We start from the raw sequence: 55,223 nt of genomic DNA, 5'->3' as shown, positions 1-55,223 counted from the left end.
CGACTTGCCCGAAGCCGCCCGACTGGACATGGCCTACGCCGCGTCCAGCCAGATCATCGACGCCGCCAGCCCCTTCGCCATGGACGACCTGTGCATCGCGGCCAAGGGCCTGTGCGACCTGCTGGACGCCGCGCCCCGGGCCGGCGGGTTCGACTGGCGCATCCCCACCGTCCACGCCCAGGCCATGAAACTGCTTCTGGACCTGCCGGCCGACGCCGCCTCGACGCGCGAGGCGATCGTCGAGAATTTGCGAGAAGTGCTGCGCCGTAAGCTGGGGACCGGTCAGGCCGGCTGAGCCGTTCGGCCCGCGCGGGTCTGCTTCTTCCACAGCGCCGCGTATTCGCCGCCGACGTGCGCCACCAGCTCATGGTGGGCGCCGCGCTCCACGATCCGGCCGGCCTTCAGCACCAGGATCTGGTCGGCGTCCGCCACCGTCGACAGACGGTGCGCCACCACCAGCGTCGTCCGCCCCGCCCGCGCCTTGCGCAGCGTCTTCTGGATCGCCGCCTCGGTGCGGCTGTCCAGGGCGCTGGTCGCCTCGTCCAGGATAAGGATGCAGGGATCGGCAAGCAGGGCCCGCGCGATGCCGACGCGCTGGCGTTCGCCGCCCGACAGCTTCAGCCCACGCTCGCCGACCCGCGTCGCCATGCCGTCCGGCAGGCCGCGGATGAAGTCCGCCAGTTCGGCCGCCTCGGCCGCCGCCCAGACCGTAGCCTCGTCCGCGTCCGGACGGGCGAAGGCGATGTTGGCGGCGATGGTGTCGTTGAACAGCGCCACGTCCTGCGGCACCAGGGCGACCGCCGCCCGCAGCGACGCCTGGCTGACGTCGCGCACGTCATGGCCGTCGATCAGAACGCGGCCTTCCTGGGGGTCCAGCAGGCGCAGCGCCAGCTTCACAATCGTCGACTTGCCCGCGCCCGACGGCCCGACAAGGGCCGTGGTCGTGCCCGGCGCGGCGAAGAAGCTGACGTCCTCCAGCCCATTGGCGCGCGCGTCGTGGCGGAAGCCGACATGGTCGAAGGCGATCGAGGCGCCGCGCGCATCGACCGGCCGGGGCAGCGCCATCGCGTTCGGCGCATCCGCCACCTGTGGCGTCTGGCGGGTGACCTTCAGCATCTCTTCCATGTCGATGAAGGACTGGCGGATTTCCCGATAGGCGAAGCCCAGGATGTTCAGCGGCGCATAGAGCGAGATCATGATCAGCACGGCGGCCGTCACGTCGCCCGGCCCCATCCGCCCGGCGACCGCCTCGAACCCGGCCATCACCGCCATCACGCCCAGGCCCACGTTCATGATCAGCGCCTGGGCGCCGTTCAGCAGGTTTAGCGAGGTGTTCGCCTTCAGCGCCGCCTCGGTGTAGTCGCCCAGCGCGCGGTCGTAGGTCGCCGCCGCACGGGTCTCGGCGCCGAACGACTTGACCGTCTCATAGTTCAGCAAAGCGTCGACCGAGACGCCGGCCGCCTCCGAGTCGGCGGCGTTCATCACCCGCCGATGCTCCAGCCGCCAGTTCGACATGGCGAAGGTGGCGATGGTGTAGATCACCACCACGACCACCGCGACGGCGGCGAAGCGCCAGTCGTACTTGCCGCCCAGCACCGCCGCCGCCAGCAGCAGCTCAAGCCCGGTCGGAATCAGGTTGAAGGCCAGGATGCGCAGCAGGAAATCCACCGCGCGCGACCCTCGGTCCAGCGTGCGCGACAGGGCGCCGGACCGCTTCGTCTGGTGAAAATCCAGCGACAGGCTCAAGGCGTGACCAAAGGCCTCGGCCGCCGTCGTGCGCTGCGCCGCCGCCCGCACCGGCGCGAACGCCACGTCGGACGCCAGGGGCGCCGCCGCCGACAGCAACCGAATCAGGGCCCAGCCGACCGCGAAGGCGGCGAATCCCAGCCCCACGGCCACGGCCGCGCCCTGCCCGGCCGCCAGCCGGTTCACCGCCGCGCCCAGCATCAGCGGCGCCAGCACGCCCAGTCCCTTGCCCGCCAGGGTCATGCCGATGGCCGCGACCAGCCGCAGCCGCAGCTGGGGCGCGCCCGATCGCGCGACCAGCCGCGCCAGGTCCGCCAGCGCCTGCAGCGTCGGCGGCCCCTCGATCTTGTCTTGTGAACTCCCCGCCTGCTGCGCCTTGGTCAGAGGGTCGCGGCGGCTTCCGGAGCGCTCTCCACGCATGGCCATGCGCCGCATATGGGCGAGCGATGCGGCGGCGGAAAGGCCTATTCCAGCCCGGCGATGACGGCGATCAATTCATCCACCGCTTCCGCCTTGGTCGCCCAGGAACAGACGAAACGCACGGAGCCGTCGTGGAACGCATAACAGGCCCAGCCCAGGGCTTGCAGGCGCGCATGGGCCTCGGCCGGCATGCGCACGAACACGGCGTTGGCGTCGACGGGATGGGCCAGGACGAAGCGCGAGCGCGACGCGATGCCTTCGGCCAGCCGCTGCGCCATCAGGTTGGCGTGGGCCCCGCCCGCCTCCCAATCCCCGCTTTCCAGCAGGCCCAGCATCGGTCCGGCCAGCAGACGCGCCTTGGACGCCGTCTGCCCGGCCTGCTTCAGCCGGTTGTCCAGCCGACGCGCCAGCGTCTTGTCGAACAGGACGATGGCCTCGGCGCAGTTCGCCCCGGCCTTGGCCCCGCCGAACACCAGCACGTCCACGCCCAGTCGCGGGATGTCCTTCAGGTCGAACCCCGCCGCCGAGGCGTTGGCCAGCCGAGCGCCGTCCAGGTGCACGCCGTAACCCAGCGCCTTGACCGGCTCGATCAGGTGGCGAAGCTCCTCTTCGGAATAGACCGCGCCGTATTCCGTCGCCTGCGTCAGGCTGAGCGCGGCGGGCGGCTGGCGGTGCCCCACCTCCGGCTCGTCCAGCTGCGCCTTCAGCGCCAGCGGGTCGATCTTGCCGGAAAAGCCCGGCAGCCCGATCAGACCCACGCCCTGGCCGAAGAAGCCCGGCGCGCCGGTCTCGTCGGTGCAGACGTGGGCGGCGTTGTGGGCCAGCACGGCCTCGAACGGAAGGGCCAGCATCGACAAGGCGATGGCGTTCGCCGCCGTGCCGCTGAAGACAAACCGGATGTCGGCGTCAGCGTCCAGCCGCTGGCGGATCTGGTCCGCGGCCCGCGCGGTGATCTCGTCGGATCCATAGGCGCTCGCGAAGCCTTCATTGGCCCGGACCAGACCGTCCACCGCGCTCGGCGCCATGCCGGCGGTGTTGTCGGAACCGAAATCGTAACGCATCAGCTCCGCTCCGCCTTTAGGTCGCTACTGTCGTCTTCGACGGTGCGGACGCGCACCACCGGCATCACGTCCTCGTCGCCATACGGCACGGCGACCTGGTGCGGGAACGGGATCTCGATCCCCGCGGCGTCCAGGGCTTCCTTGCCGCCCTGCATCAGGTCCGCCTGCGTCTGCCACCAGTCCTCGACCTTGACCCAGGCGTGCAGCGTCACCTGCACCGAACTGTCCAGCAGCCCGGTCACGCCGGTCCAGGGGGTGGGGTCGTGCAGCACCTTCTCATGCGCTTCGGCCATCGCGGCCAGAACGGACCGCGCCTGGCTCAGGTCATCGCCGTAGCCGACGCCGAAATTGATCTCGATCCGCCGCGTATGCTGGCCGGTCAGATTGGTCAGCGGGTCGCTGAGCACCTTCGAGTTGGGAATGACGATCTTGTGGTTGTTGGCGTTCGACAACTGGGTCGTGAACAGGTCCAGCCGCTGCACCGTGCCCGCCATGCCGCCGACGTCGACCACGTCGCCGACGCGATAGGGCCGCAGCACCAGCAGCATGATGCCGGACGCCACGTTCGACAGCGTGCCCTGCAGCGCCAGGCCCACGGCCAGGGAGGCGGCCCCCAGCACGGCGATGATGGAGGTGGTCTGCACGCCCAGCCGCTGCAGCACGGCGATCATGCCGATGATGATGACCACCACCCGCACCACCTGCACCGCGAAGCTCAGGACGGTCGGGTCGTGGCGGAAGCCGCGCACCCGCGAAAGCGTATTCCTCGCGGCCCGCGACGCCCACTTCGCCGCGAACAGGGTCACGACGAAGATCAGCGCCGCGATGCTCAGATTTATGGCGAAGTCGCCGGCCAGGTCGATGATCTTGGCGATCAGGGCGGCGTCGACGGCGACCGCCTGGCGGCCGGTCGCCACCGCTTCGGCTATGGGCGTGGCGTTTGACATGCGGCGGGTCTAACGCCTCCGCTGGCGATTGGAACCCCGCACGGAGAATTTCCGCCCTCGCGCAAGCGACGCCGTGACGCGACACCACGCCGCCTTGTCGAATCGGCCGGCCATCACCAACTGCAGATATTCTCGAAGCCGACCCTATTGCCCTGACAGGAGCGCCGATGCCGCATGCCGACAGCCTGATACTCACTCTTGTCGGTGGCTTCGTCCTCGCCTTCGTGTTCGGCATGTTGGCGCATCGCCTGAAACTTTCGCCCCTGGTCGGCTATCTGGTCGCCGGCGTCCTGGTCGGCCCCTACACCGCCGGATTCGTGGCCGACACCGAACTGGCGCCCCAGCTGGCCGAGATCGGCGTAATCCTGCTGATGTTCGGCGTCGGCCTCCATTTCTCGCCCAAGGACCTCATGCAGGTCCGCAAGGTCGCCGTGCCCGGTGCGCTGGCCCAGATCGGCGTCGCGACCGTGCTGGGCTGGGCTTTGGGCCGCTTCGTGCTCAGGTTGACGGATGTCGAGGCCCTGCTGATGGGCTTCGCCCTCTCGGTCGCCTCCACCGTCGTGCTGCTGCGCGCGCTGGAGGAGCGCAAGCAGGTCAAGGGCGAGATCGGCCGGATCGCCGTCGGCTGGCTGATCGTCGAGGATCTGGTCATCGTCATCGCCCTGGTCATGTTGCCGATGCTCGTCGTCCCGGCCGGCACGCCGATGGACCTGGGCAGCCTGGGCGTGAACGTCGGCTGGACCTTGCTGAAGGTGGCGCTATTCGTGGCCGGCATGCTGCTGGTGGGGGGGCGGGTCATGCCGTGGCTGCTCATCCGCATCGCCCACACCAAGTCGCGCGAGCTGTTCACCCTCGGCGTGCTGGCCATCGCCCTGGGCATCGCCTGGGTGGCCTATTTCCTGTTCCATTCCTTCGCGCTGGGCGCCTTCCTGGCCGGCCTGGTGATGAACGCCTCGCCGCTGGGCCACAACGCGGCCGAACGCTCCCTGCCGCTCCGCGACGCCTTCGCCGTGCTGTTCTTCGTCTCGGTCGGCATGCTGTTCGACCCGATGATCCTGGTGCGCGAGCCCTGGGCCGTGCTGGGCGTGCTGGCCATCATCATCGTCGGCAAGTCGGTGGCCGCCCTGGCCATCACCAAGCAGTTCGGCCTGGACCGCACCACCGGCTTCACCGTCGCCGCCAGCCTGGCCCAGATCGGCGAGTTCTCCTTCATCCTGGCCGCCCTGGGCGTCAGCATGGGCGCCATGAGCCGCGAGACCCACGACCTGATCCTGGCCGCCGCCCTGCTGTCGATCTCGCTGAACCCGTTCGTGTTCAAGCTGACCGACCGTCTCGGCGGCAAGCCGCGCCCGCCGAAGGGAACGGCCGAACCCGCCGCCGCCGACGGTCCGGCGACCGACGCGGTCAGCCCGCTGTCCTGAGCCGCCTCTTGCAGCCTGCGGCGGCGGCGGTATCGTCCAGGCGATGGACACCCCCGCATCCGAACAGGCGACCCTTCACTACGGCGACGGCGAATTCGCCGTGCTGAAGCCGGGGCGGTTTGTCCGCTGCGCCGTCAGCGAGCGCGCCATCCCGCTGGAGGTGCTGCGCTACTGGAGCCCGACGCGGCAGGAAGCCTACTGGAGCCCGGCCGAATTCATCACCCGCCTGGGCGACGTCGACTGACCCTTTACGGCGAAGCTTGAACACCGATCTTCAATCGTTTCGCGCCAGAAACAACGCTCTCTCAGCCGAGCCTCCCATGACCGCCCTCCAGTCGCTCAACGTCCTGCTGGTCGATGACAACCAGCACATGCGGGCCATTGCGGCCGCCGTCCTGTATTCCGCCAACATCCGCACCGTTCGCGAGGCGTCCGACGGCGCCGCCGCCTTCGAGATTCTGCGCCAGCATCCGATCGATCTGGCGATCGTCGACTTCAACATGTTTCCGCTGGACGGCGTCGGCTTCACCCGGCTGGTCCGCAACAGCGCCGACAGCCCGAACGTCTATCTGCCCATCATCATGATGACGGGGCATTCCGAGAAAAAGCGCGTCACCGAGGCGCGCGACGCCGGCGTCACCGAATTCGTCGTCAAGCCGATCACGGCCAAGGCGGTGCTGGACCGGATCGAGGCCGTGGTCTTCAAGCCGCGCGCCTTCGTGAAGACCGACACCTACTTCGGCCCCTGCCGGCGCCGGCGGGAAATCGAAGGCTACGCCGGGCCCTTCAGGCGTTCCGCCGACGGGCGATCCAGCGCCGCATAGACCTTGTCGGGCCACCGCTTGTGGACCCAGAACCAGTCGACCGGACGCTCGCGCACCCGTTCCTCGACGAAGCTGTTCGCGGCTTGGATTCCGGCCAGCACATCGGCGGCCTTGTCCTCGCTCTCGCCGACCACGATCGGCTCGTGCGCCGTCACCCGGAACCGCACGCCGGGCAGGCGGGTCACCGACAGCGGCTGCATGATCGTGCCGAACTTCAGCGCCAGCCGCGCGGCGCCGGGCGAAGCGTTGACCGGCTGACCGAAGAACTCCACCTCGGGGCCCTGATTGTACTTCTGGTCGACCAGCAGGGCGATGGAGTCGCCCCGCTTCATCCCCGCCATCAGCTCACGCGTGCCGTCGCCCTTGGGCGCGAACAGCCGAATGCCATAGCGTTCCCGGCTCTCCCGGATCAGAGCGTCGACGTACGGATTGTTCGCCGCGCGATAGGTCACCTGGCACGGCACGCCCGAGGCCATGATGACCGCCGCCATCACCTCGAAATTGGCCAGGTGGCCCGAGATCAGCACCGCCGGCCGCCCGCTGTCGCGGATGGCGTGCAGACGCTCCATGCCGACCACCTCGACCCGCCCGCCCTCGGGCGTCAGCCGGTCCATCACCGCCAGCTCGGCGAAGGTGCGGCCCGTCTGGTCCCACTGGTCCAGCGCCAGTTGATCGCGCTCGGCCTGCGGCATGTCGGGAAAGGCGATCCGCAGATTGCGCATCACCGTCTTCTGGGTGCCGGTCATCGGGCCCAGCGTCTTCAGCAGCCAGCCGCCCAGGGCCGACGCCCGCTCCACGCCCAGCAGGCGCAGGAAGGCGAACAGCGACCGAAAGGCCAGAGCCTCCAGCCGCCAGACGACGTCCTGCCGCCATTCGGTTTCCTTACCAGGCAATCGTCAGTCCGCCGTCCACCACCAGGGTCTGGCCGGTCACATAGGCCGACGCAGGGCTGCACAGATAGACCGCCGTGCCCGCGATTTCATCGGGCTGGCCGATCCTTTTCAGCGGCGCGGGCTCGGTGACCGTCTTCAGCAGCTCGGGGTTCTCCCACAGGTATTTGGCGAAGTCGGTCTTCACCAGGCCGGGCGCGATGCAGTTCACGCGCACGTTCGAGGGGCCGTATTCGACCGCCAGATTGCGCGCCAGCTGCATGTCCGCCGCCTTGGAGATGTTGTAGGCGCCGATCAGGCCGTTGCCCCGCAGCCCGCCGATCGAGGAGATGATCAGGATCGACCCGTCCTTCCGCTCCAGCATCTGCGGCGCGACCATCTGGATCAGCCAGTGGTTGGAGATGACGTTGTTCTGGAGAATCTTCTCGAACTGTTCGTCGGCGATCCCCGCCATCGGCCCGGCGTAGGGATTGGTGGCCGCGTTGCAGACCAGGATGTCGATCCTTCCGAACGCCGCGTTCGTCTCGTCGACCAGCCGCTGAAGCTCCTCCTTGGAAGCGATGTTGGCGGGAACCGCGATGGCCCGCCCTTCGCCATACCGCCCGTTGATCTCGGCGGCGACCTCGTCGCACGGCCCAGCCTTGCGCGAGGAGATGACGACCTTCGCCCCATGTTCGGCCAGGCGTTCGGCGATCGCCTTGCCGATGCCGCGTGACGAGCCGGTGATGACGGCGACCTTGCCGGTCAGATTGAACAGTTCCATGCGCTTCCCCTTGTTTCCGGCGGGGATATTTCCCGCACCGCTCTAGCCGAATGCTCTTGATACCCCGATACTCGGGCGATTCCATCCGGGAGCGACAAGCGCCACGATGCGCAACATCACCACGGGCTTCCTCTATTTCGCCTATCTGTTCCTCGGCATGACCGTGGGCGCCTTCCTGTGGCGCGCCGGACTGGGGATCGGCGCGGGCGTCGCCGGCGCCCTGGGCGCGCTGGGCCTGCTGGGCGCCTTTCACGGCATCGTCACCGGCGCGGCCGCGCGGCGCGCGCTGAAGAAGGAGATCGCCCAGGTCCGCGAGGCGCACCGCCTGCTGGCCGACGCGATGGAGTCGACGCAAGGCGCCCTGACCGAACTGGCCGAGGCCATCGAGACCGGCGCTCTGGCCGGCGCGGACCAGCTGACCGGCGAGGTCCGCATGCTGGAAGGCCTGGTCCAGCAGATGAGCGAAAGCATCGACCAGCGCCTGGCCGCCGCCCCCACGCTCGGCCTGGACACGTTCGAGGGCCGGCGCCACGCCCAGTCCAGCCTGCTGCTGCACACCATCCATGAGGCGCTCAGCGAGAACCGCGTCGACCTGTACCTTCAGCCGGTCGTCTCCCTGCCCCAGCGCCGGACCATCTTCTACGAAAGCTTCACCCGGCTGCGTGACGCCTCGGACCGCGTCATGATGCCGGCCGAATATCTGTCGATCGCCGAAGGCGAAGGCCTGGTCCCCGCCATCGACAATCTGCTGCTGTTCCGTTGCGCCCAGATCGTCCGCCGTCTGGCCCGTCAGGACCGCAAGGTCGGCGTCTTCTGCAACGTGGCCCTGACTAGCCTGGGCGACGACGCCTTCTTCCCCAAGTTCCTGGACTTCCTCAGCGAGAACCGCGACCTGAACCAGGCTCTGATCTTCGAGCTGGGGCAGGCGACCTTCGATGCGCGCGGCGCCGTCGAGGCGCGAAACATGGCCAAGCTGGCCGACCTGGGCTTCCGCTTCTCGCTGGACAAGGTCCAGACGCTGGACCTCGACTTCGCCGACCTGCAGCGCTCGGACGTAAAGTTCATCAAGGTCTCGGCCGATCTGCTGATCGAGCAGCTTCTGGATCTCGACGGCGGCGCCCCGCTGCGCTCCATGCCCGATATCCAGGCCGCCGACTTCGCCGCCCTGACCCGCCGTTATGGCGTCGAGGTGATCGCCGAGAAGGTCGAGAACGAGCGCCAGGTGGTCGACATCCTCGAACTGGACGTCGCCATGGGCCAGGGCCATCTGTTCGGCGAGCCGCGCGCCATCAAGGAACAGGTGCTGGCCGAGACGGACCCCCCGGCCGAATTCCTGCGCTCCACCCTGCGCAGCGCGGAACAGCGTCGCCGCTTCCACTGACGCCATCTGGCTGCGCTCCCCGGAGTGACCGACAAATGCAGACGAGCGGCCGGCCTTCTCCCTCTTCGAGAGACCGGCTAAGACCTCCCGCATGACCCTCCCCCACGCCCTGCCCCACCTCGGCGCCGTCGCCGGCGACTACGACATCCTGCTCTGCGACGTGTGGGGGGTGATCCACAACGGGCGCGAAAGCTGGCCCGGCCCGTGCGAGGCGCTGGCCCGGTTCAATCGCGAGGGCGGCCACGTCGTCCTGATCTCCAACTCGCCCCGTCCGGCCAGGGATGTGATCGCCCAGCTGGACGGCCTGGGCGTGCCGCGCGAGGCCTGGAAGGCCTTCGTCACCTCCGGCGACGCCACCCGCGCCGAACTGACCAAGCGCGCGCCCGGTCCCGCCTGGATCATCGGCCCCGACCGCGACGCGACGCTGTACGCCGACCTGGGCCTTGAGCACGCCGCCGGCGCCGAGGACGCCGCCTTCATCTCCGTCACCGGTCCCGAGGACGACGAGACCGAAACGCCCGAGGATTATCGTGCGCGCTTCGCCGCCGGCGCCGCGCGCGGCCTGGAGCTGATCTGCGCCAACCCCGACCGCGTCGTGCAGCGCGGCGACAAGCTGATCTACTGCGGCGGCGCCCTGGCCGACCTCTACGAATCGCTGGGCGGCCGGGTGACCATGGCCGGAAAGCCCTACGGCCCGATCTATGACCTGGCCTTGAAGGAGGCCGAAACGCTGCTGGGCCGCCCGGTCGACCGTTCCCGGGTGCTGTGCATCGGCGACGGCGTCGTCACCGACGTCATGGGCGCGAATGGCCAGGGCCTGGACTGCCTGTTCATCGCCCAGGGCATCCATGGCGACCAGGCCAAGGGTCCCGACGGGACGCTGGATCCCGCTCGCGCCGCCGACCTGCTGAAGGCGGAAACCACCTATGCCCGCTACGCCGCGCTGGAACTGGCGTGGTGAGGCTCGCCATTTCGTCGCACCCCCGCTAAAGCCCTCCGATGGTCGAACTGGTTCAGCAGCATCCGTCCGGGGGCTATATCCTGGATGAACTTCACGTCGGCATGGCCGCCGAGAAGATCGTGGTGGCGACGGAGCAGCGAATCCAGCTGTTCGCCGAGGCCTCGGACGACTTCAACCCGGTCCATCTGGACGAGGCGTTCGCGTCAAAGACCGCCTATCGCGGGCGGATCGCGCATGGCCTGCTCAGCGCCTCGTTCGGCTCGGCGGTGGTGGGCACCATCCTGCCGGGCGCCGGGTCGATCTACATTTCCCAGACCCTGGCCTTCCACCAGCCCGTGCGGATCGACGACGAGGTCCGCATCCTGATCACCGTCATCGAGATCGAGCCGGAAGCCGCCCGCGTGAAGCTGAGCTGCGAGGGCTTCGTCAACGGCGTCCTGATCATGGACGGCGTCGCGGTCGTCCGCGTGCCGCGTCGGCGCAAGCCCTCCGCCCGCTGATGCGGATCGTCCGGGACTGGCGCGGACTGTCCGACGCCGACCGGGGCGCGGCGGTGGCGGTCGGCGCCTTCGACGGCGTGCACCGGGGCCATCAGGCGGTGATCGCCGAGGCCAGGGCAGCCTCCGAACGACTGGGCGTTCCGCTGGGCGTGGTCAGTTTCGATCCGCACCCCCGCCGCTGGTTCCAGCCCGACGCGGCCCCTTTCCGCCTGATGACGGCCGACCAGATGGCCCAGGCCCTGGCGCCGCTGGGCGTCGACATCCTCTACCTCCTGCCCTTCGACGGAGAGATGGCGGGCATGAGCGACGCCGGTTTCGCCGAACAGGTGCTGGCCAAAGGTCTGGGCGTGCGCCACGCCGCCGTCGGCTTCGACTTCACCTTCGGCAAGGGCCGCTCCGGCTCGCCCGATGCGCTTCGGACCTATGGCGAACGGCTGGGCTTCACCGTTTCCGTGGCCGGGCGGATCGACGACACCGACGGGCTGAAGCTGTCGTCCAGCGCCGTGCGCGAGGCGTTGAAGGCCGGCGACATGGACCGCGCCGCCGCCATCCTGGGCCGCCCCTTCGCCATCCGCGGCGATGTGATCCACGGCGACAAGCGCGGTCGAACCATCGGCGTGCCGACCGCCAATATCGATCTGGGCGACTACATGCGCCCCGCCTACGGCGTCTATGCGATCCGGGCGCGGCTGCCGGACGGGCGCATGTGCGACGGCGTCGCCAGCCTGGGCGTGCGGCCCATGTATGCGCTCGAGACCCCGCTGCTGGAGGCCTGGCTGTTCGATTTCGACGGCGACCTGTACGGTCAGGCGCTGGACGTCCAACTGATCGCCTGGCTGCGCGGCGAACAGACCTTCGACGGCCTGGACGCCCTGAAGGACCAGATCGAGCGGGACGCGGCGGCGGCGCGGGCTGTTCTCTCCGCCTGAATTCAGAGGGGCCGCAACCCCGCCGCATAGCGCTTCCAGTTCGCCACATAGTGGTCCGCCGACATCTTCAGCACCGCCACATGCTCGGGATCGCGCTCGCGCACCACCTTGCCCGGCTGGCCCACGACCAAACTGTTGTCGGGGATGACCTTGCCCTCGGTGATCAGGGCGTTGGCGCCGATGATGCAATTCTTGCCGATCTTCACCCCGTTCAGCACCACCGCGCCGATCCCGATCAGGCTGTAGTCGCCGACCTCGCACCCGTGCAGCATCGCCTGGTGCCCCACCGTCACCCCGCGCCCCAAGGTCAGCGGCGAGCCTGGATCGGTGTGCAGCACCGCCCCATCCTGAACGTTCGACTGCTCGCCGATGGTGATCGGCTCATTGTCCCCGCGCAGCACGGCGCCGAACCAGACGCTGGATTCGCGATGCAGAATCACGTTCCCTACCACCACAGCATTCGGCGCGATCCAGTATTCGCCTTCCGGCGGAAGCTGAGGACCTTTGTCGTCAAGCGCGTAAACAGTCATCCGAACACCGATCATCTTCGAAAAAGAACGCTTTAAGCGTTTGGAAACCACGTTAGCATCACAGTGTTGATGCGATTCGAGACCGACATATCGGCCCCGAATCCGAAGCCGGATCAAGCCCGGTCCGGTCAGTGACGGAGCTTCGCGTGGCGCGTTGGGATCCGGGTGCGGCGGTCAGGCGGCGGGACATTCCCGTTGCGGACGGCCCCGCTGTCGATCCGGGCGGCCACTCGGCAGGCTTCGACTTCTTCCTCCCCAAGTCCACCCAAGGCGGCGCCCACGCGGGTCCGCCTTTTTTCATGCCCTGGAGGCGTCCATGACCAAGCGTGCGGCAATGAAGCGTCAGACCCGTGAACACGGGATCCTCGATTCGCGGGAATTCATGGAGGAATCGAAGGTTCGGCGGCTCCATGCGCATGAGAGTCGCTCGGACCGGGGCGGATGGTCGCCCTATCCGTCCAACGACGACCGCGACCAGGGCTACCTGAAGACGCTCAAGCCCAAGTCGGACGGTCAGGCCGAACTGATGACGGCGATCGACCACCACAACCTGATCATGGCGCTGGGCCCGGCCGGCACCGGCAAGACCTATCTGGCCGTCGCCAAGGCGGTCGAGGCGCTGGAGGCCGGCAAGGTCGGCCGCATCGTTCTGAGTCGCCCCGCCGTCGAGGCCGGGGAGTCGATCGGCTTCCTGCCCGGCGACATGGAGGACAAGCTGGCCCCCTATCTGCGGCCCCTCTACGACGCCCTGTCCGACCGCCTCAGCATGAAGCGGGTCAAGGCCCTGATGGCCGAGGGCCTGATCGAGATCGCGCCCGTCGGCTATATGCGCGGCCGCACCCTGAACAACGCCTTCATTGTCGTCGACGAGGCGCAGAATTGCACCTACGTCCAGTTGAAGATGCTGCTGACGCGGCTGGGCTGGCACTCGACCATGGTGGTCACCGGCGACCCGCAGCAGTCCGACCTGCTGCCGGGCATCTCCGGCCTGGCCGACATCTCGGCGCGGCTCGAGGCCGTGGACGACATCGCCGTGGTTCACCTGGCTGAACGCGACATCGTCCGCCACCCCCTGGTCGCCTCGATGATCGGCGTGCTCTAGGGCCTTTCCCGTCTTTCGCCCGGCGATAGACAACGCCGGGCGATCAGGCCCCCACGCCATCGCCTGGACCGCATCAGGCCGCGCCGATCACCGTCGGCAACGCCTGCCAGATCACCCCGATCAGGGCGACCAGGCCGCCAAGGAAGCCTACGCTCACGACGAACGGCGCCAGCCCCTCGGCCGGCGTCGTTTTCGCCTTGCGTGCGACCCAGACCAGGAACACGCCCGCCGCGGCCGCACACGCCGCGCTGAACCCCAGCGCCGCCATGCGCCAGCCCGGCGCATCGGCCGTCTGCACCACGTCGCCCAGGCTGGAGATCGCATAGACCCCCATGAAGTGGGCGGCCCAGATCAGCAACCCGCCGGTCATCAGCAGCCAGCGACGCATCTCAACCTCCCGGGAAAAGACGCGTCAGCAGCAGGACGAACACGCCCTGCGCCGTCGTGAAGGCGAGAAACAGACTGATCAGCTCGAACGTCGCGGACCGGCCGGCGGACGCCAGGCCGAACAGCCAGCGCAGCACCGCGAACGGGCCCATGATCAGGGTGATGCCCGCGAACAGCGCCTGCCAGCTCATCAGGGCGAAGACCGTGGCCCCCTGCCCTGTCGCCTTGGGATCCAGGCCCGCGCGAATCCAGGCCGAGATGTCGATCCAGCTGGCCCAGGCCAAGGCGACGCAGGCGACCAGCAGCAGCAGGGCGGAAATGGCGGCGCTTCGCGGCCGATCGAGCCTCAGCGCGGGCGGTGCGGCCAGGGCGGCGGCGCCCGCCGCCGCCAGCAGCACCAGGGCCTGAACCAGCGTGGCCATGTCCGGCGGGGCGATCCACAGGTCCGGCCGCCGGCTCCACAGGAAGACGTAGGCGAAGCCGGCCAGCAGGCAGACCATGCCCGCGACGATCAGGGTGATGACCATGGCCCACCACCCGTGGCTGGTCTGGCCCGACACATAGGTGGGGACGCGCACGCCGCCGCCGATGTCGATCGTCGCCTGCGGCATGGGCCGATCCAGGTTCCAGCACCATTTGATGATGCAATAGACGGCCAGCAAACCGCTGATCACCGCCGCCGCATAGGCCTGGACGGTCAGGATCAGGAAGAACCCCGCCGTGAAGATCGCCCCCCAGACGTGCCAGCTCGAGGGTCTGGGCATGCGCTGAAGATACTGCGGCTCGGCGTTCAGGGGGCTGGTGACGATCGTCTCCCGCTCGCCGCGGGGCGCACCGGGCAGGAAGTATCGGCCGGCCGCGACGTCCCGTCCCAGGTCGGGCTGGTCCCAGCCCGGATACAGGCTCTTCACCACCGGTATGGACCGCAGGGAATAGAGGCCGTTGGGCAGCCACTCCAGACCCGGGCCGTTGAACACATTGCCGGCTTCTCGCGGGCTGAAGGGCCGGAAGTTGCGCAGCATGTCGACGATCCACAGCAGGACCGCCAGGCCGAACATGAACGAGCCGACCGTCGAAATGACGTTGAGCAGCTCCCAGCCCCGGTCCGGCAGATAGGTGTAGACCCGTCTGGGCATGCCCATCAGCCCGGTCAGGTGCATCGGCAGGAAGGTGATGTTGTGACCGGCGAACATCAGCCAGAAGATCCAGCGGCCCCACCGCTCGCTCAGCGGGCGGGCGCTGGACATGGGCAGCCAGTAGTAGATCGCCGCGAACAGCGGGAAGACCATGCCCCCGATCAGGACGTAGTGCAGGTGGGCGACGATGAAGTAGCTGTCGTGAGCCTGCCAGTCGAACGGCACCATGGCCACCATCACCCCGGTCAGCCCGCCCATCACGAAGATGACCAGACCGCCTACGGCGAACAGGCCCGGCGTGTTGAACCGCATCTTCCCCGCCGCCAGCGTCGCGATCCAGGCGAAGACCTGCACCCCCGCCGGCACGCTGACGGCCATGGACGCGGCGCTGAAATAGTTGGTCGAGATGCGCGGCATCCCGGTCGTGAACATGTGGTGGGCCCAGACGCCGAAGCTGATGAAGCCCGTCGCCAGCATGGCCATGACCACCAGGCGGTGGCCGACCAGTCGGGCCTGCGCCACGACCGGGATGATGGTCGACATGGCGCCCGCCGCCGGCAGGAAGATGATGTAGACCTCTGGGTGGCCGAAGAACCAGAACAGGTGCTGCCACAGCACCGGGTCGCCGCCCCGCGCCGCATCGAAGAAGGGCCAGTCCAGCGCCCGCTCCAGCTCCAGCAGCAGGGTCGACAGGATGACCGCCGGAAAGGCGATGATGATCATGCAGGCGAAGATCAGCATGGCCCAGGCGAAGATCGGCAGCTTGTCCAGCGTCATGCCCGGCGCGCGGGTCTTCAGCACGCCGACGATGATCTCGATCGCGCCGGCGATGGCCGAAATCTCGATGAAGCCGATGCCCAGCAGCCAGAAGTCGGCGTTGATCCCTGGCGAATAGGTCGTCGACGTCAGCGGCGGATACATGAACCAGCCGCCGTTCGGCGCCAGGCCGAAGAACAGCGAACAGAAGAAGGCCAGTCCGCCGACCAGATAGGCCCAGAAGGCGTAGGCGCTCAGCCGGGGGAACGGCAGGTCGCGCGCGCCCAGCATCTGGGGCAGCAGCAGCACGCCCAGCGCCTCGACCGCCGGCACGGCGAACAGGAACATCATCACCGTGCCGTGCATGGTGAAGATCTGGTTGTAGGTCTCCTGCGGCAGGAAGCCGTTGAGCGGCAGCGCCAGCTGCGTCCGCATCAGCAGCGCCAGCACGCCCGCCAGCACGAAGAACAGCATGGCCGCACCGACGTAATAGACGCCGATGTAGTTGTTGTTGATCGCCGTGATCCATTCCCACGGCTTGCGCGGTCCGCACCAGACGTCCTCGAGCTGCTTCAGCTCCCCCTCGGGCCGCTCCTCCTGGGTCGGAAAGCGCTTGTAGAGCTCGGGATCGAACCCGGTTTCCGAACTCATTTCAGGCTGTCCAGGTAGGCCGAGACGGCGCGCAGGTCCTGGCCGGTCAGCACAGGATAGGAGGGCATCCGGTTCCCCGGCTTGACGCCCTGGCTGTCGGCGATCCAGCCGGCCATGGTCCCCTGATTGTTCGGCAGGATGCCGGCGCCCAGCGTCTGGCGCGATCCGACGTGGGTCAGGTCCGGCCCGGCCAGGCCGTTGGCCTCGGTCCCGCGGATGGTGTGACAGGCGGCGCATCCGGAGGCGGCGAACACCGCCCGGCCCTGATCGACCAGCGCCAGCGCCGTCTGCGGCGAGGCGACGACCGCCGCCGGCCGCGCCTGCTTCTCGCGCCAGGCGGCGTAGGCCTGCGGATCGTGCGCCACGACGACCAGCCCCATCAGGGCGTGCGGACCGCCGCAATATTCAGCGCACTGGCCGCCATAGGCGCCCGGCTCATCGGCCTGCAGCCGCAGGAAGTTTCGCCGGCCGGGGATCATGTCGACCTTGCCCCCCAGGCGCGGGACCCAGAAGCTGTGAATCACGTCCGCGCTTTCCAGCTCGAACACCACCGGCCGGCCCGCCGGGATATGCACTTCGTTGGCGTCCTGGATCACCTCGCGGCCCTGGTCGTCCAGATAGGCGACGCGCCACCACCACATCTCGCCGGTGACGCGAACCCGCATCTCGCCGGGGCGAGGCTCGTCCGCCACGCGCGCAGTGATCGTCAGGCCGTAGATCAGCAGTCCGGACAGCACCACGACAGGAAAGGCCAGACCGCCGATCCAGATCAGCCGCTCGCCGCCGACCCGTCGCTTCCATTTGCGCGGCCCGAACAGAGCGACGCCCAGCGCCACCAGCACCACGGCCAGAACCACCGCCGCCATGACGAACAGGACCCAGGCCACGACCTCGATCGGTCCCGCGAAGGGACCGGCCGGATCGAGTACGGGCGGGGGCCAGCCGGCCAGGCCGGGCGCGGGTTCAGTCGTCATCGAGCTCATACAGATAGGCCGCGACGTCGCGGGCTTGGGCTTGGGTCAGGGGCATGGGCGGCATGCCTGTGCCGGGATCCAGCGACGGCGCGTCGATCAGCCAGCGCACCAGCACGTCGGGCTGGTTGGGCAGACGTCCTGCTATCATCGGCCGGGCGCCGAATCCGGCCAGGTCGCTGGCGGTTCGTCCTTCCGGCCAGGCCACGCCGGGAATCTTGTGGCAGGAGGCGCAGCCGACGTCGCGGATCGTCTCCAGCCCGCGCGCCGCGTCCCCCTGAACGATCGGGCGCGGCAAGTCCGCCTTGTCGATGCAGCCGGTCAGGACAAGGGCGGAGGCGAGTGCGAGCGAAACGGTCATGATCCGCCTCATGTCTCTCCGCCGATGATCCAAAGCCGCATGTCCGCCCCCAAAGCTTGACCAGACCAACCCTTCGCGTGGCCGTGGGTTCCCGCGTGCGACACGTCGCCTTTCCGCCGTGTTCGGGGAACCTTCGCCATAAGGACGGGTTGGGACGTCGTGCGCGCGATCCTCTCGTCCCTGTCCCTTCTGGCCGTCGTCGGCGCGGCGGCCTGCGACGCGACGCCCGGCCGCACGGACCGCGCCTTCACCGAGACCGGCCAGATCATCGCCATGAGCGGCGGCGCGGGCGGCGCGGCCAACGCCTGCTTCGCCTGCCACGGCTTGCAGGGTCAGGGCGACGGCAACGCCGCGCCCCGCCTGGCGGGCCTGGACGCCGGCTATCTGCAGAAGCAGATGGAAGACTACGCCTCCGGCCTGCGCCAGGATGACCTGATGACCCGCGTGGCCAAGGGGCTGGACCAGAACGGCCGACGCGCGGTCGCGGCCTATTACGCCAGCCTGCCGGTCCCGGCCGCTTCGCCCGTCTCCCCTTCGCCCGCGCCCGCGATCTACAGCCGGGGCGATCCTTCGCGCGGCGTCGTCGCCTGCGCCGCCTGCCACGGCGACCAAGGCCAGGGGACGGGTCGCGGCGGCAATCCGCAGATCGCAGGCCAGCCAGCCGCCTACACGCTGGAGCAGATTGAGCGCTGGAAGGCGGGCGAACGCCGCAACGATCCGCGCGGCGTCATGGCCGCCGCGGTCAGACCTCTTTCGGACGAAGAAGCCCGCGCCATAGCGCTCTGGCTGTCGTCGCGACCCGCTTCTCCAGCGCCCGCCAGCGCCGCTGCCACCGGGTCCGCTTCCGTTGACGCAGCGGCACGACCGGCAGCATCGCGTGAAACACGTCGTCCCGATCGATCAGATGGTGCTTGAGCGCCGCGCCCGCATGGATCGGGATCATCAGCAGCAGCGTGATCACCAGCCCCCAGTGCATCCACTCCGCGCCCGCCTCGATCGCCCATAGCTGACTGTTCGACAGATTCTGCAGCGGCAGCAGCGGCCAGGGAATGAAGCCCAGCGCCTCCAGCTGGCGCGTGCGATCGGTCGCCGAGACCATGGCCCATCCGCTCAGCGGCAGGCCGAACAGGCAGATGTAGAAGACATAGTGGGTGACATGCGCCGCCGCGCTCTCCCAGCCGGGCTTGTCGGCGTCGTTGATCAGGTTCGGCGCCAGAAGACGCCACGACAATCGCCCGATCACCAGGATCAGCATGAAGACGCCGACCGCGAAATGAACGTCATAGGCCGCGACCATGGCCCCGCCGACCGGCTGGCGGCCCATCCACCAGCCCCAGCCCAGCTGGAAGAACACCAGCGCCGCCATGACCCAGTGAAACCAGATGCCGACGGGCGAATAGCGCCCCTCGTCGTGGTGGCCCGCCGCCCATTCCAGCGCTTGGCGAAACAGTTTCTCGATCATGCCGTCGCCTCGGCGGTCGGAGACAGCAGCCGCGCCATCCGCCACAGCGCCACGGCCAGATAGGCCGCCGCCGCCGGCGCCCACATTATCAGCCCCGCCGCCTGCTGGTCCTCCAGCGGCGTCAGGCCCCAGGCCAGGGTCGTGGCGAAGTGGGGCGCATAGATCGGCTGGCCGGCGAAGGCGATCAGCGCCCCAAGCAGGCCCATGCCCAGCATCACGGCCAGCAGCGCGGCGATCGCCGATGGCGCCGACGCCGTCCTCACGCCCGCCCAGAACCAGACCGCGCTGGCCAGCAGGCTGATCTGCATCGCCCAATAGACGGCGTCGTTCGACAGGGCGGCGGCGTAGGCGCCGGGCGCATGCCAGCTCCAGAACACGACGACATGAACCGCAGCCGCCAGCGCGATCCGGCCCTTTCGCGGAGCGGGCAAGGCGATGGCCAGAAGCGGCGCCGCGGCCAGGATCAGGAGCAGGTGGTGCAGCGTCCGCGCCGTGAACAGCGCCGAACTCAGCGCGCACAGCGGAGAGACGAAGCTCACCGCCAGAACGGCGAAGGCGCCGATCAGCGCGCCCTGTCTCTCGCGCGCCGTGACGCGCCACAGCATCACGAAGGCGACCGCCATGACGGCCAGCAGTATGGGGTCCAGGTTCCACCGCCCCAACCACGCGCCGGGATCCGGCGCCGTGCCGCAGTAGGGTGTCCAGACCCGCTGTTCCATGCCGTCTTCCCCGCTCTTGTCGCGTCCGCCAGTGAAGGCAACGCTTCAGACGCCAAGGGGTTGTCGCACCGCGACGAAATCTGACCTAATGGGCGTCATGGCTTCGCTTCGCCCCGACACGCTGGAGGCCGCCCTCGCGCGCATCTTCGAGGGACGGATGATCGATCGCGCCAGCTGGTTCGCCCTGACGGGGGGCGAGCCTCTGTTCCGGGCGGGCGATCCGGCCGACACCCTGTATCTGGTTCGGTCGGGCCGCCTGGGGGTCTTTCGCGTCGACGACAGCCAGCCGGCCCAGTTCCTGGGCGTCGTGCGCGCGGGCGAGCCGGTCGGCGAAATGGCCATGCTGGCCGGCACGCCCCACACCGCCAGCGTGGTCGCCCTGCGCGATTCGGAAATCCTGGCCCTGCCGCGCGAGGCCTTCTTCGAGGCCGCCCGCTCCGAGCCCGATCTGATGGTCGAGCTGTCGCGCCTGATGATCCATCGGGCCCGCGAGCGCACCGCCGGCGCGGCGGAGCCCAGCGTCTTCGGCTTCGTGGCCGCCCGGCCCCGACCGATCCGCGCCTTTGTCGAGCGTATCGCCGCCGCCATCCAGTCCATGGGCTTCACCTGCAAGGTGATCGACCAGACGGCCCTGGCCTCCGCCGCCGAATGGTTCAACCGGGTCGAGGACGACCACGACTACGTCCTCTATGTCGCCGAACTGGACCAGCCGGCCTGGGCGGCCCTGTGCGCGCGCCAGGTGGATCGGCTGTTCGTCGTCGGCAGCGGCCTGCTGGCGCCGCCCAGCCAGCTGCCTCGCCGCGCCGGCTTCGGCGACGGACGCCAGTTGACCGACCTGATCCTGTTGCGCGATCCGCGCATGACCCAGCCGGCCAATACGCGCGTCTGGATCGACGCGGTGCGCCCTGATCGCTGGTTCCACTGCGTCGAGGGCCTGGCGTCCGACGCCGAGCGCATGGCGCGCGTCGTCACCGGCACGTCCGTCGGCCTGGTGCTGTCCGGCGGCGGCGCGCGCGCCTATTGCCACATCGGCGCCGTGCGGGCGCTGCATGAGGCCGGCGTGCCGCTGGACTTCGTCGGCGGCGCCTCGATGGGGGCGGTGGTCGGCGCGGGGCCCGCTCTGGGCTGGTCGGACGAACATCTGGACCGCGAGATCCGCAAGGCCTTCGTCCAGTCCGATCCGCTGTCGGACCTGGCCTTTCCGCTGGTCGCCATGACCCGCGCCCGTAAGGTCGCGGGCCTCCTCGAAGACGCCTATGGCGACATCGACATGGCCGACATGCCCCTGCCCTTCTTCGCCGTGTCCTCGAACCTGACTTCGGGCAAGCTGGAGGTGCACCGCACCGGCCTTCTGCGCCGCGCCATGCGCGCCTCCATCGCCATTCCCGGCGTCATGCCGCCGGTGGTGATCGACGGCCAGGTGCTGGTCGACGGAGCGGTGCTGAAGAACTTCCCCACCAGCGTCATGCGCCAGCTGAACAGCGGCCCGATCATCGGCGTCGACATGTCCCAGACGCGCGGCGTCGATCCCGAGGCGCTGCAGAATCCGCCGTCCTGGTGGCGATGGATCCTGTCGGGGGCGTGGAAGCGCGGGCCGCCGATCGTCTCGGTCCTGATGCGCTCGGCCACCATCACCACCGACGCGGAGATGGGCGAGGCGCGCGGTCAGGCCGACGTGCTGGTCCTGCCCGATCCTGGCGGCTCGGACATCCGCGACTGGAAGGTCTACGACGGGCCGGTCGCGGCCGGTCACGCGGCGATGCGGGCGGCCCTGGCCGACCTGCCGTGTCCGGTGACCGACCTGCGTCACTGCGCCAAGTCGGATCCGGTCGAAACCCAGGCCGCGGAGTGAGGCCCATCCGCTCGTCCCGGCGGGGCCGGGCGTGGCCAAGCGACAGAAGCCGGCTTTCGCCGGGATAAACGGCGGTCTCAGGTCACAGCGGCGCGCAGGCCGCTTCCAGCCACGCCTTGACGTCGCCTTCCAGCAGCGGCCCCACCTTGGCCAGGGTTTCGGCGTGGTAGGCGTCGACATAGGCGCGTTCGTCGGATGTCAGCATCCCCACGTCGATCAGCCGACGATCGTGCGGCGCAAAGGTCAGCTGCTCGAACCCGTGCATCGGCCGCTCGCCGCCCTCGGGAACCGCCGCCGGCGTCACCACCTGCAGGGTCTCGATGCGGATGCCCCAGTGACCTTCACGGTAATAGCCGGGCTCGTTCGACAGGATCATGCCCTCCAGCAGCGGCTGGCTCGTTCCCCATTTGGCGATGCGTTGCGGCCCCTCGTGGACCCCCAGATAGCTGCCGACGCCGTGGCCGGTGCCGTGGTCGTAGTCCAGCCCCGCCGCCCACATCGGCGCGCGGGCGATGGCGTCCAGCGCCATGCCGCTGGTTCCGGCCGGGAAGCGGATGGTCGCCATGGCGATGTGCGACTTCAGCACCAGGGTGAACATGCGCTTCTGATCCGCCGTCGGTTCGCCGATGGCCATGGTCCGGGTCACGTCGGTGGTGCCGTCCAGGTACTGGCCGCCCCCGTCCACCAGCAGCAGCGAGCCCTTCTCGATCCGGCGGATCGTGCCGCCCACCGGCTTGTAGTGCGGCAGCGCCCCGTTCGGTCCCGCGCCCGCGATGGTGTCGAAGCTGAGGTCCTTCAGCGCGCCCGTCTCCTCGCGGAACCGCTCCAGCGTCTGCACCACCTCGCGCTCGTCCGGCAGGGTCTGCTGCGCCGTCGTATCGACCCAGTGCAGGAACCGGCTCAGCGCCGCGCCATCGCGGATGTGCGCCTGGCGGCTGCCTTCGATCTCGACCGCATTCTTGGCCGCGCGCGGGATGGCGCAGGGGTCCATCGCCCGGACCACGGTCGCTCCCGCCTGCTCCAGCCGGTCGAAATACCAGGCCGAGGACAGCGCCGGGTCGACCAGCACGCGCTGGCCTTGCAGGCCTTCCAAGGCGTCGGCCAACCGTTCGGTCGCCTCGATCTGAACGGCGTCGCCCAGCCATTCGGGCAGTTCGTTCGTCACCTTGCCCGGGTCTAGGAACAGACGCGCCGTCCCGTCCGCCGCCAGCAGCGCCTGCCCCAGCGGCAGGGGCGACCGGATCACGTCTCCGCCGCGCACATTGAACAGCCAGGCGATCGACGACGGCGCGGTCAGCAGGGCGGCGTCGGCGCCGGCGTCCGCCACGGCGCGGCCGATCCGCGCCCGCTTCGATGCATGGGTCTCGCCCGAATACTGATCCGCATGCGGGACGACCGGCGCCGAGGGCTGGGCCGGACGCGCGTCGCCCCAGGCCAGGTCCAGCGGATTGACCTCGACAGGCCTCAACTCGGCGCCCGCCTTGGCGGCCGCCCGGCGCAGCGGAACCAGCGCGTCGGGGCTGTGCAGCCGGGGGTCATAGCCGATCACCGAACCCTTCGGCGCCGTCTCGAGATAGGCGGCGACCTCGCCCAGATCGCGTCTTTCCAACAGGGCGGGGTCGGTCTGCGCCTTCACCTGCACGGTGTAGCGCCCATCGGTGAACATGCTGGCGCGGTCCTTGAACACCACCGCCGCGCCCGCCGAGCCGGTGAAGCCCGTGGCCCAGGCCAGCCGTTCGTTCGCGTCGGGCAGATATTCGTTCTGGTGCTCGTCCTCGTGCGGGATCAGGAAGCCGTCCAGGCCCTGCTCGGCCATCCGGGCGCGCAGCAAGGGCAGATGCCTGGCCCCGAAGGACGGATCGGTGGTTTCGTCGAAGCTCTGACGCATGATCTCTGGTCCTCAGCCCACCCGGCGCAGCACCAGCGCGCTCCAGGCGTCGTGGTGGATGCGCTTTTCCAGTCGGAAGCCGCGCGACGTATAGGCCGCCGTCACCCGCCGCTCCTGCGTGCGCAGCAGGCCCGACAGGATCGCCACCCCGCCCAGATCCAGCGCCATCTTGATGTCCTGCGACAGGGCCACCAGCGGCGGCGCCAGGATGTTGGCGAAGACCAGATCATAGGGTCCATGCTTGCGCACCCGCTGATCGTTCAGGCCCGAGGCGTGGACGAAGCTGGCGTTGGCGTGGTTCAGCGCGGCGTTCTCGTTGGCGATCCGCACCGAGGGCGCGTCGATATCGGTGCCGACGGCGATCCGGCTGCCGGTCCGCGCCGCCGCGATGGCCAGGACGCCCGTGCCGCAGCCGACGTCCAGCACCCGCTCGAACCGCTCGCGCTTCAGCAGGTCGTCGAAGGCCTCCAGACAGCCGACCGTCGTGCCGTGGTGGCCGGTGCCGAAGGCGGCGCCCGCATCGATCTTCAGACTGACGGCGTTGGGCGGAACCCGACCCTCGTCATGCGCGCCATAGACGAAGAACCGCCCCGCCCGCACCGGCGGCAGTCCCGACAGCGACATGGCCAGCCAGTCGGCGTCGGCCAGCTTCTCGACCGAGACCGTCACCGGGTGGTCGGCCAGTCGCGCCTTCAGCCCCTCGACCTCATCCTCCGTGGTCGGGAAGGCGTCGATGCGCCACAGCCCCCGATCCTCGTCCTCTTCAAGGATGGAGTAGGTCGCGCCTTCCAGCAGGGGGTCGGCGTCGATGGCGGCGGCGGCGGCCTCGGCGGCGGCGCGGGGGCCCCGCGCGACGATCTGAACTGCGGACTCGGACATTTCTCAAACACCGGTATCATGGCGAATCGTTGCGGCCGGCGCTTTTCGCCTGAACCACGCCGCGTCGTCTAAACCGAGGGGTCGGGGAAATACATGGCTAAAGCACCGTCTACGTCGAAACCCGCCGCCGCCAAACCGGCGGCCGTGAAGAAGCCCGCCGCCAAACCGGCCGCCTCTAAGGCGACCGCGTCCGCGCCCAAGGCGACCGCCGACAAGGCCGCCGCTCCCAAGGCCGCCGCCCCGAAGGCCGCCTCGGCCAAGACCGCTGCACCGAAAGCCGCCGCGTCGAAGACGACCACGCCCAAGGCGGCCGCCAAGCCCGCCGCGACCAAGACTGCGGCCGTGAAGCCTGCCGCCCCGAAGGCCGCCGCTGCGAAGGCCGCCGCCCCGAAGACCGCCGCAAAGACTGCGACGCCGAAGGCGACCACGGCCAAGCCGGCAGCCCCCAAGGCCGCTGCAAAGAGCGCCGCTCCCAAGGCCGCCGCGCCCAAGGCGACGGCCGCCAAGGCCGCGCCCGCGCCCAAGCCCGAAACGCCTGCGGCGAAGCCGGCCGTCGCCCCGGCCGCAGCGCCGGCGCCCAAGTCCGAACCCGTCGCCGCCGCGCCTTCGCCCAAGCCAGCCGCCCCGGCCCCGGCCCCGGCCGCCGAGAGCAAGGGCTTCTTCGCCAAGCTGGGCGACCTCATCTTCGGCAAGCGCTGACATCAGCCCGCGCCTGAATCAGGATCGCCGGACGGACCCCCGTCCGGCGATCTTTTGTTTTGAGGCCAAGCTCCGTCTCGCGCGTTCCGTCTCCCGCTGAGGGAAGATCAGGCGATGCGCGGCGAACTCGAGACCTACCAGAAGAAGCGGAACTTCACGGCCACTCCAGAGCCGCGCGGCAAGAAGGCGCGCTCCAAGGGCGCCCTGCGCTATCTGATCCAGCGGCACGCCGCGACGCGCCTGCACTACGACTTCCGCATCGAGCACGACGGCGTCCTCAAATCGTGGGCCGTCACCAAGGCGCCGTCGCGCGACCCGTCGATCAAGCGACTGGCGGTCGAGGTCGAGGACCATCCCCTGGACTACGGCGATTTCGAAGGCGTTATCCCCGGCGGCAACTACGGCGCCGGCACGGTTCAGATGTGGGACACGGGGACCTGGACGCCTCAGGACGAAGACCTGGACGCCGCCTTCAAGAAGGGGGTGCTCAAGCTGACGCTGGATGGCGAACGGCTGAAGGGCGGCTGGGCCCTGGTCCGGCTGAAATCGGATCGCGGCAAACCCTCTAAGCGTAACAACTGGCTTCTGCTGAAGGAAAAGGACGACCACGCCGTCGCGGGTGAAGGCGATGCGCTGATGGAGATCGACGCCTCCATCACCACCGGCCGCGCCATGGCCGAGATCGCCGACGGCAAGACCCAGTGGACCACCTCCCGGCCCGTCGCCCGCAAGGGGCCGGCCAAGCCGAAGCCGACGCGGGCCCAGGCTTCGACGTCGCAGAAACCTCATGCCTTCGTGCCCATCCAGTTCGCGAAGGTCGTCGACCATCCCCCGCCCGGCGCCGGCTGGGCTCACGAGATCAAGTTCGACGGCTACCGCATCCAGATCGCGGTCGGCGGCGGCAAGGCGACCTTGCGCACCCGCAGCGGCCTGGACTGGACCGACCGCTTTCCGAGCCTCGCCGCCCAGGCCGCCGGCTGGCCGGACGGCGTCGTCGACGGCGAACTCTGCGCGCTGGACGCCGACCACATGCCCGACTTCTCGGCGCTGCAGGCCGCGATCTCGGATCAGAAGACCGACGAGCTGATCTACTTCGCCTTCGACCTGCTTTTCGAGGGCGACGAGGATTTGCGCGACAAGCCGCTGTCGCATCGCAAGGCGCGTCTCCAGGCCTATTGCGACCGCGTCGGCAAGGCCGGGCCCAACCTGCGCTTCGTCGAGCATTTCGCCTCATCCGGCGAAGCGGTGCTGCTCAGCGCCTGCCGCATGGACCTGGAAGGCGTGATCTCCAAGAAGTTGGACGCCCCCTACCGCGCCGGGCGCACCACAACCTGGGTCAAATCCAAGTGCCGCGGTCGCGACGAGGTGGTGATCGGCGGCTGGTCCTCCGAAGGCGGCGCGCGCCTGCGCTCGCTGCTGGTCGGCGTGAAGGAAAAGGACGGCCTTCGCTACATGGGGCGCGTCGGCACGGGCTTTTCGGCCGTCCTGTCCAAGACCCTGTTGCCCGCCCTGAAGGCCGCCGCCGCAGACGCCAGCCCTTTCGTCAGCAAGAGCGCGCCCAAGGGCGGACGTGACATCCACTGGCTGAAACCGGTCCTGGTCGCAGAGATCGAACACGCCGGCGTCACCGCGACCGGCTCCGTCCGCCAGGCCGCCTACAAGGGTCTCCGCGAGGACAAGCCGGCCAGGGAGGTCGTGGCCGAACCTCAACCCCCGTCGTCGGCCCCCTCGGTCGCCAAGGCGGCCGGCGGAACAGCGCCCGCCAGCCGCAAGGCCAAGGACAAGCTTGTCGTCGCCGGCGTCACCATCTCAAACCCCGACAAGGTCCTGTGGCCGGCGCAAGGCGACCAGCGCGCGATCACCAAGGCCGATCTGGTTCGCTACTACGAGGCCGCCGCCGAGCGCATCCTGCCCCACGTCGCAGACCGCCCGGTCTCCATCATCCGCGCCCCGGACGGCGTCGGCGGAGAGACCTTCTTCCAGCGCCACGCCATGCCCGGCCACAGTCCGCGCCTGAAGCTGATCGACGTGCGCGAGCGCAAGCCCTATGTCGCCGTCGCCGACGTGGGCGGCCTGGTCGCCGTGGGCCAGTCAGGCGGGCTGGAGCTGCATCCATGGGGCTGCAAGCCGGGCGATCCCGAGACGCCCGAGCAGATCACCTTCGACCTGGACCCCGACGAAGGTCTGGACTTCGACGACGTCATCGCCGCCGCCCGGGCGCTGAAGCCGCGGCTGGAGGCGTTGGGCCTCACTCCCTTCGTCAAGACGACCGGCGGAAAGGGCCTGCACGTCGTCGTGCCGATCAAGGCCGACGCCCGCAGCCGCGTCGAATGGGATCAGGCCAAGGCCTTCGCGAAGGCCGTGTCCGAGGCCATGCGCAAGGACCAGCCGGACCGGTTCACGACCACCCTGGCCAAGAAGGCGCGCGGCGGGAAGATCTTCCTCGACTATCTGCGCAACGGCCGCATGGCCACCGCCGTCGCCCCCTGGTCCCCCCGCGCCCGCCCGGGCGCAGGCATCGCCTTCCCCCTCTCCTGGACCCAGGTGAAAGTGGGCCTCGATCCGAAAGCCTTCACCATCCTGACGGCCCCCGCCCTGCTGAAGAAGGCCGATCCCTGGAAGGACTTCCGCAAGGCTGAAGCGTCGTTGAGGCCGGCGATGAAGAAACTTGGCCTCTAACCCCGGGCCGCCGATCGGCTTACGGCTGTCCAGCAACGGAGACGAACATGGCGGGCCTGAAGGACAAGCGCGGCTTGATCGACAAGGACCGGCTGGACCTGTCCGAGCGGCAGGCTGTCGAATACTGGATGAAGCGCTGGGGCGTAACCCGCGACCAGATCACCGCCGCCCATCGCAAGGTCGGCCGCATGACGAAAGATATCGCCGCCGAACTGGGCAAGAAGCGCTGACCGCTCAGCGCAGCCGTTCGGCCAGGAAGTCCACGAACACCCTGACCCGCGCCGGCATATTGGCGCCGCCGACGAAGACGGCGTGGATCGGCTCGCGGTCGCCGGGATTGAAATCCTCCAGCAGCGGGACCAGCCGTCCATCGTCGATGGCGTCCGCCACGCTGAAGTTGCCGACCCGCGTCACGCCGACGCCCGCCAGCGCCAGCTGCGTCAGCGTCTCGCCGTTGTTGGCCTCCACCGGCCCGCTGACCGTCAGCGCATAGTCCCGGCCGTCGCGCCGGAAGGGCCAGACCGGCTCCGCGCGGCGAAAGTTGAAGTTCAGGCAGTCGTGGTCGTGCAGGTCTTCAGGGACCCGGGGCGTGCCCCGCCGCGCCAGATAGTCGGGCGAGGCCACGACGGTCCGCCCCGTCTCGCCCAGACGTCGCGCCGTCAGCGGGCTGTCGGGCAGCTTCCCGAACCGGATCGCCACGTCCGCCTGCCCCGCCGCCACATCGACCACCGCGTCAGTCAGGCTGATGTCCACCAGGATGTGCGGATACAGCCGCACGAACGCGCCCAGCAGCGGCACGACGCTCATGCGGCCATGCGCCAACGCCGCGCTGACCCTGACGCGCCCCCTCGGCGCGCCCTGGTCGGCGATCGACTGTTCGGCGTCGTCCAGGTCGGCCAGGATGCGGCGCGCCGCCCCGAGATAGGTCTGCCCCTCCGCCGTCAGCGTCAGAACCCGCGTCGTGCGCAGCATCAGCCGCACGCCCAGCCGGGCCTCGATGCGGTCGATCGTCCGGCTGACGGCCGACGGCGTCAGGCCCAGCGCCCGACCAGCGGCGGAGAAACTGCCGCTTTGCGCCACGCTCGCGAAGACCTCCATCTCACGCGCGCGATCCGGGCTGTTCGTCTGCATCTGTGCGTCCAGATCAAAAATGCTTGGCCTTCCCAGGGCCTACCGTCTTTGGCGGTCGTCGTCCATCTGTGCGTCCGAACGCAATCGCCGCCCAGAGGCCGTCATGGAATATCGTCAACTCGGATCATCGGGCCTGCGGGTGCCCGTCCTCAGCTTCGGCACGGGGACCTTCGGCGGCTCCGGCCCGCTGTTCGGCGCCTGGGGGACCAGCGACGTCGATGAGGCCCGCCGTCTGGTCGACATCTGCCTGGAGGCCGGGGTCAATCTGTTCGACACCGCCGACGTCTATTCCGACGGCGCCTCGGAACAGGTGCTGGGCGCGGCCATCAAGGGTCGCCGCGACCAGGTGCTGATCTCGACCAAGACCGGCCTGCCGACCGGCGACGGGCCCGCCGACTGGGGCGTGTCGCGCGGTCGCCTGATCCGCGCCGTCGAGGACGCCCTGCGCCGCCTCGGCACGGACCACATCGACCTGCTCCAGCTTCACGCCTTCGACGCCTCGACCCCCGTCGATGAACTTCTGGCGACGCTGGACATGCTCTTGGCCTCTGGCAAGGTCCGCTACACCGGCGTGTCCAACTATCCCGGCTGGGCGCTGATGAAGGCGCAGGCCGCCGCCGACCGCGACGCCCGCCCCCGCTTCGTCGCCCATCAGGTCTATTATTCGCTGATCGGCCGCGCCTATGAGGCTGACCTGATGCCGCTGGGCGCCGATCAGGGCGTCGGCGCCCTGGTGTGGAGCCCGCTGGGCTGGGGCCGGCTGACCGGCAATATCCGCCGCGACGCGCCGATCCCGGAGGGCAGCCGTCTGCACCAGACCGCCGCCTTCGCCCCGCCGGTCGAGGACGAGCACCTGTACCGCGTCGTCGACGCCCTCGACGCCGTCGCCGCCGAGACCGGCAAGACCGTGCCCCAGATCGCCATCAACTGGCTGCTGCAACGCCCGACCGTGTCCTCGGTCATCATCGGCGCCCGCAACGAGGAACAATTGCGCCAGAACCTCGGCGCCGTCGGCTGGAGCCTGACGCCAGAACAGGTCGCCGCCCTCGACGCCGCCAGCCACGTCCTACCCCCCTATCCCCACACGCCCTATCGCCAGCAGGAAGGGTTCGCCCGCCTGAACCCGCCGCTGGTCTGACTCTCAAGGCTTCCTCCCATGAAACTCAACCCTCCCCTCCTCGCCCTTGCGGCGGGCGCCTTCGGCATCGGCGTGACCGAGTTCGCGCCGATGGGCCTGCTGCCCGTGATCGCGGCCGATCTCGGCGTATCCATCCCCACGGCGGGACTGCTGATCAGCGCCTATGCGCTGGGCGTCATGCTGGGCGCGCCGCTGATGACGCTGACCACCGGGCGCGTGCCGCGCCGGACCCTGCTGATCGGCCTGGCGGGGATCTTCACGATCGGCAATCTGCTGTCGGCGCTCTCGACCGACTACGGCATGTTGCTGGCCGCGCGGGTGATCACCTCGCTGAACCATGGCGCCTTCTTCGGCGTCGGCTCGATCGTCGCCGCCGGCCTCGTGGCGCCCAATCGCCAGGCCGGCGCCGTCGCCGCCATGTTCATGGGCCTGACCATCGCCAATGTGGTCGGCGTGCCGCTGGCGACCTGGGCCGGCGACGTGCTGGGCTGGCGCGCATCCTTCTGGGGCATCGCCGGCATCGGGGTTCTGGTCATGGCCGCCCTGCGCCTGACGCTGCCGAACCTGCCCGCTCCGAGCGGCGGAAACGTCGCCGCCGAACTGCGCGTGCTGGGTCGCGGACCGGTGCTGGCCGCCCTGGCCCTGACGGTGATCGGCTCCAGCGCCATGTTCACCGTCTTCACCTACATCGCGCCGATCCTGCGCGAGCAGACCCACGCCTCGCTGGGATTCGTCACCGGCATGCTGGTGACCTACGGCCTGGGCCTGACGGTCGGCAACTGGCTGGGGGGCAAGTTCGCGGACAGATCCGTGGACCGGACGCTGATCGTGACACTGGCCTCTCTGGCCGCCATCCTGGTCGCCTTCGCCGTCGCCATGCCGTTCGCGGTCCCGACCTCGGTGCTGGTCTTCCTGTGGGGCGTCGCCAGCTTCGCCCTGGTGCCGCCGCTGCAGGTGCGGGTCATGGCCGCCGCCGGCGACGCGCCGAACCTGGCGTCGTCGGTCAACATCGGCGCCTTCAATCTGGGCAACGCCATGGGCGCGGCCGTAGGCGGGGCGGTGATCGCGGGCGGCCTGGGCTATCCCGCCGTCTCCATCGCCGGCGCGATCGCCGCCGGCCTAGGCCTGCTGCTGGTCCTGGTCCTGACGCGCCGGGGGGCGTCGGTCGCGGCCCCGGCCGTCGGCTGATCAGGCCGCCTTCTTCTTCGACGCCGGCTTCTTCGTGGTCGCCTTCTTGGCCGTGGTCGAAGCCTTCGTCGCCGCCTTCTTGGCCGGCGCCTTCTTGGCCCCGTCCGCCGATCCCTTCAGGCTGGCGCGCAGCGCCTCCATCAGGTCGATGACGTTGGTGTCGTCGGGCTCGGGCGCCTCGACCACGCCCTGCCCCTTCTGCTTGGCCTTGATCATCTCGCGCAGGGCCTCGTCGTAGCGGTCCTTGAACTGGGTCGGGTCGAAGGCGGCGTCCTTCTGGCTGATGATGCGCGCGGCGATGTCGACCATGTCCTTGTCGGCCTTGACCGCCGGAATATCGTCGAAGAAGTCGTCGGCGTCGCGCACCTCGTCATGCGGCCTCAGCGAATAGGCGACCAGGCCCTTTCCATGCACCTCCAGCGCCAGCTGCCGCTCGCGCCCGCGCAGCACCAGGCAGCCGATGGCGATCTTTCCGGCCTTCTTCATCGCCTCGCGGATGACGGCGAAGGCCTCGGCGCCCACGCCCTTTTCGGGCACCACATAGAAGGGATCGTCCCAGTACAGCCGGTCGATCTCGGTCTCGTCCACGAACTGGTCGATGGAGATCGTCCGCGTGCTCTCCAGCTTGACCTTGTCGAAGTCGGCGTCGTCGAACAGGACGTATTCGTCCTTGGACACCTCATAGCCCTTGACCAGGTCGGACCGCTCGACGGGGCCGGCGTCGGGGTCGGTCGGCACCATGCGGATGCGGTTGTTGGTCTCGGGATTGATCAGGTGGAAACTGACGTGGCTCGACGAGGCGGTGGCCGTGTACATGGCGACCGGACAGGTCACCAGCGACAGCTTCAGATGCCCTTGCCAGGTGGGACGTGCGGCCATGACGAAGTCTCCTTTGCTCCGTCAACGTGAGTCGGCGGGCGCGGGTTGCCGTCAGTGGAAATCGCGCGAGCCCGGCAGGATGCGGACATTGCGCGGATGGCGGCCCGTCGGCGACCGGGGCGCCTGCGGATATTTCACCGCATCCGCCCGCGACAGCTGGACCTGCAGGTCATAATCCTCCGACAGCCGCGCCAGTTCGGCCGACCGGTCGAAGACGCGCCGGACCATGACGTGCAGCACGCCCTCGACGCTCTTCTCGACCGTGCCTTCCACCTCCATCAGCCGCGCGGCCATGACCTCGCGCCGAAAGGTCTCGAACAGGCGCGCCCACAGCAGGGCGTTCACGACCCCCGTCTCGTCCTCCATCGTCACGAAGATGGCGTTGCCCGTCCCCGGCCGCTGGCGCACCAGCACCACCCCGGCGGTGCGCACCAGCCGTCCGTGCTTCTGGGCCTGAACCTCGGCGGCGCTCAGCACGCCCTCGGCGCTGAACATCGGCCGCAGGATCTGCATCGGATGTCCTTTCAGCGACAGGCGCGTGGTCTGGTAGTCGGTGGCGATATGCTCCTTCAGCGGCATCAGCGGCAGGTTCGCCGCCGCCTCCAGGCCCAGCTCCCGCGCGCGCGCCGCCTGGAACAGCGGCAAGGGCTCGTCGTCCGGCAATCGCCGCACCGCCCACAGCCCCTCGCGACGATCCAGCCCCATTGACCGAAACGCATCCGCATCGGCCAGCTTGCGCATCGCCGCCGCCTCCAGCCCGGTCCGCCGCGCCATCTCCTCGACGTCGGTGAAACCGTCCCCGCGCGCCTCCTCCAGCTTCGTCGCCCAGGCTTCCCTGAACCCATCGATCTGCCGCAGGCCCAGCCGCAGCGCCAGGCCGCGCGCGCCGGGCTCCAGCGTATTGTCCCAGACGCTGTGGTTCACGTCGATCGCCCGCACCTCGACCTTCTGCGGGCTCTCCTGTGCATCCCGCACCAGCTGCGCCGGCGCATAGAAGCCCATCGGCTGGCTGTTCAGCAGGGCGCAGGCGAACACCGCCGGATGATGGCATTTGATCCACGACGAGATGTACACCAGCTTGGCGAAAGAGACGGCGTGGCTTTCCGGGAAGCCGTAGGAGCCGAAGCCCTTGATCTGTTCGAAACAGTTGCGCGCGAAATCGGGGTCGTAGCCCCTTTCGATCATGGTCCCCACCATCAGGGTCTCATACTTGGCCAGGTCGCCGTCGCCCCTGAACGTCCCCATCGACTTGCGCAGCGCGCTGGCCTGAACGGGCGTGAACTTGGCCGCCTCCATGGCGATCCGCATCGCCTGTTCCTGAAACAGCGGCACGCCCAGGGTCTTTTGCAGAATGGCCTTCAGTTCGTCCTTGGGATTTGGCGGCGCCGGTTCGGGATAGACAGGCTCCTCAAGCCCCATCCGCCTGCGAAGATAGGGGTGGACCATGTTGCCCTGGATCGGGCCCGGCCTGACGATCGCGACCTGAATGGCCAGGTCGTAGAACGTCTTCGGCTTCAGCCGCGGCAGCATGTTGATCTGCGCCCGGCTCTCCACCTGGAAGACGCCGATGGACCGCCCTTCCTGCAGCATCTGATAGACTTCCGCCCGCTCGTCCGGGACCGTGTCCAATTCCAGATCGTCCAGCCCGTGCTGACGCATCAGGTCGAACGCCTTGGCGATGCAGGTCAGCATCCCCAGCGCAAGGACATCGACCTTCATCAGGCCCAGCGCGTCGATGTCGTCCTTGTCCCATTCGATGAAGGTGCGATCGGGCATGGCCGCATTGCCGATGGGCACGATCTCGTCCAACCGATCGCGGGTCAGGACGAAGCCGCCGACGTGCTGGGACAGGTGCCTGGGAAACTCCAGCAGTCGCCGGGTCATGGCGACGGCCTGGATCACGGTGGGATTTCCGACATCCAATCCCGCCTGCTCCAGATGTCGGTCTGGAATATCCGAGCCGAAACTGCCCCACTGGCTGCCCGCCAGACGCGCCGTCACGTCTTCGGTCAGGCCCATGACCTTGCCGACCTCCCGAATGGCGCTGCGGGGTCGATAACGGATGACGGTCGCGGCGATCCCCGCCCTTTCCCGCCCATAGCGGGCATAGATGTCCTGAATGATCTCTTCGCGGCGCGCATGTTCGAAATCGACGTCGATGTCGGGCGGCTCATCGCGCGCGGCTGACAGAAAGCGCTCGAACAGCATGTCATGCTTGCCCGGATCGACCGCCGTGATGCCCAGCACGTAACAGACGGCCGAGTTCGCGGCCGACCCCCGTCCCTGACACAGGATGCCCTTGTCACGGGCCACCCTGACGATGTCGTGGATGGTCAGGAAATAGGGCGCCAAGCCCCGCTCGCCGATGAAGGTCAGCTCGGTCGCCAGCGTCGCGCGGACATGGTCGGGCGCCCCGTCGGGATACTTATGCCCCAGGTTCCGCTCGACCAGATACTCCAGCCAGCCCTGGGGCGTCTTCCCCGGCGGAATGGGCTCTTCAGGATAGTTGTACTTCAACGCTCCCAGGTCGAACGCCACCCGCGCCAACAGGTTCTGAGTCTCGGCCACCGCCTCGGGGGCGTCGACGAACAGACGGCTCATCTCGGCCGGCGGCTTCAGATGGCGTTCGGCGTTCTGGTCCAGCCGGCGACCGGCCGTTTCCAGCGTCACGCCCTCGCGAATGCAGGTGACCACGTCCTGAAGATCGCGCTGGCCGGCGTCGTGGTAGAGGACGTCGTTGACCGCCAGCAGAGGCGCGCCGGTCGCCCAGGCCAGGCGCTTCAGCCGCGCCAGCCGCCGGCGATCATCGCCCATGCGGCCCATGGCGGCGCCCAGCCAGACGCCGCCCGGCGCAGCCTCGCTCACCTGACGCAGCAGCGCCTCGAACCCCTCCAGACGGCGGGGCGGCATGACGATCAGCAGCAGCCCCTCGGGCGCGCGCAGCAGGTCGCGCAGGCCGATCTCGCACTGGCCCTTCTTCGCGCGACCGTTTCCCAGCGTCAGCAGACGGCACAGGCGGCCCCAGCCCTGCCGGTCCTCGGGATAGGCCAGGATGTCGGGCGTCCCGTCGTTGAACCGCAGCCGCGCCCCCAGGATCAGCTTGAAGGCCTTGGCTCGCGCCTTCACCTCCTCCGGGTCGATATCGATGGGGAAGGAATCCTCGACCAGCACCGTCTCGCCGGGACCGCCGCCCTGGCGCACCCGGTCCGGCGGCGACCAGCCCTCCTCGCGCAGAGTCTTCAGCGCGCTCCACGCCCGCACCACCCCGGCCAGGGTGTTGCGATCGGCCAGCCCCATTCCCGTGTGCCCCCGCAGGATGGCGCTGAGCACCAGGTGCTTCGGATGCGACGCCCCCTCTAGGAAGGAGAAGTTGCTGCGCGTCGCCAGCTCGGCATAGGCGGTCATGCGAAGACGCCGTGGACGAACCAGCGCGGCGCCGGCTCCTCGCCGTAGAAGCCCGATCGGAACAGCCAGAAGCGGCGTCCCTCCTGATCCTCGACCCGGTAATAGTCGCGCGTCGGCTCCAGCGGCCCCTGCAGCCGCCGCCACCATTCGGGGGCGATGCGCTCCGGGCCTTCGACGCGCACCAGGCGATGGTCCACGCGTCGCCAGATGAAGCGATTGGGCGGGTGGTCGGGCACCTCGGCCGTGGCCAGCACCGGCTGGGGCGGGTCGAACATCTGCAGCGGCCGCAGCGGCGGATCGGCGGGATCGGGTTCGGGCCAGCCCTCGTCAGCGCTCGTCGCCAGGACGGCGGGCGTCGAAGCTGCAGGCATCAGGCGAACGGCGCGCTCGGGCCGGTGCGACGCCACCGCCTCGAACCGGCTGACCGCCTCGGGCCCCAGGCGCGCGGTCAGGCGATCGACCAGACGCCCCAGGTCCTCGGCGCCCGGCGGGGTGCGCTCGAACCCGCGCTGGCGCGACGCCAGACGATCCGCGACCGGCACGGACAGGCGCAGCTGGTCGAAGCCGAAGCCCGGATCAAGCGGCCGCGCCAGCGCCGCCAGCCGTTCCTTGAACAAACGCAGCACCCCAGCCGCGTCCCGGCTGGGCCGACCGGTGCGCACCGTGATGCGCCGCACCTCCCCGTCCACACGGAAAAAGGCCGCCTGGAACGCTCGTCCGCCCTGCCCCCGCAGATCCAGCTGGTCCATCGCCTCGGCCAGCAGGTCGCCGATCACCGCCTCTATGTCGCTGGTCACCGTGATCGGCTCGACCAGCATCCGGTCGACCGAGACGATCAGGACGGGCCGTTCGGGCCGGATGCGCACATCCTCGCGCCCCAGCACCCGGTTCAGCCGCGTCGCCGCTGCGGCGCCGAACCGGGCGGTGATCGGCGCGCTCGGCCGGTCGTCCAGTTGCGCCAGGGTCTTCAGACCCGCACGCGACAGCGCCTGGGTGTCCTTGTCCGACAGCTCCAGCGCCGCCACCGGCAGGCGGCGCAGCGCCGCGCGCTGCCCCTGGCCTTCATGAATCCCGCCGCGACCGAACCGCGTCAGCGCCCGCGCCGCCTCGGGGGCGCCCGCCATCGCCGTGCGGACGGCCAGGCCGATCCCGCGCGCGCGCGCCTCGACCGCCTCCACCAGGCCCGCCTCGCCTCCGAACAGATGGGCGCAGCCGGTCACGTCAAGCGCCAGGCCGTCCGGCCCGTCGGTCGCCGCCATCGGGGTGAAGCGGCCGAAGTCCAGCAGCACCCGCTTCAGCAGCGCGGCGTCCGCCTCGGGCCGATGGACCACCACGCGGATGTCCGGCGCCCGCGCCCGCGCGTCGGCCAGGGTCATGCCCGGCGCCAGCCCCAGCGCAAGCGCCTGCGGGTCCACGGCGGCCAGACGCAACGCGCCCTTGACCTTCTCGACCAGGACGACGGCGGCCTCAGCCGAAGCGTCGCACCGCCCCTCCTCCCGCCTCAACCGATCGGTCGGCAGGAACGGAAACCACACCGCCAGATACCGCCGGCCGTTCTTCTCGGCCGTTCCGCCCCCCGTTCTGCCCCCCGTTCTGGAAGACTCCGCGTTCACGATTCCACTCCATGATCCAGGATCTTGGCTGCGCGCCCAGCCGATGTCGCAACAGTTCGATTTCAAAGGTCGGATGCCCCGGCGCCTCGGCCTCCAGCGGCCGCGACGGAGCCGCCTTCACCCGCCACCGGCTCTCGGCCGCGCTGGGCTGGGGCTGGGCCGCCAGCCGCACCAGGATCGCCGCGCTCCGTCCCTGCGCCGCCGCCATCGACAGCCGCCGGCTGGCCGTCAGGCTCATCGCCTTGGCCTCGCCCCAGGCCGTCAGCATCACGGCCCCCACCGCACCGCAGGCCAGCGCCTCCTCTCCCGCCGCCAGCAGGTCCTTCATCTCCTTGACCCGCACCAGCACCACCCGCCCCGGGTCCAGCCCCAGCTCGCGCAGGCCCGGCCCATGGACATGCCCGGTCTCCAGCCCCGCCATGGCCTGCACGCCCCACACCATCGCCCTGTCCGGTGCGGCGCGGCGGGCCAGGCCCAGGGCGAACCCCAGAGCCGCCGTCGCATCCGGCGTCGTCGCCGCATGAATCTCGTGCAGGGCATGGGCCGCCAGTCCGCCTAGATGCCGGTCCGCCGCCTCGTGCCCCAGTTCGAAACGCGCGAAATCGACCGGATGGCCGTCGGCCTCCATCGCCTTCAGACGTTCGCGCAGGGCTTCGATGTCGCGGTCCGGCCGCAAATTGGTTCTCCTTTTGTTCCTATATGCCGCCTTCTCAACCTCGAGAGTCAAGCGGCGTTCCAGCTTCACGGTAGGAATTTATTCCGGCGCGGCGACATACCCGGAATACTTGACTTTCACGCAGGGACTTCTATATCGCCACCAGCCTCGGGACAGGTCTGCGATCCGCGCCGCCCGCTCGCCCAAAGAGGGGCGGTTCCGTCGCTGCTATGCACGCAGACGCTTTCTCTCCCAAGGATTCATGACCGAATTTTCCCAACTGGGCCTTTCGCCCACGACCCTTCAGGCCGTCGCAGAGACGGGCTACACCACCGCCACCCCCATTCAGGAGCAGGCCATTCCGGTCGCCCTGGCCGGCCGCGACGTCCTGGGCATCGCCCAGACCGGCACCGGCAAGACGGCGGCCTTCACCCTGCCTCTGGTCGAACGCCTGGCCTCGGGCCGGGCCCGCGCCCGCATGCCGCGCGCCATCGTCCTGGCCCCGACCCGCGAACTGGCCGACCAGGTCGCCGAAAGCTTCGCCAAATACGCCAAGGGCACCAAGCTGAGCTGGGTGCTGCTGATCGGCGGCGTCTCCATGGGCGACCAGGTGGCGGCGCTGAACAAGGGCGTCGACGTCCTGATCGCCACCCCGGGCCGGCTGCTCGACCTGTTCGAACGCGGCAAGATGCTGCTGACGGGCGTCGAGATCATGGTCGTCGATGAAGCCGACCGCATGCTCGACATGGGCTTCATCCCCGACATCGAGCGCATCTTCAAACTGACGCCGCCGCGCCGCCAGACCCTGTTCTTCTCGGCCACCATGCCGCCCGAGATCACCCGCCTGACGACCGCCTTCCTCAAGGATCCGACCCGGATCGAGGCCTCGCGTCCGGCGATGACCGCCGACACCATCACCCAGTACATCGTCCGCATCCCGACCTCGGACCCCAAGGCCAAGCGCACCGCCCTGCGCGCCCTGGTCGGCCGCGAGGACGTCAAGAACGGCATCGTCTTCTGCAACCGCAAGTCCGAAGTCGACATCGTCGCCAAGTCCTTGAAGGCGCACGGCTTCGACGCCGCGCCGATCCACGGCGATCTGGACCAGTCGCACCGGATGAAGACCCTGGCGGACTTCCGCTCGGGCGACCTGAAGATCCTGGTCGCCTCCGACGTCGCCGCGCGCGGTCTGGACATCCCGGACGTCAGCCACGTCTTCAACTACGACGTCTCGCACCACGCCGACGATTACGTCCACCGCATCGGCCGCACCGGCCGGGCGGGCAAGCTGGGCCAGGCCTTCATGATCGTCACCCCCGCCGACGACAAGTCGCTGGATAAGGTGCTGAAACTGATCAAGAAGGACCCGGAAGAGCTGGTCCTGGACGGCATCGATTTCGCCGCCATCAAGGATGCCCCGCGCCGCGACGACAAGCGCTCGGGCGGACGTGAACGGTCCAGCGCCGAACGCGGCGGCCGGGGACGTTCGCGCGGCGGCGACGCCGGTCCGGTCGAAGCGCCGGCGGCTGTCCAGGCCGAGGCCTCGGTCGCCGAAGCGCCCGCCCGCAGCCGCAGCCGTCGCAAGGCGCGCCCTGACGCTGTCGATGCTGCCGTCGAGGTCGTGACTGAAGCGCCCGACGTCGTGGAGACGGTCGAGGCCGAGCCCGTCGAAACGCCCCGCGCCCCGCGCCCGGACCGCGAGCCCCAGCTGCTTCAGTCCGATCGTCGTGGTGAAGGCCGCGCCGCTCGCGACGAGCCGCAGCGCCAGGGCGTCCGCGGCTTCGGCGACGATGTCCCCGCCTTCCTGCGCCGTCCGGTCGTCATTCCCGCCTGACGTCGGTTTAACCCGGCGTTACGGAACATCCCCTATCTTCCCCCGGCTGACCCCAGAGCGGGGCTCCTCGGGGGAAGTGAATGTCCATTCAGGTCGACACGGCGGTTCGGGGCCCCGAAGCCTACGCCCTGGCGCGCGATGTCATCGCCGAGATGGAAAAGGCCCGCGTCTGGCCGACGCCTCTGAACTTCGAAATCTGGCTGCATTATCTCGGCGATCCCGATGGCGCCCTGGGACGCGAGATCAAGCGCCTGTTGGCCGAGAACGCCGTGATCACCGAGGAGACCTCGGAGATGCTGGCGGCCGAGTTCCTGCCGCGCGGCCGCCTGTCCGACGAGATCCGTGACGCCGGCGCCGTTCTGGACCGCGAGCTGGCCACCGTCGCCAGCGCCATCGCCCGCGCCCACAAGACCCAGGCCGACTACGGCCACACCCTGGCCGGCGCCTCCGAAACGATCGACGCCGCGCCCGACGGCGACGCCCTGAAGACCATCATCGGCGGCCTGTCGACCGCGACCCGCAAGGTCCGGCGCGAAACCGCCGTGCTGGAAAAGCGGCTGGAAGCGTCCAATAACGAGGTCGCCCGCCTGCGCTCCCATCTGGAGCAGGTTCGTCGCGACGCCATGACCGACGCCCTGACGAATCTGGCGAACCGCAAGGCGTTTGACGAACGCCTGACCGAGCTTTGCGCCGAAGGGCAGAAGGCGCCGCTGACCCTCGCCATTCTCGACATCGACCACTTCAAGCGCTTCAACGACACCTGGGGCCACCAGACCGGCGACCAGGTCCTGCGCTATGTCTCGACCGTCCTGTCCCGGACCTGTGGCGGCCACCGCTTCGCCGCACGTTTCGGCGGCGAGGAATTCGCCATCATCTTTCCGGGCGAAAGCGCCGGCGCGGTCATGGCCGCCCTGGAGAGCATCCGCCAGGAAGTCGGTTCGCGCTCACTGCGCCGCCGCTCCACCAATGATGAACTGGGCGCCGTCACCATCTCCGCCGGCTTCGCCGAACGCCTGCCGGATGAAAAGGCCGCCGCCCTGCTGGAGCGTGCGGACGCCGCCCTCTATGCGTCAAAGCGCGCGGGCCGCAACCGCATCACCGGCGCGCCGACCCTCCACCACGCGGCCTGAGCACAGCCCGGTCTGAGGGCACGCGGCCTGGACCTCAGGCGCTGGCCGGGACGATGGTGACGCTCTCGCCGCAGCCGCAGGCGTCGGTCTGGTTCGGATTCCTGAACACGAACTTCGACGCCAGACGAGTCGTCTCATAGTCGATCTCGGTGCCGATCAGGAACAGCACGGCCTTGGGCTCGATCAGGATGGTGACGCCCTTGTCCTCGACCACTTCGTCCAGCGGCCCGATCTCGTCGGCATAGGCGAAGGTGTATTCCTGCCCCGCGCAGCCGCCGTTCTTGACCCCGATCCGCAGGCCGATGTGATCGTTCTCGGCGTTGTCCAGAATCTCGCGCACGCGCTCGGCGGCGGCGTCGGTCAGGGTGACGGCCTTGGGGCGCTGTCGCCGCGGGCGGGATGTCGATTGAAGTTCGGTCATCGGCCAATGCCCATCAGAACATGTTGAGGGCCAGCTTGGCCTCGTCGCTCATCTTAGAGGCGTCCCAAGGCGGGTCGAACACCAGATTGGCGCGGGCGCTGCGGACGCCGGGCACCTTCTCCACCGCCGTCTCGACCCAGCCCGGCATCTCGCCGGCCACCGGACAGCCCGGCGCCGTCAGCGTCATCTCGACCAGCACGTCGCGGTCGTCGGACACGTCCACCTTGTAGATCAGGCCCAACTCGTAGATGTCGACCGGGATTTCCGGGTCGTACACGGTCTTCAGCGCCTCGATCAGATCGTCGGTCAGCTTGTCCAGCTCGCCTTGCGACAAGGCGCTCTTCTGGGGTTCGTCCCAGGCTTGCTGGAAGGCGTCGCGTTCCTGAATGTTTTCGTCTGTCATCGGCTTACACGAAGAAGTTCCGCGCCTTGATCAGCGCGTCCACGAAGGCGTCCGTATCCTCCACGGTGTTATATAGTGCGAAGGAGGCGCGGGTGCTCGACGTCACGCCCATTCTTTTCGCCAGCGGCTCGGCGCAATGCGTCCCCGCCCGCACGGCGACGCCGTAACGGTCCATGATCTGGGCCACGTCGTGAGCGTGGGCGCCCTCGACGGCGAAGGTCAGGATGGCGCCCTTCCCTTCCGCCTGTCCCAGGATGCGCAGCCAGTTCTGGCCTTGCAGCCGGTCCACGGCATGCTGGTACAGCGCATGCTCATGCGCCTGCACCGCCGCGCGGTCGTATTGCGCCAGCCACTCCAGCGCCACGCCCAGGCCGATGGCCTCCAGGATCGGCGGGGTGCCCGCCTCGAACCGGTGGGGCGGCGCGGCATAGGTGATCCGCTCCTTCTCGACGACGCCGATCATCTCCCCGCCGCCCTGATACGGCGGCAGGGCCTCCAGCGCCTCGGCCTTGCCGTACAGGGCGCCGATCCCGGTCGGGGCGAACAGCTTGTGGCCCGTCAGGACATAGAAGTCGCAGCCGATGGCCTGCACGTCGGGCGTCGCATGGACCGCCCCCTGGCACCCGTCGATCAGCACCTGCGCGCCCGCCGCATGCGCCAGGCGCGTGATCTCGGCGACCGGATTGATGGTCCCCAGCACGTTCGACATATGGGTGACCGCGACCATCCGCGTCTTCGGCCCCAGCAGGTCGGCGTATGCCGCCATGTCCAGCGCGCCGTCGTCCAGCACCGGAATCCATCTGATCACCGCCCCGCGCCGTTCCCGCAGCAGGTGCCACGGCACGATGTTGGAGTGATGCTCCATCTCCGAGACGATGATCTCGTCGCCCGGCTGAAGGCTCAGTCCCAGCCCGTTGGCCACCAGGTTGATCGCCTCGGTCCCGCCCTTGGTCCAGACCACCTGATCGGACGTTTCCGCGTTCAGGAAGCGGGCGACGATCTCGCGCGCCTTCTCGAAACCTTCGGTCGCCTCGTTCGACAGGGTGTGCAGGCCGCGGTGAACATTGGCGTAGCCGCCTTCCATCGTCGCGACCAGGGCGTCGATCACCGCGCGTGGCTTCTGCGCCGAGGCGGCGTTGTCCAGATAGACCAGCGGCTTGCCGTTCACCTGTCGCGACAGGATCGGGAACTGCGCCCGAACGGCGTAGGGGTCAAACAGGGTCACAACCGAGCCGTCAGCCATTCCCGCGCCACCTCTCTCGCGCCCTCGTGCTCGATCCGGTCGATGACCTCGATCAGGAAGGCCTGGGTCAGCAGGGCGCGGGCCTCCTCGGCCGGAATGCCGCGCTGCTCCATGTAGAACAGGGCGCTCTCGTCCAGCGTCCCGACCGTATTGCCGTGCGCGCACTGCACGTCGTCGGCGTAGATGATCAGTTCCGGCTTGGCGTCGATCTCGGCCCGTTCCGAGGCGATGAGCGCGTGGTGCCCCATCCGCGCGTCGGTGCCGTCCGCGCCGCGCTCGACCACGATCTTGCCCTGGAAAACGCCGCGCGCGGTGTCGCGCGCCACGCCCTTGATCAACTGGCTGGTCGTCCCGTCATGCTCGACGTGGCGCACCACGCTGGTCAGGTCGGCGTGGCGCGATCCGTTCAGCAGATACAGGCCGTCGGCCTGCACGTGCGCCCCCTGGGCGAAATGCGAAATGCGGGTCTCGACCCGCTGCAGTTTGGCGCCCGTGGCGATGATGGTCTGGCGATAGACGCCTCCCGCCTCGACCTTCACATGCGCCTGGGCGATCGAGATGGCGTCCTCGGGCTCCTCGATCAGGACGACGCGCGTCACCTCGGCGCCCGCCGCCACGTCCAGCTCCAGCGTATTGTGCGCCACATAGGCCGAGCCCGCGCCCTCGTGCGTCTCCAGCAGCAGCAGCTTGGCGCCCGCCCGCGCCGACACCCGCGCCCCCGCCGTGTGGCCCGTCCCGACCGCATCGGAGATGTAGCGCAGCCGCAGCGTCTGCTCGCCCGAGGCGATGAAGTCGGTCACGCCCACGGCGCGCCCGTTGGCGAAGACGATCGCCTCTCCGCCCAGATCATAGAACGGCCCCGGAGGCCCCACCGCCGTCGTGCCCGATGGCGCGGGCGCCTCGCGGAGCCAGCGCTTCAGGTCGCTGTACTTCCACGCCTCCGTCCGCCGCGACGGAAAGGTGGCGGCGTCGGTCAGGTCGATGTTGAAGGCCGCGCTCACGCTGCCTCGGGAAGATACTTGTCGTACCCTTCCGCCTCCAGCTGATGCGCCAGCTCCGGCCCGCCAGAGGCCACGATCCGGCCGCCGGCCAGCACATGGACCCGGTCCGGTTTGATGTAGTCCAGCAGCCGCTGATAGTGGGTGATCACCAGCATGGCGCGGTCGGGCCGGCGCAGGGCGTTCACCCCCTCCGACACGATCCGCAGGGCGTCGATGTCCAGACCCGAATCCGTCTCGTCCAGGATCAGCAGCGACGGCTCCAGCAGGGCCATCTGCAGGATCTCCATCCGCTTCTTCTCGCCGCCGGAGAAGCCGACGTTCAGCGGCCGCTTCAGCATGTCGAAGTCCATCTTCAGCGCCTTGGACGCCTCGCGCACCAGCTTCAGGAAGGCCGGCGCCGCCACCTCCTCCTCGCCGCGCGCGCGCCTCTGCGCATTCAGCGCCGTGCGCACGAAGGTCAGGGCCGGCACGCCGGGGATTTCGATCGGATACTGGAATGACAGGAAGACGCCCTTGGCCGCCCGCTCGGCCGGCTCCAGCGCCAGCAGATCCTCGCCGGCCCATTCGACCGCGCCTTCGGTCGCCTCATAGCCCGGCCGGCCCGACAGGGCGTAGCCCAGCGTCGACTTGCCGGCCCCGTTCGGCCCCATGATGGCGTGCACCTCGCCCGCCGGAACGTCCAGCGTCAGGCCCTTGAGGATCGGCTTCTCGCCGACGGAAACATGAAGGTTGTTGATCCTGAGCATTGTTTCTTCTTGATTATCCAACCGAGCCTTCGAGGCTGATGGCGACCAGCTTCTGCGCCTCGACGGCGAACTCCATCGGCAGCTTCTGCATCACGTCGCGGACGAAGCCGTTGACCAGCAGGGCCACCGCCTCCTCCTCCGACAGGCCGCGCTGCTGGGCGTAGAACAGCTGGTCGTCGGACAGGCGCGTCGTCGTCGCCTCGTGCTCCAGCTGGGCCGAGCCGTTGCGGGCCTCGATATAGGGAATGGTGTGCGACCCGCACTCCTTGCCGATCAGCAAGGAATCGCACTGGGTGAAGTTGCGCACGCCCGTCGCCTTCGGATGCACCGAAACCAGGCCGCGATAGGTCGAGTCCGACTTGCCCGCCGACACCGCCTTGGCGATGATCCGCGACTTCGAGTTCTTGCCCAGGTGGATCATCTTGGTGCCGGTGTCGGCCTGCTGATGTCCATTGGTGATGGCGATGGAATAGAACTCGCCCGAGCTGTCCTCGCCCTTCAGGATGCAGGACGGGTATTTCCAGGTGACGGCCGAGCCGGTCTCCACCTGCGTCCACGAAACCTTGGACCGGTCGCCGCGGCAGTCGGCGCGCTTGGTGACGAAGTTGTAGATGCCGCCCTTGCCCTCGGCGTCGCCGGGGTACCAGTTCTGGACGGTCGAATACTTCACCTCGGCGTCGTCCAGCGCCACGATCTCGACCACCGCGGCATGCAGCTGGTTCTCGTCGCGCATCGGCGCCGTGCAGCCCTCCAGATAGGAGACGTAAGCGCCCTTGTCGGCGATGATCAGGGTCCGCTCGAACTGGCCGGTCTGGCTCGCATTGATGCGGAAATAGGTCGACAGCTCCATCGGGCACTTCACGCCCGGCGGAATGTAGACGAACGACCCGTCCGAAAAGACCGCGCTGTTCAGCGCCGCGAAATAGTTGTCCGAGACCGGCACCACCGACCCCAGATATTGCCGCACCAGATCAGGATATTCGCGCAAGGCCTCGGAAATCGGCATGAAAATCACGCCGACCTTGGCCAGTTCCTCCTTGAAGGTCGTGACCACCGACACGCTGTCGAACACGGCGTCCACGGCCACCTTGGGCGCGCCCTGCACCCCCGCCAGCACCTCCTGCTCCTTCAGCGGGATGCCCAGCTTCTTGTAGACTTCCAGAATCTCGGGATCGACCTCGTCGAGGCTCTTCGGTCCTTCCTTCTGCTTCGGCGCGGCGTAGTAGAACAGGTCCTGATAGTCGACGGGCTCGTATTTCACCGCCGCCCAGGTGGGCTCCTCCATCGCCAGCCAGCGCTCATAGGCGGCCAGGCGCCATTCCAGCATCCATTCCGGCTCGCCCTTCTTCTCGGAGATGAAGCGCACGATGTCAGCGTTCAGGCCCTTGGGCGCGAACTCCTGCTCGATGTCCGAGGTGAAGCCGTGCGCGTACTTCTCCAGCGCGGCGACGGCGTCGATGGTTTCCTTGACGGCGGCCATCAGGCGACCTCTCTCACGCGCGCGGCGGCGCGTGCCTTGTGCTTGTCGTATGCGGCGATCCAGGCGTCGGCGAACCGGCTCCAGTCGCTCTCGATGGTGCTCCAGCCGCCGGACGCGCGCACGCCCCCGGTCGCCAGAGCGTTCAATCCCATGGCGCTGATGGTCTTGGACGGCTTGACCTTGCCCGACGAACAGGCCGAGCCCGCCGATACCATGACGCCGGTCAGATCGAGCGTGATCAGCTGTTGAGGGCTGTCCCAGCCTTCGACCGCCATGAACAAGGTATTGGGCAGGCGGTCGGCCGCGCCGCCGATGATCGTGGCCCCTGCCGCCTTCACCCGAACCTCGGCCGCTTCGCGCCAGGCGACGTGCGCCTGCATCGCCTCCAGGTCCCGCGCGGCGCAGTCGGCGGCCACCCCGAACCCGGCGATGCCCGGCACGTTCTCGGTGCCTGCGCGCAGCCCGCGTTCCTGCCCCGCCCCGTGCAGGATGCGAACGCCCGACACGCCTTCCTTGAACACCAGAGCGCCCACGCCCTGCGGCCCGCCCAGCTTGTGCGCCGACAGGGTCAGGGTGTCCGCATCCAACGTGCGCATGTCGACCGCAATCTTGCCCGCCGACTGGATCGCATCGACGTGCATCCAGCCGCCCGCCGCCCGCACCCGCCGCGCCGCCTCGGCGATCGGCTGGATCACGCCGCTTTCGTTGTTGGCGTGATGGATCGCGACCACCGCCCGACCGGGACGCGTCAGCGCCTGCGCCAGCGCGTCCAGGTCGACCACGCCGTTCGCATCGACCGGCAGCACCTCGACCGGCGCGCCCGCATTCGCCGCAGCCTCGGCCACGCACGGATGTTCGGTGGCGGAGACGATCAGCCGCTCGCATCCGGCCGCCAGGGCGCTGGCGATCCCTTGCGCATTGGCCTCGGTGCCGCCGCTGTTGAACACCACCGCGGTCGGATCGGCCCCGACCAGGTCCGCAACCTGCGCGCGCGCCGTCTCGACCCGCGCCCTGGCGCGTCGCCCGGCCGCATGGACCGCCGACGGATTGCCGTTGTCGGCCAGGGCCCGCGCCATCACGTCCTGCACCTCGGGCCGGACTAGGCCAGAGGCGTTGTAATCCAGATAGATGGAGGTCATGCCGCCACCCCCACGGCCAATGCGGCGCCCTGGGGCGCCTCGACGTTGCGGCGGCGCTGGCCCGTACGGTTCATCACCACGTCCTCCAGCGACACGCCGGCCAGATAGCGATGGATTTCGTCGCCCAGATCTTCCCAAAGATTGTGGGTGATGCAGCGTTCGCCGGCCAGCATGCAGCCCTTTGGCGTGCCGTGCGCCACGCACCGGGTCGCGCGGATCGGTTCGTCCACCGCCAGCACGATCTCGGCCACCACCGTCTCGTGCGCGCCCTTGGCCAGCCGGTATCCGCCGCCCGGCCCGCGCACGCTGCGCACCAGGCCGCTCTTGCGCAGCCGGGCGAACAGCTGCTCCAGATAACTCAGCGAAATCTCCTGGCGCGCGGCGATCTCGGCCAGCGACACGGCCCGGCTCTCGCCGCCTTCGCCGCGCCCGTTCTTGGCCAGATCGGCCATCGCCATCACGGCGTATCGTCCCTTGGTCGACAGACGCATCGCGCACCTTCAAAAATTGCGCGCTTTCAGGGGCTCTTGTGCTAGAACCCGCGCCTTCGCGAAGGCGGCGGCGCGCTGGAGGGACTTAGAAAGTCCTACCCTGGCGGTCAAGTATTACGCAGCCGCGAAATGACAGTTGAACGGATTCCAGAGCCCCAAATGCCTGAAGTCATCCTGCCCGGCGCCTCCGGCCGCATCGAAGGCCGCTATTCCCCCGGCAAGCGTCCGAACGCTCCGATCGCCCTTATCCTGCATCCGCACCCCAAGGCGGGCGGGCACATGAACAATCCGGTCGCGGTCACCCTGCACCAGTTGTTCCAGCAGCGCGGCTTCGCCACCCTGCGCTACAACTCGCGCGGCGTCGGCAAGTCGCAGGGCGAGTTCGATTCCGGCATCGGCGAACTGGCGGACGCCGCCACGGCCCTGGACTGGCTGCAGTCGAACAACCCCGGCGCCACCCAGACCTGGGTCGCCGGCTATCAGTTCGGCGCCTACATCGGCATGCAGCTTCTGATGCGTCGGCCCGAGACGGACGGCTTCATCTCGGTTTCGCCCCCGTCGAACATGTACGACTTCAGCTTCCTGGCCCCCTGCCCCGCCTCGGGCCTGTTCCTGCACGGCACGGCCGACACCATCGTGCCGCCGATCGAGGTCGAGCGCGTGGTCAACAAGCTGCGCACCCAGAAGGGCATCGTCATCGATTACGAGCTGGAGGACGGCGCCAGCCACTTCTGGCAGGACCACATCGGCGCCGTCGAACGCCGCGTCGGCGCCTATCTCGACAAGCGTCTGGAAGAGAACCCGGCCTGATCCGATCCTCGGGTCGCGCGTTGGACCCGAATGGACCATGACATCGTCATCATCGGCGGCGGCGCCGGCGGTCTCGAACTCGCCGCCCGCCTGGGCCGCCGGCTCGGGCGGCGTGAGGGGCCTCGGCGCGTCCTTCTGATCGACCGGTCCATCTTCCACCTGTGGAAGCCCAGCCTGCACGAGGTGGCGGCGGGTTCGCTCGACAGCCACCAGGAGGGCCTGTCCTATCCCGTCCTGGCGCGGCGCAATCATTTCAGCTTCGCCTTCGGCGACCTGACGGACCTCGACGCCGAGGCGAAGACGATCTCCCTGGCGGAAATCCGCGACGCCGACGGCAAGACGCTGGTCGCGCCGCGCGCCCTCTCCTATCGCACCCTGGTCCTGGCCGTCGGCAGCGGGTCCAATCTGTTCGACACCCCCGGCGCGGCCCAGCACGCCCATCTGCTGGAAGACGTCGCCGACGCCGAGGCCTTCAATCGCCGCCTGACCTCGGCCTTCCTCGCGGCGGCCTATTCGGACGAGCGGACGCTGAACATCGCCATCGTCGGCGCGGGCGCGACCGGCGTGGAGCTGTCCACCGAGCTGATCGAAGGCCACGACGAGCTGTCCGCCGGCCTGACGCCGGGCCAGCGCTTCGACCTCTGCGTCACCATCGTCGAGGCCGCCCCGCGCATCCTGGGCGGCCTGCCCGAGCGCGTCTCCGACAAGGCCGCCCGCGCGCTGGAGGCCAAGGGCGTGCGCCTGCTCACCGATGCAAAGGTGAAAGCCGTCCACGCCGACCGCCTCGAAACCAGCCAGGGTCCGGTCCCCGCCGCCCTGATCGTCTGGGCCGCTGGGGTGAAGGCGGAGGACGCCAACCGCGCCTTCGGGCTGAAGACCGGCCGTCTGAACCAGTTCGTCGTCGACGACCGGCTGAGAACCTCCGCCCCTGACGTCTACGCCATGGGCGACTGCGCGGAGGCCCCGGGCCCCGACGGCCGCCCGGTTCCCGCTCGCGCCCAGGCGGCGGCGCAGCAGGCCGCCTACCTCGCCCGCGCCCTGGCCGATCCCACGCGCGACGCCGGCCCCTACGTCTATCGGGACAAGGGTTCGCTGGTGTCGCTGGGCGGGGACAAGGGCGTCGGCTCGTTGATGGGCGGGCTGGGCGGACCGAACTTCCTGATCGAGGGCCTGCTGGCCAAGTGGGCCTATATGGCCCTGCACCTCGACCACCACCGCGCCATCATCGGCGTGCGACGCACGGCCCTTCTCGCGCTGTCCCGCCTGCTCCACCGCCGCGTTTCCGGGCGGCTGAAGCTGCACTGAGCCCGCTCACCCCGGCACTCGCCGGGATGAGCGGAAGTCAGGGTCAGGCGGCTTGCGCCGCCTCCTCGGCCGGCACCGTTCGGATCAGATAGTCGAAGGCCGACAGACCGGCCTTGGACCCTTCGCCCATGGCGATGACGATCTGCTTGTAGGGCACGGTCGTGGCGTCGCCCGCCGCGAACACGCCCGGCTGGCTGGTCTCGCCGCGATGATCGACCTCGATCTCGCCGCGCGGGGACAGGGCCACCGCGCCGTGCAGCCATTCGGTGTTCGGCACCAGGCCGATCTGGACGAACACGCCTTCCAGCTGGACCTCGTGCACGGCGTCCGAGTTCCGGTCCTTGTAGACCAGGCCGTTCACCTTCTCGCCGTCGCCCAGCACCTGGGTCGTCAGGGCCGAGGTGACGATCTTCACGTTCGGCAAGGTCGCCAGCTTGCGTTGCAGCACCGCATCGGCCCGCAGCTCGCTGTCGAACTCGATCAGGGTCACGTGCGCCACGATGCCGGCCAGGTCGATGGCCGCCTCGACGCCCGAGTTGCCGCCGCCGATCACCGCCACGCGCTTGCCCTTGAACAGCGGCCCGTCGCAGTGCGGGCAATAGGCCACGCCCTTGTTCCGGTACTGGTCCTCGCCCGGCACGTTCATCTGGCGCCAGCGCGCGCCGGTCGACAGGATGACGGTGCGCGCCTTCAGGCTGGCGCCGTTCTCCAGCTGCACCTCGTGCAGGCCGCCCGGAACCTTGGCCGGGACCAGGCGCGACGCCCGCTGCAGGTTCATCACGTCCACCTCGTATTCGCGGACGTGCTGCTCAAGCTGGGCGGCCAGCTTCGGCCCCTCGGTGTGCGGCACCGAGATGAAGTTCTCGATCGCCATGGTGTCCAGCACCTGGCCGCCGAACCGCTCGGCCGCGACGCCGGTGCGGATGCCCTTGCGGGCGGTGTAGATCGCCGCTGCGGCCCCGGCCGGACCGCCGCCGACCACCAGGACGTCGAACGGATCCTTGGCCTTGATCTTCTCGGCCGCCTTGGCCTCGGCGCCGCTGTCGATCTTGGCGACGATCTGCTCCAGCTCCATCCGGCCCTGGCCGAACAGCTCGCCGTTCAGGAACACGGTCGGCACGGCCATGACCTTGCGCGCCTCGACCTCGTCCTTGAACAGACCGCCCTCGATGGCGACGTGCTTGATGCGCGGATTGATGACGCTCATCAGGTTCAGGGCCTGCACCACGTCGGGGCAGTTTTGGCACGACAGCGAGAAATAGGTCTCGAAGACATAGTGGCCGTCCAGGTCCTTGACCTGCTGGATCACCTCCTGCGCCGCCTTGGACGGATGGCCGCCCACGTGCAGCAGGGCCAGCACCAGCGAGGTGAACTCATGGCCCAGCGGAATGCCGGCGAAGCGCACGCCGATGTCGGTCCCCTTGCGGCGGATCAGGAAGCTGGGCTGGCGCGCGTCGTCGAAGTCGCGGCCCATCTCGACCTTGCCGTGCGAGACCGAGACGATGTCCTCCAGCAGGGCCTTCAGCTCCTGCGACTTGGCGCCGGCGCCCAGCGAGGCGACCAGCTCCACCGGATGCACGATGTTCTTCAGATAGCCTTCCAGCTGGGTTTTCAGATTGGCGTCGAGCATCGGAATCCTCACTAAACTCTGGGATGGAGCGTCGGCCTCGAGCCGCTTCGGGCGAGGACCGGACGCAAAAAGGCCGCGGGGACGGAAACGCTACTCACCCCGCGGCCTCTGCGACGCCCGATTGGACCGGGCGCCGTGAACCGGCGACGAAAACGCAACGCGCCGCCGGTCTGTCTGGGTCGTCGGGCTTAGATCTTGCCGACCAGGTCCAGCGACGGGGCCAGGGTGGCTTCACCCTCTTCCCACTTCGCCGGGCAGACTTCGCCCGGGTGCGAACGCACGTACTGGGCGGCCTTGATCTTGCGCAGCAGCTCGGCGGCGTTGCGGCCCACGCCTTCCGAGGTGATCTCCATGAACTGGATCACGCCGTCCGGATCGACCAGGAAGGTCGCGCGGTCGGCCAGGCCCACGCCCGGACGCATCACGTCGAAGTTGTTGGTGATCGTGCCCGACTGGTCGCCGACCATGTAGTAGTCGATCTTGCCGATCGCCGGCGAGGTGTCGTGCCAGGCCTTGTGGCTGAAGTGGGTGTCGGTCGAAACCGAGAACACCTCGACGTCCATGCCCTGCAGGGTCGGATAGATGCCGGCCAGGTCTTCCAGCTCGGTCGGGCACACGAAGGTGAAGTCGGCCGGATAGAAGAAGAAGACGCCCCACTTGCCCTTCACGTCCGCGTCGGAAATCTCGACGAACTTGCCTTGCTTGTAGGCGGTGGCCGTGAACGGCTTGATGGGCGTGTTGATGAGGGCCATGCGAAATCCATAGGCTGGGAGTGATTGGGAGGAGGCCCTTCTAACCCACCCGAACGGATAAGCCCAATCACTTATTTGCAGATGCACAATAAACTGCGTTTATACAAGAAAGTGCGGATCATTCAGGGACAAAGCCGGCCCACCCTGCCGACGCCACAGGTTCGCCTCGGCCCTTCCCTTCGCAAGCGCAGCAATACCTAGGCGCACGAAGAGGCGGTGAAACGCGCCTCATATTCCGCCATCGTCCAGCGAAACCCCATCTCTTGGCGACGCACATCGACCTTTTCAGGATCTTCCAGGGTGTCGACCGCCCAGCGGCCGTCACGACAGACCATCTGCGTGCCGTATCGTTGCGGCCGTCCCTCGCTGACAGCGAGGCGGTCGTACATCAGGCCGTACTCCTCACCGTCCACTTCGCCTTTGGCGACCAGCGGTTCAAGAACGGGCAGGAACCGTCGCCAGTGTTCGGGACCGGAATGCTGCACGATCAGGAAGGCGGACGCGGCAGCCTGCTCGCCATAGACGCTTTTCAAGAACCAGCCCTCCGGCGGAACCATGGCCAGCAGTTCCCCCATGAGGGCCCGGTCATTGTCGCCGAGCACACGCCAGACAGCAGCGCGCGCGGCGGGGCGCTCGTCGGTCGGCAAGCGGCTGTAATCGACGCTGTTCAGCGCACGACGGCCAATCTGGTCCAGCACGCCCATGCGTTCCAAGCGCTCTCGGTCGCTGGTTGGCGGATCAAGCGCGGCTTGGCGCGCCTTCTCGGTTTCCAGCGCTTCGACCACCAGCCTGATCGCTGTCCGGCTCTCCCGGCTCAAACCATCCGGATCGGGTTGCTGGCTCATCCAGAGAACCGCCGCCATGGCCAAGCCTAGCATCACGCCTCCTCCGCACAGCACGGCGATCCACCGTCGCCTCATCGCGACCTCCCCGCTCAGTACAACAGGAAGGACCGTCTCGCCTTGACCCACGCTTGCTCGTCCGGCGTGGTGACCGCATCCAGGTCGCCCGGCGTGGCCCCGGCGTCATCGACCCATTCCCGCAGCCCCGGCCCGCCGTTGATCGTGTCGATCGGCAGCCGCCCGAAGGCGTATTCGTACGGAAAGTCCCGCCACAGCTCATAGTCGGGATACAGCCGCCGGATCGCCTTGAACCCCAGCGCCTGCACCCGCCACGGCTGGAACGCCGCATGATCGTAGTGCGGCCCCTCGACGTGGATCTGCACGCCTGCGCACAACTGGCCGACGTGCTTGTGGAAGGTCGGCTGAAACCAGCATTCCCGCAGCACGCAGCCCTTCAGCCAATCCGGCGCCAGCGCGGTCATCTCGGCGATCACCGCCCGCGCGTCGATGTCCGGCGCCCCGAACAGCTCCAGCGGCCGCGTCGTGCCCCGCCCCTCCGACAGGGTCGCGCCCTCCAGCATCACCGTGCCGGCATAGGCTCTGGCCATGCTCAGGTTCGGCGCGTTCGGGCTGGGGTTGACCCAGGCCCGCTCCAGCAGCGGCCAGCCGTATCCCGGCCCCGCCTCCGGCGCCCAGCCCTGCATCTCGATCACGCGATAATCGACGTCCAGCTTGAACTGGTCGATGAACCATAGGCCCAGCTCGCCTATGGTCATGCCGTGCCGCATCGGCATCGGCCCGGCCCCGACGAAGCTCTCGAACCCCGGCTTCAGCGTCATCCCCTCGACCGGCCGCCCGGCGGGATTGGGCCGGTCCAGCACCCACACCGTCTTGCCGTGCTTGGCCGCCGCCTCCAGCACATAGAGCAGCGTCGTCACATAGGTGTAGATGCGGCACCCCAGGTCCTGCAGGTCGATCAGGACGACGTCGAACGTCTCCATCCACTCGTCCCGGGGCCGGCGCACCTCGCCGTACAGGCTGAAGACGGGAAAGCCGTGGACCGGATCGCGATAGTCCGGGCTTTCCATCATATTGTCCTGCAGATCGCCCTTCATCCCGTGCTGCGGCCCAAAGGCGGCGGTCAGGGTGATCTCGGGACAGGCCGCCAAGGCGTCGATCGCATGGGTCAGGTCCGGCGTCACCGAGGCCGGATGCGCCAGCAGCGCCACGCGCCGCCCCTTCAACTGGCCCCGCAGGGCGTCGTCGGACAGCAGGCGGTCGAGGCCGAAGTTCATGTCAGGTCCAGCGCGAGGGAATCGGAATGATGAAAGTCCGGCTTATCCGACGGATGGGTCAGCGCCCAATAGAGGATCGACCCGTCCAGCCGCTCGATCACCGCCGTCAGGCCCACCGCCCCCGTCGCATCCTCGGGCAGCTCCACATCGACCGTCAGCACGAACCGCCCCGGCGCGGCCCGCGTGACGATGAAGGGCGCCGGAACCGCCAGGTTCCGCATCCCCTGGCGATAGCCGTCGAAGCCGTAGGCCGCCCACGCCCCCGACGGCGACAGATTGTATTCGACATAGCCCGTCGCCGTTTGCGCGAACGCCTCGAAACAGGTCGTGCGCCAAAGCTCGTCCGTATGGACCCGCGCCGCCGGCGAGGGCCACAGCACCGTCTCGACCGGCCCGCTCAGGCTGTACTCCAGGCTCAGCGCCCGCCCCGCCCGTCGCGCCTCGACCTCCAGCGTCAGTCCATCGACGGCGGCGGTGCTCGGGTGCGGGATCAGGGGCAGACGCATCCGCCCTTGGTATCGAACCCAGAAGGCGCGTCAACGCGAACAGGCATAGCCGACCCCATCCCGCGCCCCACGGCCCGCCACTCGCCCCTCGCGACATCCGCGCAGGATTGCGCCGAGGTCCGCTACCGACCGAGGCTGTGTGAAAACGCCTTCCCTCCAAGCGAATTAGGTTAGCCTTCTGAGGTCAGCAGGAGGTGGGCATGAGCCGCTTCGTCCAGGGTGGAGATCGCCGGCAGCCGACGCTGCTTCCCGAGTGTCTGGACGACTATGT

At 68.9% G+C, this 55,223-nt stretch carries 52 protein-coding genes and 1 pseudogene (1 of these 53 running past the window's edge); 21 read left to right on the top strand and 32 right to left on the bottom strand.

Annotated features, from left to right (window positions below; all coding sequences use genetic code 11):
- Nucleotides 1-295, top strand: the 3' portion of a protein-coding gene (locus ACE3PU_RS10245) for a chemotaxis protein CheE (protein ID WP_374389356.1). It extends 179 nt beyond the left edge of the window; the window shows 295 of its 474 coding nt (coding positions 180-474); its start codon lies beyond the left edge, outside the window; it ends in the stop codon at nucleotides 293-295.
- Here ACE3PU_RS10245 and ACE3PU_RS10240 read toward each other — a convergent pair.
- The 3 genes from ACE3PU_RS10240 to ACE3PU_RS10230 are packed head-to-tail and all read right to left on the bottom strand — an operon-like array spanning nucleotide 283 to nucleotide 4,174.
- A complete protein-coding gene (locus ACE3PU_RS10240; RefSeq protein WP_374389449.1) occupies nucleotides 283-2,166 on the bottom strand; it encodes an ABC transporter ATP-binding protein/permease in 1,884 nt (627 codons plus the stop codon). The two genes, ACE3PU_RS10245 and ACE3PU_RS10240, sit on opposite strands and share 13 nt — an antisense overlap.
- Before the next feature lie 44 nt (nucleotides 2,167-2,210).
- Nucleotides 2,211-3,227, bottom strand: coding sequence for a low specificity L-threonine aldolase (locus ACE3PU_RS10235; protein WP_374389354.1), 1,017 nt, complete (start codon nucleotides 3,225-3,227; stop codon nucleotides 2,211-2,213).
- Complete coding sequence (locus tag ACE3PU_RS10230) at nucleotides 3,227-4,174, bottom strand: mechanosensitive ion channel family protein (protein ID WP_374389352.1); 948 nt, start codon at nucleotides 4,172-4,174, stop codon at nucleotides 3,227-3,229. The genes ACE3PU_RS10235 and ACE3PU_RS10230 overlap by 1 nt, the downstream gene beginning before the upstream one ends.
- A 167-nt stretch (nucleotides 4,175-4,341) precedes the next feature.
- Here ACE3PU_RS10230 and ACE3PU_RS10225 point away from each other — a divergent pair, with 167 nt between their 5' ends.
- The 3 genes from ACE3PU_RS10225 to ACE3PU_RS10215 all read left to right on the top strand — a co-directional run bounded on the left by ACE3PU_RS10225 (nucleotide 4,342) and on the right by ACE3PU_RS10215 (nucleotide 6,419).
- The gene (locus ACE3PU_RS10225; protein ID WP_374389350.1) at nucleotides 4,342-5,595 is read left to right on the top strand and encodes a cation:proton antiporter; all 1,254 of its coding nucleotides are present in this window, start codon (nucleotides 4,342-4,344) and stop codon (nucleotides 5,593-5,595) included.
- A gap of 43 nt (nucleotides 5,596-5,638) precedes the next feature.
- Entirely contained in the window at nucleotides 5,639-5,839 is a 201-nt protein-coding gene (locus tag ACE3PU_RS10220) for a DUF2093 domain-containing protein (RefSeq protein ID WP_374389348.1), read from the top strand.
- A 76-nt stretch (nucleotides 5,840-5,915) separates the two neighbouring features.
- The gene (locus tag ACE3PU_RS10215) at nucleotides 5,916-6,419 is read left to right on the top strand and encodes a response regulator (protein ID WP_374389346.1); all 504 of its coding nucleotides are present in this window, start codon (nucleotides 5,916-5,918) and stop codon (nucleotides 6,417-6,419) included.
- Here ACE3PU_RS10215 and ACE3PU_RS10210 read toward each other — a convergent pair.
- Nucleotides 6,368-7,312: a lysophospholipid acyltransferase family protein gene (locus ACE3PU_RS10210; RefSeq protein WP_374389344.1), complete on the bottom strand. Its 945-nt coding sequence runs from the start codon at nucleotides 7,310-7,312 to the stop codon at nucleotides 6,368-6,370. The genes ACE3PU_RS10215 and ACE3PU_RS10210 overlap by 52 nt on opposite strands.
- A complete protein-coding gene (locus ACE3PU_RS10205; RefSeq protein ID WP_374389342.1) occupies nucleotides 7,302-8,072 on the bottom strand; it encodes an SDR family NAD(P)-dependent oxidoreductase in 771 nt (256 codons plus the stop codon). Before ACE3PU_RS10205 ends, ACE3PU_RS10210 begins: the two co-directional genes overlap by 11 nt.
- Nucleotides 8,073-8,178: 106 nt before the next feature.
- Between ACE3PU_RS10205 and ACE3PU_RS10200 the strand changes: the two genes are divergently transcribed.
- The 4 genes from ACE3PU_RS10200 (at nucleotide 8,179) to ACE3PU_RS10185 (ending at nucleotide 11,843) form a co-directional block, all read left to right on the top strand.
- Nucleotides 8,179-9,453, top strand: a complete 1,275-nt coding sequence (locus ACE3PU_RS10200) for an EAL domain-containing protein (protein WP_374389340.1) — start codon at nucleotides 8,179-8,181, stop codon at nucleotides 9,451-9,453.
- Nucleotides 9,454-9,544: 91 nt separating this feature from the next.
- Nucleotides 9,545-10,414 (top strand): TIGR01459 family HAD-type hydrolase, encoded by an 870-nt coding sequence (locus ACE3PU_RS10195; protein ID WP_374389338.1) that lies wholly within the window; start codon nucleotides 9,545-9,547, stop codon nucleotides 10,412-10,414.
- Between the two features lie 38 nt (nucleotides 10,415-10,452).
- Nucleotides 10,453-10,914, top strand: coding sequence for a MaoC family dehydratase (locus tag ACE3PU_RS10190; protein WP_374389336.1), 462 nt, complete (start codon nucleotides 10,453-10,455; stop codon nucleotides 10,912-10,914).
- Entirely contained in the window at nucleotides 10,914-11,843 is a 930-nt protein-coding gene (locus ACE3PU_RS10185) for a bifunctional riboflavin kinase/FAD synthetase (protein ID WP_374389334.1), read from the top strand. Before ACE3PU_RS10190 ends, ACE3PU_RS10185 begins: the two co-directional genes overlap by 1 nt.
- A gap of 2 nt (nucleotides 11,844-11,845) precedes the next feature.
- Here ACE3PU_RS10185 and ACE3PU_RS10180 read toward each other — a convergent pair whose 3' ends face one another.
- Entirely contained in the window at nucleotides 11,846-12,373 is a 528-nt protein-coding gene (locus ACE3PU_RS10180; RefSeq protein ID WP_374389332.1) for a gamma carbonic anhydrase family protein, read from the bottom strand.
- 304 nt (nucleotides 12,374-12,677) lie between these two features.
- On the opposite strand from ACE3PU_RS10180, the gene ACE3PU_RS10175 reads away from it, so the two are divergent.
- Nucleotides 12,678-13,475, top strand: a complete 798-nt coding sequence (locus ACE3PU_RS10175; RefSeq protein ID WP_374389447.1) for a PhoH family protein — start codon at nucleotides 12,678-12,680, stop codon at nucleotides 13,473-13,475.
- Between the two features lie 73 nt (nucleotides 13,476-13,548).
- Here the strand turns inward: ACE3PU_RS10175 and ACE3PU_RS10170 are convergent, their stop codons facing one another.
- From ACE3PU_RS10170 to ACE3PU_RS10155, 4 genes are read right to left on the bottom strand one after another with little or no spacing between them, the layout of a single operon-like run.
- Nucleotides 13,549-13,863, bottom strand: coding sequence for a hypothetical protein (locus tag ACE3PU_RS10170; RefSeq protein ID WP_374389330.1), 315 nt, complete (start codon nucleotides 13,861-13,863; stop codon nucleotides 13,549-13,551).
- A 1-nt stretch (nucleotide 13,864) separates the two neighbouring features.
- Complete coding sequence (locus ACE3PU_RS10165) at nucleotides 13,865-16,405, bottom strand: cbb3-type cytochrome c oxidase subunit I (RefSeq protein ID WP_374389328.1); 2,541 nt, start codon at nucleotides 16,403-16,405, stop codon at nucleotides 13,865-13,867.
- Nucleotides 16,402-17,379 (bottom strand): cytochrome c oxidase subunit II, encoded by a 978-nt coding sequence (gene coxB, locus ACE3PU_RS10160; protein WP_374389326.1) that lies wholly within the window; start codon nucleotides 17,377-17,379, stop codon nucleotides 16,402-16,404. The genes ACE3PU_RS10165 and coxB overlap by 4 nt, the downstream gene beginning before the upstream one ends.
- The gene (locus ACE3PU_RS10155) at nucleotides 17,369-17,737 is read right to left on the bottom strand and encodes a cytochrome c family protein (RefSeq protein ID WP_374389324.1); all 369 of its coding nucleotides are present in this window, start codon (nucleotides 17,735-17,737) and stop codon (nucleotides 17,369-17,371) included. Before ACE3PU_RS10155 ends, coxB begins: the two co-directional genes overlap by 11 nt.
- Nucleotides 17,738-18,010: 273 nt before the next feature.
- Here ACE3PU_RS10155 and ACE3PU_RS10150 point away from each other — a divergent pair.
- Nucleotides 18,011-18,472, top strand: a pseudogene (locus tag ACE3PU_RS10150) (cytochrome c); the annotation flags it as partial.
- Between the two features lie 7 nt (nucleotides 18,473-18,479).
- Here the strand turns inward: ACE3PU_RS10150 and ACE3PU_RS10145 are convergent.
- Nucleotides 18,480-19,199, bottom strand: a complete 720-nt coding sequence (locus tag ACE3PU_RS10145) for a cytochrome b (RefSeq protein ID WP_374389322.1) — start codon at nucleotides 19,197-19,199, stop codon at nucleotides 18,480-18,482.
- Entirely contained in the window at nucleotides 19,196-19,918 is a 723-nt protein-coding gene (locus ACE3PU_RS10140; RefSeq protein ID WP_374389320.1) for a cytochrome c oxidase assembly protein, read from the bottom strand. The genes ACE3PU_RS10145 and ACE3PU_RS10140 overlap by 4 nt, the downstream gene beginning before the upstream one ends.
- Before the next feature lie 97 nt (nucleotides 19,919-20,015).
- Here ACE3PU_RS10140 and ACE3PU_RS10135 point away from each other — a divergent pair, with 97 nt between their 5' ends.
- Entirely contained in the window at nucleotides 20,016-21,770 is a 1,755-nt protein-coding gene (locus tag ACE3PU_RS10135) for a patatin-like phospholipase family protein (RefSeq protein WP_374389318.1), read from the top strand.
- An 82-nt stretch (nucleotides 21,771-21,852) separates the two neighbouring features.
- Here the strand turns inward: ACE3PU_RS10135 and ACE3PU_RS10130 are convergent, their stop codons facing one another.
- Nucleotides 21,853-23,658 carry an aminopeptidase P family protein gene (locus tag ACE3PU_RS10130; RefSeq protein ID WP_374389316.1) on the bottom strand — a complete coding sequence of 602 codons (1,806 nt, stop codon included), beginning with the start codon at nucleotides 23,656-23,658 and terminating at the stop codon, nucleotides 21,853-21,855.
- Between the two features lie 12 nt (nucleotides 23,659-23,670).
- Nucleotides 23,671-24,537: a 50S ribosomal protein L11 methyltransferase gene (locus ACE3PU_RS10125; RefSeq protein ID WP_374389314.1), complete on the bottom strand. Its 867-nt coding sequence runs from the start codon at nucleotides 24,535-24,537 to the stop codon at nucleotides 23,671-23,673.
- A 144-nt stretch (nucleotides 24,538-24,681) separates the two neighbouring features.
- On the opposite strand from ACE3PU_RS10125, the gene ACE3PU_RS10120 reads away from it, so the two are divergent.
- From ACE3PU_RS10120 to ACE3PU_RS10110, 3 genes are all read left to right on the top strand, one after another.
- Nucleotides 24,682-25,236, top strand: a complete 555-nt coding sequence (locus ACE3PU_RS10120; protein WP_374389312.1) for a hypothetical protein — start codon at nucleotides 24,682-24,684, stop codon at nucleotides 25,234-25,236.
- Nucleotides 25,237-25,350: 114 nt separating this feature from the next.
- On the top strand, nucleotides 25,351-27,915 hold the full coding sequence (gene ligD / locus ACE3PU_RS10115; protein ID WP_374389310.1) for a DNA ligase D: 2,565 nt from the start codon (nucleotides 25,351-25,353) through the stop codon (nucleotides 27,913-27,915).
- Nucleotides 27,916-27,962: 47 nt separating this feature from the next.
- Nucleotides 27,963-28,145, top strand: coding sequence for a DUF3606 domain-containing protein (locus ACE3PU_RS10110; protein WP_374389308.1), 183 nt, complete (start codon nucleotides 27,963-27,965; stop codon nucleotides 28,143-28,145).
- Between the two features lie 4 nt (nucleotides 28,146-28,149).
- Here ACE3PU_RS10110 and ACE3PU_RS10105 read toward each other — a convergent pair whose 3' ends face one another.
- Nucleotides 28,150-29,046, bottom strand: coding sequence for a LysR family transcriptional regulator (locus ACE3PU_RS10105; RefSeq protein WP_374389306.1), 897 nt, complete (start codon nucleotides 29,044-29,046; stop codon nucleotides 28,150-28,152).
- Nucleotides 29,047-29,149: 103 nt separating this feature from the next.
- Between ACE3PU_RS10105 and ACE3PU_RS10100 the strand changes: the two genes are divergently transcribed.
- Together ACE3PU_RS10100 and ACE3PU_RS10095 are read left to right on the top strand one after the other, a co-directional pair.
- Nucleotides 29,150-30,184, top strand: a complete 1,035-nt coding sequence (locus tag ACE3PU_RS10100) for an aldo/keto reductase (protein ID WP_374389304.1) — start codon at nucleotides 29,150-29,152, stop codon at nucleotides 30,182-30,184.
- 18 nt (nucleotides 30,185-30,202) lie between these two features.
- On the top strand, nucleotides 30,203-31,372 hold the full coding sequence (locus ACE3PU_RS10095) for an MFS transporter (protein ID WP_374389302.1): 1,170 nt from the start codon (nucleotides 30,203-30,205) through the stop codon (nucleotides 31,370-31,372).
- Here the strand turns inward: ACE3PU_RS10095 and ACE3PU_RS10090 are convergent, their stop codons facing one another.
- From ACE3PU_RS10090 to ACE3PU_RS10075, 4 genes are read right to left on the bottom strand one after another with little or no spacing between them, the layout of a single operon-like run.
- Nucleotides 31,373-32,251: a Ku protein gene (locus ACE3PU_RS10090; RefSeq protein WP_374389300.1), complete on the bottom strand. Its 879-nt coding sequence runs from the start codon at nucleotides 32,249-32,251 to the stop codon at nucleotides 31,373-31,375.
- Between the two features lie 51 nt (nucleotides 32,252-32,302).
- Nucleotides 32,303-35,656 (bottom strand): error-prone DNA polymerase, encoded by a 3,354-nt coding sequence (locus tag ACE3PU_RS10085; protein ID WP_374389298.1) that lies wholly within the window; start codon nucleotides 35,654-35,656, stop codon nucleotides 32,303-32,305.
- Nucleotides 35,653-37,191 (bottom strand): DNA polymerase Y family protein, encoded by a 1,539-nt coding sequence (locus tag ACE3PU_RS10080; protein WP_374389296.1) that lies wholly within the window; start codon nucleotides 37,189-37,191, stop codon nucleotides 35,653-35,655. The genes ACE3PU_RS10085 and ACE3PU_RS10080 overlap by 4 nt, the downstream gene beginning before the upstream one ends.
- Nucleotides 37,124-37,945, bottom strand: a complete 822-nt coding sequence (locus ACE3PU_RS10075) for an ImuA family protein (protein ID WP_374389294.1) — start codon at nucleotides 37,943-37,945, stop codon at nucleotides 37,124-37,126. The genes ACE3PU_RS10080 and ACE3PU_RS10075 overlap by 68 nt, the downstream gene beginning before the upstream one ends.
- A gap of 241 nt (nucleotides 37,946-38,186) precedes the next feature.
- Between ACE3PU_RS10075 and ACE3PU_RS10070 the strand changes: the two genes are divergently transcribed.
- Together ACE3PU_RS10070 and ACE3PU_RS10065 are read left to right on the top strand one after the other, a co-directional pair.
- Nucleotides 38,187-39,758, top strand: a complete 1,572-nt coding sequence (locus ACE3PU_RS10070; RefSeq protein ID WP_374389292.1) for a DEAD/DEAH box helicase — start codon at nucleotides 38,187-38,189, stop codon at nucleotides 39,756-39,758.
- Nucleotides 39,759-39,838: 80 nt separating this feature from the next.
- Complete coding sequence (locus ACE3PU_RS10065; RefSeq protein ID WP_374389290.1) at nucleotides 39,839-40,888, top strand: diguanylate cyclase; 1,050 nt, start codon at nucleotides 39,839-39,841, stop codon at nucleotides 40,886-40,888.
- Nucleotides 40,889-40,922: 34 nt separating this feature from the next.
- Here the strand turns inward: ACE3PU_RS10065 and ACE3PU_RS10060 are convergent, their stop codons facing one another.
- Genes ACE3PU_RS10060 through ACE3PU_RS10025 form a run of 8 tightly spaced genes read right to left on the bottom strand, consistent with a single transcriptional unit; the run spans nucleotide 40,923 to nucleotide 47,812 of the window.
- Nucleotides 40,923-41,309, bottom strand: coding sequence for a HesB/IscA family protein (locus ACE3PU_RS10060; protein WP_374389288.1), 387 nt, complete (start codon nucleotides 41,307-41,309; stop codon nucleotides 40,923-40,925).
- A 13-nt stretch (nucleotides 41,310-41,322) separates the two neighbouring features.
- Entirely contained in the window at nucleotides 41,323-41,712 is a 390-nt protein-coding gene (locus tag ACE3PU_RS10055) for an SUF system Fe-S cluster assembly protein (RefSeq protein ID WP_374389286.1), read from the bottom strand.
- Between the two features lie 4 nt (nucleotides 41,713-41,716).
- Nucleotides 41,717-42,955, bottom strand: a complete 1,239-nt coding sequence (locus ACE3PU_RS10050; RefSeq protein ID WP_374389284.1) for an aminotransferase class V-fold PLP-dependent enzyme — start codon at nucleotides 42,953-42,955, stop codon at nucleotides 41,717-41,719.
- Entirely contained in the window at nucleotides 42,934-43,956 is a 1,023-nt protein-coding gene (gene sufD, locus ACE3PU_RS10045) for a Fe-S cluster assembly protein SufD (RefSeq protein WP_374389282.1), read from the bottom strand. The genes ACE3PU_RS10050 and sufD overlap by 22 nt, the downstream gene beginning before the upstream one ends.
- Nucleotides 43,953-44,702, bottom strand: coding sequence for a Fe-S cluster assembly ATPase SufC (sufC, locus tag ACE3PU_RS10040; protein WP_374389280.1), 750 nt, complete (start codon nucleotides 44,700-44,702; stop codon nucleotides 43,953-43,955). Before sufC ends, sufD begins: the two co-directional genes overlap by 4 nt.
- A 13-nt stretch (nucleotides 44,703-44,715) precedes the next feature.
- A complete protein-coding gene (sufB, locus tag ACE3PU_RS10035) occupies nucleotides 44,716-46,182 on the bottom strand; it encodes a Fe-S cluster assembly protein SufB (RefSeq protein WP_374389278.1) in 1,467 nt (488 codons plus the stop codon).
- Nucleotides 46,182-47,321 (bottom strand): cysteine desulfurase family protein, encoded by a 1,140-nt coding sequence (locus tag ACE3PU_RS10030; protein WP_374389276.1) that lies wholly within the window; start codon nucleotides 47,319-47,321, stop codon nucleotides 46,182-46,184. The genes sufB and ACE3PU_RS10030 overlap by 1 nt, the downstream gene beginning before the upstream one ends.
- A complete protein-coding gene (locus tag ACE3PU_RS10025; protein WP_374389274.1) occupies nucleotides 47,318-47,812 on the bottom strand; it encodes an Rrf2 family transcriptional regulator in 495 nt (164 codons plus the stop codon). The genes ACE3PU_RS10030 and ACE3PU_RS10025 overlap by 4 nt, the downstream gene beginning before the upstream one ends.
- A 159-nt stretch (nucleotides 47,813-47,971) precedes the next feature.
- On the opposite strand from ACE3PU_RS10025, the gene ACE3PU_RS10020 reads away from it, so the two are divergent.
- Together ACE3PU_RS10020 and ACE3PU_RS10015 are read left to right on the top strand one after the other, a co-directional pair.
- Nucleotides 47,972-48,622 (top strand): alpha/beta hydrolase, encoded by a 651-nt coding sequence (locus ACE3PU_RS10020; protein WP_374389272.1) that lies wholly within the window; start codon nucleotides 47,972-47,974, stop codon nucleotides 48,620-48,622.
- Nucleotides 48,623-48,652: 30 nt separating this feature from the next.
- Nucleotides 48,653-49,927 carry an NAD(P)/FAD-dependent oxidoreductase gene (locus tag ACE3PU_RS10015; protein WP_374389270.1) on the top strand — a complete coding sequence of 425 codons (1,275 nt, stop codon included), beginning with the start codon at nucleotides 48,653-48,655 and terminating at the stop codon, nucleotides 49,925-49,927.
- 43 nt (nucleotides 49,928-49,970) lie between these two features.
- On the opposite strand, the gene ahpF is transcribed toward ACE3PU_RS10015, so the two are convergent.
- From ahpF to ACE3PU_RS09990, 5 genes are all read right to left on the bottom strand, one after another.
- Nucleotides 49,971-51,557: an alkyl hydroperoxide reductase subunit F gene (gene ahpF / locus ACE3PU_RS10010; protein WP_374389268.1), complete on the bottom strand. Its 1,587-nt coding sequence runs from the start codon at nucleotides 51,555-51,557 to the stop codon at nucleotides 49,971-49,973.
- Between the two features lie 188 nt (nucleotides 51,558-51,745).
- Nucleotides 51,746-52,309: an alkyl hydroperoxide reductase subunit C gene (gene ahpC, locus ACE3PU_RS10005; RefSeq protein WP_292135158.1), complete on the bottom strand. Its 564-nt coding sequence runs from the start codon at nucleotides 52,307-52,309 to the stop codon at nucleotides 51,746-51,748.
- A 197-nt stretch (nucleotides 52,310-52,506) separates the two neighbouring features.
- Complete coding sequence (locus ACE3PU_RS10000) at nucleotides 52,507-53,172, bottom strand: DUF6624 domain-containing protein (protein ID WP_374389265.1); 666 nt, start codon at nucleotides 53,170-53,172, stop codon at nucleotides 52,507-52,509.
- A 71-nt stretch (nucleotides 53,173-53,243) separates the two neighbouring features.
- A complete protein-coding gene (locus ACE3PU_RS09995; RefSeq protein ID WP_374389263.1) occupies nucleotides 53,244-54,446 on the bottom strand; it encodes an exo-beta-N-acetylmuramidase NamZ domain-containing protein in 1,203 nt (400 codons plus the stop codon).
- Nucleotides 54,443-54,952 (bottom strand): DOMON-like domain-containing protein, encoded by a 510-nt coding sequence (locus ACE3PU_RS09990; protein ID WP_374389261.1) that lies wholly within the window; start codon nucleotides 54,950-54,952, stop codon nucleotides 54,443-54,445. The genes ACE3PU_RS09995 and ACE3PU_RS09990 overlap by 4 nt, the downstream gene beginning before the upstream one ends.
- Nucleotides 54,953-55,146: 194 nt before the next feature.
- Between ACE3PU_RS09990 and ACE3PU_RS09985 the strand changes: the two genes are divergently transcribed.
- On the top strand, nucleotides 55,147-55,223 hold a 77-nt coding region (locus tag ACE3PU_RS09985; protein WP_374389445.1), incomplete at its 3' end, for a hypothetical protein.

This window comes from Brevundimonas sp., from assembly GCF_041911375.1.
Lineage (GTDB): Bacteria > Pseudomonadota > Alphaproteobacteria > Caulobacterales > Caulobacteraceae > Brevundimonas.
This window is presented reverse-complemented; position numbering and strand designations above follow the sequence as displayed.

Bases quoted from the DNA above. Each gene is read 5' to 3' on its own strand.
- ACE3PU_RS10240 (WP_374389449.1), bottom strand. From the start codon at position 2,166: ATGCGTGGAGAGCGCTCCGGAAGCCGCCGCGACCCTCTGACCAAGGCG.
- ACE3PU_RS10235 (WP_374389354.1), bottom strand. From the start codon at position 3,227: ATGCGTTACGATTTCGGTTCCGACAACACCGCCGGCATGGCGCCGAGC.
- ACE3PU_RS10230 (WP_374389352.1), bottom strand. From the start codon at position 4,174: ATGTCAAACGCCACGCCCATAGCCGAAGCGGTGGCGACCGGCCGCCAG.
- ACE3PU_RS10225 (WP_374389350.1), top strand. From the start codon at position 4,342: ATGCCGCATGCCGACAGCCTGATACTCACTCTTGTCGGTGGCTTCGTC.
- ACE3PU_RS10220 (WP_374389348.1), top strand. From the start codon at position 5,639: ATGGACACCCCCGCATCCGAACAGGCGACCCTTCACTACGGCGACGGC.
- ACE3PU_RS10215 (WP_374389346.1), top strand. From the start codon at position 5,916: ATGACCGCCCTCCAGTCGCTCAACGTCCTGCTGGTCGATGACAACCAG.
- ACE3PU_RS10205 (WP_374389342.1), bottom strand. From the start codon at position 8,072: ATGGAACTGTTCAATCTGACCGGCAAGGTCGCCGTCATCACCGGCTCG.
- ACE3PU_RS10200 (WP_374389340.1), top strand. From the start codon at position 8,179: ATGCGCAACATCACCACGGGCTTCCTCTATTTCGCCTATCTGTTCCTC.
- ACE3PU_RS10195 (WP_374389338.1), top strand. From the start codon at position 9,545: ATGACCCTCCCCCACGCCCTGCCCCACCTCGGCGCCGTCGCCGGCGAC.
- ACE3PU_RS10190 (WP_374389336.1), top strand. From the start codon at position 10,453: ATGGTCGAACTGGTTCAGCAGCATCCGTCCGGGGGCTATATCCTGGAT.
- ACE3PU_RS10185 (WP_374389334.1), top strand. From the start codon at position 10,914: ATGCGGATCGTCCGGGACTGGCGCGGACTGTCCGACGCCGACCGGGGC.
- ACE3PU_RS10180 (WP_374389332.1), bottom strand. From the start codon at position 12,373: ATGACTGTTTACGCGCTTGACGACAAAGGTCCTCAGCTTCCGCCGGAA.
- ACE3PU_RS10170 (WP_374389330.1), bottom strand. From the start codon at position 13,863: ATGCGTCGCTGGCTGCTGATGACCGGCGGGTTGCTGATCTGGGCCGCC.
- ACE3PU_RS10165 (WP_374389328.1), bottom strand. From the start codon at position 16,405: ATGAGTTCGGAAACCGGGTTCGATCCCGAGCTCTACAAGCGCTTTCCG.
- coxB (WP_374389326.1), bottom strand. From the start codon at position 17,379: ATGACGACTGAACCCGCGCCCGGCCTGGCCGGCTGGCCCCCGCCCGTA.
- ACE3PU_RS10155 (WP_374389324.1), bottom strand. From the start codon at position 17,737: ATGACCGTTTCGCTCGCACTCGCCTCCGCCCTTGTCCTGACCGGCTGC.
- ACE3PU_RS10145 (WP_374389322.1), bottom strand. From the start codon at position 19,199: ATGATCGAGAAACTGTTTCGCCAAGCGCTGGAATGGGCGGCGGGCCAC.
- ACE3PU_RS10140 (WP_374389320.1), bottom strand. From the start codon at position 19,918: ATGGAACAGCGGGTCTGGACACCCTACTGCGGCACGGCGCCGGATCCC.
- ACE3PU_RS10135 (WP_374389318.1), top strand. From the start codon at position 20,016: ATGGCTTCGCTTCGCCCCGACACGCTGGAGGCCGCCCTCGCGCGCATC.
- ACE3PU_RS10130 (WP_374389316.1), bottom strand. From the start codon at position 23,658: ATGCGTCAGAGCTTCGACGAAACCACCGATCCGTCCTTCGGGGCCAGG.
- ACE3PU_RS10125 (WP_374389314.1), bottom strand. From the start codon at position 24,537: ATGTCCGAGTCCGCAGTTCAGATCGTCGCGCGGGGCCCCCGCGCCGCC.
- ligD (WP_374389310.1), top strand. From the start codon at position 25,351: ATGCGCGGCGAACTCGAGACCTACCAGAAGAAGCGGAACTTCACGGCC.
- ACE3PU_RS10110 (WP_374389308.1), top strand. From the start codon at position 27,963: ATGGCGGGCCTGAAGGACAAGCGCGGCTTGATCGACAAGGACCGGCTG.
- ACE3PU_RS10105 (WP_374389306.1), bottom strand. From the start codon at position 29,046: ATGCAGACGAACAGCCCGGATCGCGCGCGTGAGATGGAGGTCTTCGCG.
- ACE3PU_RS10100 (WP_374389304.1), top strand. From the start codon at position 29,150: ATGGAATATCGTCAACTCGGATCATCGGGCCTGCGGGTGCCCGTCCTC.
- ACE3PU_RS10095 (WP_374389302.1), top strand. From the start codon at position 30,203: ATGAAACTCAACCCTCCCCTCCTCGCCCTTGCGGCGGGCGCCTTCGGC.
- ACE3PU_RS10090 (WP_374389300.1), bottom strand. From the start codon at position 32,251: ATGGCCGCACGTCCCACCTGGCAAGGGCATCTGAAGCTGTCGCTGGTG.
- ACE3PU_RS10085 (WP_374389298.1), bottom strand. From the start codon at position 35,656: ATGACCGCCTATGCCGAGCTGGCGACGCGCAGCAACTTCTCCTTCCTA.
- ACE3PU_RS10070 (WP_374389292.1), top strand. From the start codon at position 38,187: ATGACCGAATTTTCCCAACTGGGCCTTTCGCCCACGACCCTTCAGGCC.
- ACE3PU_RS10065 (WP_374389290.1), top strand. From the start codon at position 39,839: ATGTCCATTCAGGTCGACACGGCGGTTCGGGGCCCCGAAGCCTACGCC.
- ACE3PU_RS10060 (WP_374389288.1), bottom strand. From the start codon at position 41,309: ATGACCGAACTTCAATCGACATCCCGCCCGCGGCGACAGCGCCCCAAG.
- ACE3PU_RS10055 (WP_374389286.1), bottom strand. From the start codon at position 41,712: ATGACAGACGAAAACATTCAGGAACGCGACGCCTTCCAGCAAGCCTGG.
- ACE3PU_RS10050 (WP_374389284.1), bottom strand. From the start codon at position 42,955: ATGGCTGACGGCTCGGTTGTGACCCTGTTTGACCCCTACGCCGTTCGG.
- sufC (WP_374389280.1), bottom strand. From the start codon at position 44,702: ATGCTCAGGATCAACAACCTTCATGTTTCCGTCGGCGAGAAGCCGATC.
- sufB (WP_374389278.1), bottom strand. From the start codon at position 46,182: ATGGCCGCCGTCAAGGAAACCATCGACGCCGTCGCCGCGCTGGAGAAG.
- ACE3PU_RS10030 (WP_374389276.1), bottom strand. From the start codon at position 47,321: ATGACCTCCATCTATCTGGATTACAACGCCTCTGGCCTAGTCCGGCCC.
- ACE3PU_RS10025 (WP_374389274.1), bottom strand. From the start codon at position 47,812: ATGCGTCTGTCGACCAAGGGACGATACGCCGTGATGGCGATGGCCGAT.
- ACE3PU_RS10020 (WP_374389272.1), top strand. From the start codon at position 47,972: ATGCCTGAAGTCATCCTGCCCGGCGCCTCCGGCCGCATCGAAGGCCGC.
- ACE3PU_RS10015 (WP_374389270.1), top strand. From the start codon at position 48,653: ATGGACCATGACATCGTCATCATCGGCGGCGGCGCCGGCGGTCTCGAA.
- ahpF (WP_374389268.1), bottom strand. From the start codon at position 51,557: ATGCTCGACGCCAATCTGAAAACCCAGCTGGAAGGCTATCTGAAGAAC.
- ahpC (WP_292135158.1), bottom strand. From the start codon at position 52,309: ATGGCCCTCATCAACACGCCCATCAAGCCGTTCACGGCCACCGCCTAC.
- ACE3PU_RS10000 (WP_374389265.1), bottom strand. From the start codon at position 53,172: ATGGCGGCGGTTCTCTGGATGAGCCAGCAACCCGATCCGGATGGTTTG.
- ACE3PU_RS09995 (WP_374389263.1), bottom strand. From the start codon at position 54,446: ATGAACTTCGGCCTCGACCGCCTGCTGTCCGACGACGCCCTGCGGGGC.
- ACE3PU_RS09990 (WP_374389261.1), bottom strand. From the start codon at position 54,952: ATGCGTCTGCCCCTGATCCCGCACCCGAGCACCGCCGCCGTCGATGGA.